Genomic DNA, 55,842 nt, shown 5'->3' on the forward strand with positions numbered 1-55,842 from the left:
GGTCCGCACGGCGAACCGGTCGGCCGCGGTGAGCGTGTCGACGATGCGGGCGGCGGCGCGCCGGGCCGCGACCATCTTCCAGCCGCCCATGCTGCCGGAGCGGTCCAGCAGCAGCACCACGTCCTTCGGCCGGGCCGCCGCGGCGCCGGCCGGCGGCACGACCGTCAGCTGGTACGTCCCGGTCTCCGGGGCGTCCGGGTCCGGCACCGCGATCGCCGTCTCGGAGGCCGCCGCGTACGCCAGCCGCAGAATGAAGTCCCGGTCCGCCTTCTCGCCCGGGGCGATCGCCAGGTGGCCGCCCTCGGTGGTCACCGTGTGCAGGCTGGACCGTACGCCGTCGAGCGTCAGCCCGGCCGGGTCGACGTCGACCTCGACGGAGAGCCGCAGCGGGTTCGGGAAGCCGGGCAGCAGCACCGGGGGAGTGATCCGCGAGGCGTCCGGCGTCAGGTCGGTGTCGGGGGCGCGCCCCTCGCCCACCGCCGGCCCGGGCAGCGGGGTGCCGGGTACGTAGCGCGGCGCGACCACCAGCGGGAACCGGTACGTGGCGGCGTCGTCCTCGTAGGGCAGCGGGCCCACCAGGCGCAGCTCCACGGCCACCCGCTCGCCGGCGACGAGGTTGCCGACCCGGATGGTGAAGACGTCCGGGCGTTCCTCCTCCGCGATGGACGCGCGCTGCCCGGCCTCGATCGCCCGGTCGTACGTCTCCCGCGCCGCCCCGCGCTCCCGCAGGTCGGCGGAGACCGTGCGGCCGTCCGCGGTCATCGTCATGCCGACCACCGCGGCCCGGTCCGGCAGCGGGAAGATGTACGTGGCCTCCAGCGCGGTGTCGTGCACGTTGACGAACTCGGCGGTCACCACGGTGCGCGCCACCAGGCCGGTGATGTGCGCCCGCACGTCGAGCCGGTCGAGCGGCAGGTTGCCCCGGTCGGTGTGCAGGGCGCCGAAGCCGCCGTCCGGCAGGATCCGGATGCGGCCGAGCTCTCCCGGGCCCATGGGGGTAACGGAGAGGGTCATGACGGGCTCCCATCATCGGGGTTCAGCAGTCCACGGTCGGCGAGCAGGGCGATCAGGGGGCGGGCGGCTTCGGCGAGGGCGGCCCGGTCGGCGGCGGTGGGCACCCCGGGGAACACCAGGATCGCCCCGCCCCCGAGGGCGACGCCACCGAGCGGCCCGGCCGGCGGCCCGGCCCGGCCCGCATCGGACCCGCCACCGCCCGGCGACCCGGCGGCGGCCGGAGCGGCAGCGGCGGGAGCAGCGGCGGCGGCCGGGGTGGTGGCGGTGGGGGCCGGGGTGGCGTCTGCCTGGGCTGCGGCCGGAGCCGCGGCGGCCGGGGCGGAGGCGGTCCAGAAGCGGGTCCGGGCCGCCGCGGTCTCCGGCTCCGGGCCACCGGCCGCCAGCAGGTCGCCGGGCACCCGGGCGACCTCGATCAGCGCCGCGTCGCTCGCGCCGGCCAGTTCGGCCTGGATCTCGGCAAGCGTGCGCCCGGCCGCCTGCCGCCGTTTCAGAGCGACCAGTTGCAGCAGGTGCCGCGGCCCGTACAGCGCGGACCGGCCGCGCATGCCGAGCGGCCGGTCCACCAGGCCGGTGGTGGTGTACCACCGGATCGCGCGCCGGTCGGGCAGGTCGCGGACCCGGCCGTTGGGTGCGCCGGGATACTCCGCGGCCAGCGCGCGGCCGACCCGGTCCACCAGCTCATCCAGCGTCCACATGCCGCGATACTGACACTGTTACGGTGACAGTGTCAAGGAAGGCCGCCCGGCGGGGTGCCATGATGGTGCGGATGGACGGGCTCACGCTGATCAACCTGTCGCACGTCAACGACCCGGCCACGACCACGCTCTATCCGGGGGACCCGCCGTTCGAGCTGGAGACCGTGGCCACCGTCGAGGAGCACGGATACCACCTGAGGTACGTCCGCCAGGGGGAGCACACCGGCACCCACTGGGGAGCGCCGGGGCACTTCAACCCGGGCGAGCCGCTCGCCGACGACCTCGACGTCAACGACCTGTTCCGGCCGGCCGTGAAGATCGACGTCCGGGCGCAGTGCGCGGCCGACGCGGACTACGCGGTCACGGTCGCCGACCTGACCGCGTGGGAACGGCGGCACGGCCGGATCCCGGCGGAGTCCATGGTGATCATCTGGACCGGATGGGACGCCCGCTGGGGCACCCCCGCGTTCGCCAACCTGGACGCCGGCGGCGTCCCGCACCAGCCCGGCTTCGCGCTGGAGACGGCGCGCTGGCTGGTCGACACCGGCCGGATCGGGTACACCGGCGGGACCGGCACCGACACGTTCGGCCCGGACCCCGGCCGCGACCGGTCGTACGCGGTCTCGCGGCTCGTCTACCGCCGGCACCGGATCAGCCTGGAGGTGCTCGCCAACCTCGCCGCGCTGCCCGCCACCGGCGCACACGTGCTCTGCGGCGGCACCATCAACCGGGCCGGTTCCGGCTCCGCCGCCACCATCTACGGGGTCCTGCCGGCCGGCTGAACGCGGCGACGGCGGGGACGGACGATCCCCGCCGTACCGGGGGCCGGGCGCCGGGCGGACTGCTCGGCGCCTGCCCCGGGACGGCGGGGACGACGGTCAGGCCACCTCTCGGCGCAACACCCGGAACCAGCCCACGACCAGCGGCACCACCACCCAGACGAGGACCGAGACGCCGAGCCGCGTCCATTCGTCCCCGGTCATCGCGGGTTCGGACAGCGGCGTCGTGGTCTGGTTGATGTCCAGCCAGCCGGCCGCGGTGCGCAGCGTCTTGACCAGTCCGGCCAGGATCGACCACACCGTCGGCAGAGCGAAGTACAGCACGATGGCCACGGGCGAGTTGAGCAGCAGCGCACCGAACCCGTACCCCATCAGGACCAGCACCACCTGCAGCACCAGCGCCTGCACCAGCATGTCGCCGCCCAGCGTCCACGAACCGTCGCCGCCGGTGGCACTCGCGATCGCGTTGCCCACCACCGCGAACAGGCCGTTGGCCCCCAGCGCCAGGACCGCGATCAGCACCGCCGCGATCAGCTTGGCGGTGAGCACCCGGCCGCGCTCCGGCACCAGCGTGAACGTGGTCAGCGCGGTGCGCTGGGACCATTCGCTGGTCACCGAGAGGATGCCCAGGACCGGGAGCAGGACGGCGGACGGCAACTGGGCGAACGTGAAGAATTCGACGAACGTCTGCTGCTCCGCGTCCGCCGCGAACAGCAGGATCACCACGGTGGCCGCCGCGGCCAGCGCGATGACGATCAGCAGCCACAGCCCGGCGCGGGTGTCGGCGAGCTTGCGCAGCTCCACCACGATCAGGCGGTGCAGCGGCACGGCGGACCGCTGCGGTGCCCGGGCGGTCGCGTGCTGCGGGCCGGCGGGCTGTCGCGCGGTGTCGACGGCGGTCATCGGACGGCCTCCTTCACGTTGTCGCCGGCGGTCAGTTCCAGGAACATCTGCTCCAGGCCGCCGGAGTCGGCCGGGCGCAGTTCCAGCAGGACCACCTGGTCGGCCGCGGCGGCCTTGCCGATGGCGGCGGCGTCGGCCTGCACGACGACGCCCCCGTCCGCCCGGCGGGTGCCGGTCAGGCCGACCCGCTGGAGCGCGGCGTCGAGGGCGTCCGGGTCCTCCGCCCGGACCACCATGCCGGACGCGGCCAGCAGCTCCGCCTTGTCACCCTCGGCCACGATCCTGCCGCCGCCGATCATCACCAGCCGGTCCGCGACCGCCTCCACCTCGCGCAGCAGGTGCGAGGAGAGCAGCACGGTGCCGCCACGGTCGGCGAAGTCACGCAGCAGCCCGCGCATCCAGAAGATGCCCTCCGGGTCCAGGCCGTTCGCCGGTTCGTCGAGGATCAGGATGCCCGGGTCGCCGAGCATCGCGTGGGCCAGCCCGAGCCGCTGCCGCATGCCGAGCGAGTACGCCCCGACCCGCCGCTTCGCCGCCGTCTGGTTGAGGCCGACCCGTTCCAGGCCCTCCTCGACGCGGCTGCGGTCCACGCCCATGGTGCGCGCCGCGAGGTGCAGCACCTCGCGGCCGGTCCGCCCGGAGTGCTGGGCGGACGCGTCCAGCAGCACGCCGACCCGGCGGCCCGGGTTGCCGAGCCGCCGATAGGGCACCCCGTCGACGGTGGCGGTGCCCGCGGAGGGCGGCGTCAACCCGCAGATCATCCGCATGGTGGTGGACTTGCCGGCGCCGTTGGGCCCGAGGAAGCCGGTCACCGTGCCGGGCGTGCAGGTGAACGACACGTCGTCGACGGCCGGATGGTCGCCGTACCTCTTGCTCAGATGTTCGACCGTGATCATGTGCCTCAGCCTGCGGCAGCCGCCCGGCCACCCGCGTCGGCCGCCGGTCGTAACCCGCGAACCTTCGGCTAGCGGCGGTTACGACTTTGGTCGGTATCCGCGCCGTTCCCCGCGCTCGTAGCATGGCCGGTGTGGGCACGCTGACGACGGAGTACCGCTGGCTGCTGCCGGCGGCCCTCGTCGCGGACCCCGACGAGGAGCGGCCGGTGCGCCGGTCCACCCGGGACTGGGTGGTCGACACGATCTGTTTCGTGCTCGGCTACGGCTTCACCGTGCTCGCCACCATCGACCTGCTGCAGCCGCACCCCACGATCGTGCCGCAGTGGCAGGGCACCCCGCACTGGCTGGTCTGGCTCGACTTCGTGGCCGGGACGCTCCTCGCCGCCGCGCTCTGGTGGCGGCGCCGGTGGCCGGTGTGGCTGGCGCTGGGCGCGCAGCCGCTCGGCCTGTTCACCGTGTCCGGCGCCATCTCCGGCCTGGTCCTGCTGTTCACCGTCGCGGTGCACCGGCGGTTCGCGGTCACCGCGGCGATCACCGCCGTCACGATCGCGACCAACGCCGTGTTCGTCGGAGTCCGGCCGGAGCACAACACCGGCTACTGGGAGGGGCTCATCTGGAGCGTGGTGATCATCGCGATCATCGTGCTGTGGGGGATGGTGGTCCGCTCCCGGCGCCAGCTGGTGGTCTCGTTGCGCGACCGGGCCGACCGGGCCGAGAGCGAGCAGCAGCTCCGCGTGGCGCAGGCCCGGGTGCTGGAGCGGACCCGGATCGCCCGGGAGATGCACGACGTGCTGGCCCACCGGATCTCCCTGCTCAGCCTGCACGCGGGCGCGCTCGAGGTGCGCCCGGACGCGGCGCCCGCCGAGGTGGCCGGTGCCGCCGCGGTGATCCGGGCCAGCGCCCACCAGGCCCTGCAGGATCTGCGCGAGGTGATCGGCGTCCTGCGGGAGGGCGAGTCGGATCCGGCGACCGCGCCGGAACGCCCGCAGCCGACCATCGCCGAGCTGTCCGCGCTGGCCGACGAGTCCCGGGCCGCCGGGGTCCGGGTGCGGCTCGACCTCGGGCTGGAGTCGTCCGACGTGCCTGAGCTGACCGGGCGGACCGCGTACCGGATCGTCCAGGAAGGGCTGACCAACGCCCGCAAGCACGCGCCGGGCGCCGTGGTGAACGTCGCGGTCGGCGGCGCACCCGGCTCCGGGCTGACCATCGAGATCCGCAACCCGTGGCCGATCCCGGGCGCGGCCGGGGTGGCGCTGCCCGGTGCCGGCACCGGGCTGGTCGGTCTCGCCGAACGCGCCACCCTGGCCGGCGGCCGGCTGACCCACTGGCGCACCGACGCCGAGTTCTCGCTGTCCGCCTGGCTGCCCTGGCCCGCGGGCGGGACGGCGTGACGGCCGGCCGGGTGCGGGTGCTGATCGTCGACGACGACGCGCTGGTGCGCGCCGGGCTCACCATGATCCTCGCCGCCGCGGACGACGTCGAGGTGGTGGGCGAGGCCGCGGACGGCGCCGACGTACCGGCCGCGGTGGCCGCGCACCGGCCCGACGTGGTGCTGATGGACATCCGGATGCCCCGGATCGACGGCCTGGCCGCCACAGAGTCGCTACGGCAGCGCCCCGACCCGCCCGAGGTGATCGTGCTGACCACGTTCGACGCGGACGAGTTCGTGCTGCGGGCGTTGCGGGCGGGCGCCAGCGGCTTCCTGCTCAAGGACACCCCGCCGGTGGACATCCAGCGCGCGGTCCGCCGGGTCGCGAACGGGGAGGCGACGCTGTCGCCCACGGTGACCCGCCGGCTGATCGCGCACGTGGCCGGCCCGGCCGGCGACGACGCCGGCCCGGGACGCGGCCGGGCCCGGGCCCGGGCCGCGCTGGACCGGCTCAGCGAGCGGGAACGCGACGTGGCGCTGGCACTCGGCCGGGGCAGCTCGAACGCGGAGATCTCCGCGGAGCTGTTCATGAGCGTGGCGACCGTGAAGGCGCACGTGTCCCGGATGCTGACCAAGCTGGAACTCAACAACCGGGTGCAGGTGGCGCTGCTGGTGCACGACGCCGGACTCGTCTGACGCCTGCCCCTCGCCTGCCGGACGCCTTCCGGTAACCCGCCGGCCGCCCGCGCTCCCTACGGTCTGCGTCCATGGCTGCCCCTCCCGAGGTGACCGTGGTCATCCCGACCCGTTTCCGGCCCGACCTGGTGACCCGCGCGGCGCGCGGCGCGCTCGCCCAGACCGTCGAGAACATCGAGGTCGTGGTCGTGGTGGACGGACCCGACGAGGAGACGCACGCGGCGGTGAAGAGCATCGCCGATCCCCGGCTGCGGCTGATCGGCCGGCCGGAGAAGGGCGGCGCGCCGAACGCCCGCAACGTCGGCGTCCGCGAGGCGCGCGCGCCCTGGGTGGCGTTCCTCGACGACGACGACGAGTGGCTGCCCGAGAAGCTCCGGGTGCAGCTCGACCTGGCGGCGGCCGCGGACGTGGCACTGCCGGTGGTGGCGACCCGCCTGATCAACCGCACCCCGCGCGCCGACTCGGTGATGCCCCGCCGGCTGCCCTTGCCGGGTGAGCCGCTGAGCGAGTACCTGACCGTCCGGCGGGGACTGTTCTACGGCGACGGTTTCATCCAGACCTCCACCATCATGGCGCCGGCCGTGCTGGCCCGCCGGGTGCCGTTCACCGTGGGGCTGCGCCGCCAGCAGGAGCTGGACTGGACGCTGCGGGCGCTGCGCCAGGAGGAGGCCGGGCTGGTCTACGCGGAACAGCCGCTGGTGGTGTGGCACCAGGACGAGGACCGGGAGCGGATCTCGCTGGAGACGCCGTGGGAGTCGCAGCTGGACTGGCTGCGCGGCAGCCGGGAGCTGTTCACGCCGCGGGCCTACGCGGCGTTCACCATGAGCGTGCTCGCCTCGATGGCCGCGCCGACCCGACGTCCGGCGGTGTTCCGGGACCTGTGGCGCGAGGCCCGCGGGCACGGCCGCCCGGGTGCCCTGGACTACCTGACGTACCTGCAGATCTGGGCCCTGCCGCCGGTCGTCCGGCAGCGGGTGCGTGACCTGGTCCTGGGCCGTGTCCGCGGATAGGACCGTCGTCGTCTGGCGCAGTGCGCTGCTGTCCGGCTCGGAGACCTTCGTCCGGCAGCACGGCGCCCACCTGACCCGCTGGCGGCCGGTGTACCTGGGTGCCGCCAAGGTGGCGTCCGCGCTGGCCGAGGAGACCGACGTCGTGGTGTTCCCCGGCTCGTTCTGGACGCTGCGGCTCACCGGCTGGTCACCCCGGCTCCGGCGGGCGTTGCGGGCACAGCGGCCGGCGCTGGTGCACGCCCACTTCGGCGGCGACGGGTGGCTGGTCAGCCGGGCGGCGTCCGGCGTACCCCTGGTGGTCACCGTGCACGGCCACGACGTGAGCCGGCAGCCCGCCGCCCCCGGCCTGCGCGGGCTGCGCTACCGGCGCAATCTGCGCGCGGTGTTCCGCCGGGCCACGGTGATCCTGGCCGTGTCCGGGGCGATCCGGGACCGGGCGGTCGCGTGGGGCGCCGACCCCGCGAAGGTGCGCGTGCACCACACCGGCGTGCCGCTGCCGGCCGCCGTGCCGGACGTGCCGAAGCAGTGGGACGTGGTGTTCGTCGGCCGGTTCGTGGCCAAGAAGGGCGTCGACGACCTGGTGGAGGCGCTGGGCCCGGCCCGCGCGCTGTTCATCGGCTCGGGCCCGCTGCTGGACCGGGTCCGCGACCGCGCCCGGGAGCTCGGCGTGGACGCCACGTTCGCCGGGCAGCTCGACCCCGCCGCGGTGGCCCGGCACGTCGCCGCCGCCCGGATCCTGGCCGCGCCGTCGAAGACCGCGGCCGACGGCGACGCCGAAGGGCTGCCCACCACGATCCTGGAGGCGGCCGCGCTCGGCGTACCGGCGGTGGCCACCCGGCACAGCGGCATCCCGGAGGCGGTCGTCGACGGCGTCACCGGCCTGCTCGGCGCGGAGGGTGACCGGGTCGCGCTGGCCGCGAACATCGCCCGGCTGCTCGCCGACGACGAGTTGCGGTCGGCGCTCGGCCGGCAGGCCCGCGCGCACGTGGAGACGAACTTCGACCTGGTCCGGCAGACCGCCGCCCTGGAGGACCTGTACGACGCGCTGGCTACCGGCCCCGCCGCAGCGCCCGGCGGGCCAGCCTCGCGGTCTCCACGAACGTCGCCGCCGCCCGGGCCGTCGGCGTCCCGCTCAGCATCCGGACCAGCCGCCGGTTCCGCTTGAGCAGATCCTCCCGCTCGGTGAGCGCCTGTTCGTACCAGGTGTGCCGGGCGAGCGCCTCGGACAGCTGCCGGGCCAGCCGGTCCCGCTCGGCGACCACGTCGGCCAGGACCGGTACCCGCGGCCGCGGATCCGGGTCCACCGGCACGTCCTCGCCGGCCATCGCGGCCAGCAACCCGGCCAGGCCGGCCTCGTCGCGGGGCGCCGGCCAGGACGCCAGGTGACCGGCCCGGGTCAGCGTCGCGGCCAGATCGCGCAGCGCGTCCACCGGATCGGCCGCCGGCACCAGCGGCGTGAGGCGCCCGTCCGGGCCCACCACGACCTGCCCGGCCGGTACGCCGGGCGCCGCCGCCCGCCACGCCCGGAGCCGGTCGCGGACCTCCGGCATGTCGTGCCGCGCGCACGCCGCGCCGAGATGGTCGGCCAGCGTGCGGCCGGGCGGGCCGTCGGGCACCCGCGGCGTCACCGGCGGGCCGGCGACCAGCAGCCAGCCCGGGGCCAGCGCCATCGCGAGGTGGTGCCGGACCGCGTCCACCGCCAGCGCGGCCGGGTCCCGCAGCACCGGTTCGGCGGCGGCGCAGGCCCGGGACAGCGCGGCCTCCACCGTGCCCCGCCGGTCCGGGTCGGTCAGCGCCGCCTCGGGCAGCAGCACGGCGGGAGCCGACGCCGACGGGTACGCCGCGTACGCCGCCACCACGTCACCGAGCCGCTCCCGCAGCGCGCCCAGGTCCCGCGGCCGGGACTCGTCGCCACCCCGGACCCACGCCGCGTCCCCCGGGTCCGCGGGCAGCGCCACCAGCCGGTCCAGTCCCATCGGATTCGCCATGCCGAGGACGAACAGCGCGCCCGGCCGGCGTACCGACCGCAGCACCTCGAGCGTGTCCGACCAGGACAGGTCCGCGCCCTCCACGCTGGGCAGCCGGTCCAGCCCGTCGAGGGCCAGCACGGTGTCGAACGGCGGCTCGCCGGCCAGTTTCTCCGGGCTGCCGCACAGCACCGTGACCCCGGGCCGGCCGGCGTAGCGGCGGGTCAGCGCCTCGGCGTCGGGCAGGCCGCGGACCAGGACGGTGAGGTCGTCGGCGGGCACCGTGTCGATCAGGTCCGGGTGGTGCGGCCCGGCGATCAGGGTCCGCCCGCCCACGGCCGCCAGGACCTCGGGCGGCACCGTCGCGCGTACCGGGCCCGGCCGGCCGGCCAGGTCCGACCACGTCTCCATCTCGCCGCCGATGATCCTCACCGGGCCGCCGCCAGCAGCGCGTCGTCGTCGGCGTACGGCGGCTGGAACGCGTCCGGCCAGCCGAACACCCGGCGCAGCTCGGCCGGCGGCAGCAGCCGGTCCGCGCCCAGTTCGGCGGTCGCGAGCGCGGCGGCCGGACCCGGATCCGGGTCCGGGCCGTGCAGGGCGGCCCAGTGCCGGCGGATGCGGGCGGCCACGGCCGGGTCCTCGCGCTCCAGGTGCATCGGATCGCCGTACACGGCCGGGGCGCAGCCGGCCAGCACGCCGTAGAACACCGCGCTGCACAGCCGGTTGGACGCGACCCGGGCGTGTCCGCGCAGCTCGGCCAGCTGGCGGTGCAGGAACAGCGGGTCGAGGTCCTGCCACCGGCCGCCGCGGTAGCCGTGGCAGATCACCCGGAAGCCGGCCCGCTCGTACCGCCGGCGTACCGGCGCGGACCGGAACTCCTGCCAGTACAGGCACACCGTGACCGGGCCCGGCTCGGTGTCGCGGATCTCGGCGATCAGCCGGTCGTGGTCACCCTGCACGTGCTGGCCCTCCCAGCCGTGGAACGGGTACCAGATGGTCCCGGTCCGCGCCGGATCCGCCGCGGGTTCCATGGCCAGCAGGTACGCCCACGGCGAGCCCACCACGTACGTCTCCCGCCGCCCGCGCGACCAGGCCCGGCGGCGGGTCCGCTCGGACCAGAGGAACAGCGGGGTACCCGGCACCACCGGGTGGTCGGCGGCCATGCCGTCGCCGACGTTCCAGCCGTGCTGCAGGTAACCGTGGATCCGGGGCGGGTCGCGATCGTCCAGGCCGCAGTAGCGGGCCAGCACGTGCGAGTGGCCGTAGTAGTGGTTGGCGTGGTGCACGGCGGCGAACTCTAGGCGTCCGAACCGGCCGGCAGCCGACCACCAGGTGTCGCCCGGGTGAACGTCAGCGCGGCCAGAGCGGTTCCGGCGCGAGCCGCTCGGACTCGCGCAGCACCCGCAGCATGTTGCGCCCGGTGAGCTTCTCCAGGTCGGCCGCCGGCCAGCCGCGGTCGGCCAGTTCGGCGAGGACGCGCGGGTAGCCGGTCACGTCCTCCAGCCCGACCGGCAGCAGGTCCGTGCCGTCGTAGTCGCCGCCCAGGCCGATGTGGTCCACGCCGGCCACCGCGCGCACGTGTTCGACGTGGTCGGCGACCTGCGCCACGGTGGCCGACGGGCGCGGGTGCGCGGCCAGCCAGGCGTCGTACTCCGGGCTGGTCTCCGCGGTGGGCCAGGCCACCGGTTCGGCGACGCGTCCGGGCACCGGCGCGGGCGGCCAGCCGGCCGGCGCGGGCGGCAGGCCCAGGCGCTCCCGCTCGGCCGTCGCGGCCCGGTCCCAGGCGACCAGGTCGGACGAGACGAAGTACGGCACGAATGTCAGCTGCACCACGCCGCCGTTGCCGGGCAGCCGGCGCAGCACGTCGTCCGGGACGTTGCGGGGATGGTCGGTCAGCGCCCGCGCCGACGAGTGGCTGAAGATCACCGGGGCGGTGGCGACGTCCAGCGCGGCGTGCATGGTCACCGGCGCCACGTGGGAGAGGTCGACCAGGACGCCGATGCGCTGCATCTCGGCGACGATCGCCCGGCCGGTGTCGTTCAGGCCGTCGACCGCGGGTTCCTCCACCGCGCTGTCGGCCCAGGACGTGTTGTTGTTGTGGGTCAGCGTCACGTACCGGACGCCGAGCCGGGCGAACGCGCGCAGCACGCCCAGCGAGGTGGCCAGGCTGTGCCCGCCCTCGATGCCGATCAGCGACGCGATCCGGCCGGCCGAGATGGCGCGTTCCACGTCGTCCGCGGTGCAGGCCAGGGCCAGGTCCGCCGGGTACGCGGCGACCATCCGGTGCACCGCGTCCACCTGTTCCAGGGTGGCCACCACGGCCTCGGGCTCGGGCAGGTCGGACGGCACGTACACCGACCAGAACTGCGCGCCCACCCCGCCGGACCGCAACCGCGGCAGGTCGGTCTGGAACTCCGGCCGCGCCGCGTCCAGCCCGTCCACCCGGTAGCCGGCCTTCGCCCGCAACTGCATGGGCAGGTCGTTGTGCCCGTCGATCACCGGCATCGCCCGCAGGACCTCGTCGACCAGCGTCACCACGCGCCCCTTCCGCCCGGCCAAACCCAAGATCACACAGTACGTCCACCGCAACCACCTGGCACCTGGACGGGCACGAAGCGTGCACCTCCCGGCCCGCAATCTTCTCTGCATGCCCGGCCGAACACGCGGCTGGACAACTCGGGGGAGTGCAAAATCGTGCGGTCCAACCTGCGTAAGTCCGCTTCCGTCCTGGCCGCCGTGCTCGGCGGCACCGGTGCCGTGCTGGCGGCCCCCGCGTCGGCCGGCGCCGCCGCGGGTCCCGACCTGAAGGTGCACGCCAGCGACGACGCCTACACCTCGAGTGTCCGCCGCGACGCCGGTTTCGGCGCCGAGGACAAGCTGGTGGTCGGCCGGCTCGGCAACGACGTGAAGACCTCGTTCCTGAAGTTCGTGGTGCCGGCCGGCACCACGGTCACCGGCGCCCGGCTGAAGCTGGTCACGATCGGCTCCCCGCTCGGCAAGGTCACGGTCAACCGCGTGCCGGACACCGCGTGGACCGAGAAGAAGCTGACCTCGGCGAACGCGCCGGCGCTGGGCCGTCCGGTGGCCGCGGTGACGGCGAAGGACAGCGACACCGAGCTGGTCTTCGATCTGTCCGCGGCGGTCACCGGCCCGGGCACGTACGCGTTCGCGGTGCGCTCGTCGGCCGGCGCGACCACCCGGTTCCGCGCGGCGGAGAACGCCTCCGGCCGCCCCGAGCTGACCGTCACGACGAAGGCCGCGACGCCGGCCCCCACCAAGCCGGTCCCGACCAAGCCCGTCCCCACGACGCCGGCGCCCACCAAGCCCGTCCCCACGACGCCGGCCCCGACCAAGCCGACACCGACCACCCCGGCTCCCACGACTCCGGCCCCGACCACCCCGGCCCCGACCACCCCGGCCCCGACCACCCCGCCCCCGACGACTCCGGCCCCGACCACGCCCGCCCCCACCACCCCGGCCCCGACCACGCCCGCTCCCACCGCCGAGTGCGTGACCGACGCTCTGCTCGTGCCGTCCTGCGGCGTGCTCTGGGGCGGCGCCGCCGGCGGCTTCACCAGCGCACCCCGGGACCAGGCGCTGAAGGACTGGGAGAACCTGACCGGGCGGACCGCCACGATCTTCCACCAGTACCACAAGGGCGACGAGGTGTTCCCCACCAAGGCCGAGATCGCGATGACCCGGGACCCGGCCCGGCCCCGCGTGCTGATGCTGAACTGGAAGGTCGCCTACGGTTCGACCTGGGCCAAGGTCGCCAAGGGTGAGCAGGACAAGCGCATCGACGCGTTCGCCGACCGGATCAAGGCCACGTACCCGGAGAAGTTCTTCCTGGCGCTGAACCACGAGCCGGAGAACGACGTGATCGCCAAGGCCGGCTCCGGCTGGGAGGCCAAGGACTTCGCGGCGATGTACCGGCACACCATCGAGCGCCTGCGCGCCAAGGGCGTCACCAACGCGATCAACGTGATGGCCTACATGGGCAACGAGAAGTGGATGTCGCAGTCCTGGTGGGCCGACATCTACCCGGGCGACGACGTGGTCGACTGGATCGGCCTGGACTCCTACGTCAGCGCCGAGCAGGGCTACTACCACTACGGCATGTTCGCCGACCTGCTGGACCGCAAGGGCAAGACCGGGCCGGGCTTCTACGAGTGGGCCACCACCAAGCACGCGGACAAGCCGCTGATGATCGCCGAGTGGGGCGTGTACCACCGCATCGGCAAGGTCACCGACAAGTCGCCGGGCTACGGCAGCGTCCGCCCGGAACTCGCCAAGCGCCCCGGGATCAAGGCGATCGTGCACTTCGACACCCCGCACGACGACGAGGGCGACCGCGACATCAGCGTCAACAGCTCGAAGTCCAGCCTCACCGCGTTCCAGAAGCTCGCCGCCGACCCGATCTTCAACGTGAAGCTCGGCTGAGTTCCCGGACCTGACTCACGAGCCGCCCGGCGGGCCTGCCGGGCGGCTCGTGCCGTCGTTAGGCTGCCAGCCATGACCGCGCTTCTCGCCGCCCTGCTGGTGGCCGCCGTCGTCACCACCGGACTCGCGGTCGGGCTGCTCTGGGCCTGGGCGGTCGCCGTCCTGCCGGCCCTGCGCACCGCCGGGGACACGCTGTTCGTCGAGTTCACCCAGCGGGTCAACGTGGCGATCCTCAACCCCCGGTTCCTGCTCTGCTTCGTCGGGGCGCTGGTGCTCGACCTGGCCGCCACCGTGCTGGCCGCCCTCGACGGACGCGGTGCGGTGCTGCTCCCCGCGGCGCTCGCCCTGGCCGGCTACGCCGCCACGGTCGGCATCACCCGTGCGGTCAACATCCCGCTCAACAACCGGATGGACGCGGCGCGCGAACCCGGCCCGGCGCGGGCGATGTTCGAGACCCGGTGGACCCGGTGGAACGCGGTACGCACGCTGACCGGCGTACTGTCCCTGGCCTGTCTGGGGTGGGCGCTCGCCGCCCTGTGACCGGGCGCGCCCCGGCCGCCGTCGAGCGTCCTTCCCGGACCGGTCCGATCCGGCTCCCGCCGTTCGTCATCGTGCTGACGGACCAGACGAGGAGCAGTTGATGGACACAGTCACGAACACGCAGGTGGCGGTCACCCTGACCGTCCCGCTCCCGCCGCGGCGGATGTGGGACCGGATCAGCGCGGTGACCCGGATCGGCGAGTGGAGCCCGGAGGCCACCGGCGCGCACTGGTGGGAACCGGACCCCGACATCGCCGTCGGCGCCCGCTTCACCGGCCGCAATCGCTTCCCGAACGGGCTGGAGACCACCGTGACCTGCGTGGTCGTCGCGGCGGAACCGCCGGCGACCTTCGCCTGGACGGTGCTCGACGACGCCGGCCTGGTCGGCTCGACCTGGCACTACGAGTTGCGGGCCGGCCCCACCGCGGGCAGCACGGTCGTCCGGCACTCGTTCACCCACGGACCGGGGGCCAGCGGCACCAGAAGCGCGGCCGACACCGGTTCCCGGGCGTTCCACGAACGGCTGGCGGCGATCTGCCGCAACATGGCGGACACCGTGACCGCCATGGCGGCCGCCGGATAGCGGCGGACGAGTCCGGACACCACCGGGTGGGATGCGCGGCACCCGCCGGGGATCCGTGCCACGATGAGGTCGAGAGTCCGGTTCAGTCAGGAGTCAGGTAGATGAGCGAGCACGTTTCCGACAGCGCCGAGTGGCAGGCGGTCCAGGGGCACGCCGAGAAGTTCTCCGGTGTCCACCTGCGTGACCTGTTCGACAGCGACCCGAGGCGGGGGGAACGGCTCACCGCCGAGGTGGCGGACCTGTACGTGGACTACAGCAAGAACCTGGTCACCGAGGAGGTGCTGGCCGCGCTGTTCGCCCTGGCCCAGAAGGCCGGGCTGCGGGACCGGGTGACCGCGATGTTCGAGGGGCGGCACATCAACGCCACCGAGGACCGGGCGGTGCTGCACACCGCGCTGCGGCTGCCGCGCACCGCCACCCTGGTGGTGGACGGCCAGGACGTGGTGGCGGACGTGCACGCCGTGCTGGACCGGATGGGCGCGTTCAGCGACCGGGTCCGGTCCGGGGAGTGGACCGGCCACACCGGCCAGCGGATCCGGACCGTGGTCAACATCGGCATCGGCGGTTCCGACCTCGGGCCGGTGATGGCGTACGAGGCCCTCAAGGCGTACGCCGACCCGCAGATCGAGTGCCGGTTCGTCTCCAACATCGACCCCACCGACCTGTACGCCAAGACCCACGATCTGGACCCGGCCACCACCCTGTTCGTCGTGGTGTCCAAGACGTTCACCACCCAGGAGACGCTGACCAACGCCACCGAGGCGCGCAACTGGCTGCTGGCCGGCCTGGATGGCGACGCCGCGGCGGTGGCCCGGCATTTCGTCGCGGTCAGCACGAACGCGCAGAAGGTCGGCGACTTCGGGATCGACACCGACAACATGTTCGGCTTCTGGGACTGGGTCGGCGGGCGGTACTCGTTGCCGTCCGCGGTCGGCCTGTCGGTGATGGTGGCGATCGGCAAGGAGCGGTTCGCCGAGATGCTGGCCGGTTACCACACGGTGGACGAACACTTCCGGACCGCGCCGATCGAGCGCAACGTGCCGGCGCTGCTCGGCCTGCTCAACGTCTGGTACGACACGTTCCTCGGTGCGCAGTCGCACGCCGTCCTGCCGTACGCGCAGTACCTGCACCGGTTCGCCGCCTACCTGCAGCAGCTCACCATGGAGAGCAACGGCAAGTCGACCCGGCTGGACGGTACGCCGGTGGAGTACCAGACCGGCGAGGTGTTCTGGGGCGAGCCCGGCACCAACGGCCAGCACGCCTTCTACCAGCTCATCCACCAGGGCACGAAGCTGATCCCGGCGGACTTCATCGGGTTCAGCGAGCCGAACCACGACGTCGGCGGCATGCACGACCTGTTCATGTCGAACTTCTTCGCGCAGACCGGCGCGCTCGCGTTCGGGCGCACCGCCGAGCAGGTCACCGCGGAGGGGGTGCCGGCCGGGCTGGTCCCGCACAAGGTCATGCACGGCAACCACCCCACCACCACCATCCTGGCGCGCAAGCTCACCCCGGCCACGCTCGGGCAGCTCATCGCGCTGTACGAGCACATCACGTTCACCCAGGGCACGATCTGGGAGGTCAACTCGTTCGACCAGTGGGGTGTGGAACTCGGCAAGGTGATGGCGAACCAGCTCGCGCCGAAGCTGACCGCGTCGTCCGCGCCGGACGCGGACGCCGACTCGTCCACCGACACCCTGATCGCCCGGTACCGCGCCCAGCGCGGTCGCTGATTTGTCGGTTCCGGTGTTCACTGTCGATCGTGGACACCGGGGCCGCGCGGTCCGGGGTGGATACGTTACGGTCGTCAGTCATGCTGGTCCGACTCGCCGCCGTAGCCCTTCTCGGAACCCTGCCCGTGGCCGCGCCCGGCCAGCCCGACGCGCCGGGCCAGCCCGGCGCGCCCGCGGAGAGTGACGCCCCGGCGGTCAGCCCGGTCACCGGCGTGACGCTCGCCTGGACCACGGTCGAGGGTCACCGTCAGGTGCTGGTGACCTGGCAGGAGACCGGCACCCTGCGCAACCGGGTGGACATCGTGCACGCCGACGGCGCGCCGTTCTCGACCGGCGCCACGGTCGAGGCGGACCAGCCGAACCGCAGCACCGAGGACCCGGTGCTGTTCGGCGACACCGGGCAGCACCGGATGGCGGTGCACGTCCTGGACGCCGCCGGCAAGCCGGTCGGCGAGCCCGCCCTGTCCCCGGTCTTCGACACCGACCGGCTGCCCGCCGTCCAGCTGGACGCGGTGAACCCGCGCGCCGACGGCACCGTGGAGCTGCGCTGGACCCCGCGGCCGCCGGCCGCCGACACCACTCCCGGCGACCCGCTGGACCTGCCGGTCGAGAACCCGCAGCGGGCGGTCCCGATCGTGTCGAACCAGTACGCCTACGACCACGACGAACTGTCCGGCCCGATCACCGGCCCGTCGTTCGTGGTGCCCGCCGAGCACCGGCCGCCGTACCTGGCCGGGCTGAAGACCCTGAACGAGTGGGGCAGCACGTTCACGGTCAGCGAGGTGTTCGGCACCCGGCTGGCCGCGAAGGTGCCCGCCCGGGTCAGCCGCGGCGCCACGCTGACGGTCACCGGGACCGTCGAGGAGACGAAGCGGGCCTGCGACATGGCCGCCTGCTGGCCGGTGGAGGCACCGGAGAAGAACCGGCAACTCCAGCTGCAGTCCCGCACCGGTTCGGCCGCCGCCTGGCAGGTGGTCGCCACCGCCCGGAGCGGGAACGACGGCACCTACCGCCTGAGCGTGCCGTCCCCGGGCACCCGGCAGTACCGGGTCGTCGCGCCGCCGGTCACGTCCGGAGTGGACGGCCGGGCCCGCGCCGCCGCCGTCACCAGCCCGGCGACCGCCACCTCCGTCCCGCCCGCGAGCGGCTCGGCCAGTCCCAGCCCCAGCCCGACCGCCAGCAACGGCACCGGCGGCGGCGGGGCCAGCCTGCCGATCACCGGCGCCCCGGCCGGGACGGCGGCGGCACTCGGCGCCCTGCTGATCGCGCTCGGCGCGCTGCTGCGGGTGGCCGCCCGCCGTCGCCCGCCCACCGCGACCTGACGCCCGGACCTGACGCCCGGACCTGACGCCCGGACCTGACGCCCGGACCTGACGCGGTGGCGTGAGGCCCGGCGGCGTGCCGTGTCGGGGTTGTGTCGTACCCCGGCTCTAGGGTCTTCGGCGTGACCGCCTCCCGCGCCCTGCCGGCCCTGCCCGCCCGCCTGACCAGCCTCCTGCTGCGCCCGCACCCGTCCGCCGCACCGGACACGGTGGCCGGCGTGGCGGAGTGGTTCGGCGCGATGCAGGCGCAGGACATGGCGAGCGTGCTGTGGTCGCTCGGCGCGCGGCTGCCCGGCCGCACCCAGGCCGACGTCACCGCCGCGCTGGAACGCCGCGAGGCGCTCCGCACCTGGCCGATGCGCGGCACGGTGCATCTGGTCCCGAGCGCCGACGCCCGCTGGATGCTCGACCTGATGGGCGTTCGCGCGCTGGCCGGCGCGGCGGCCCGGCGCGCCTCGATCGGACTGGACGAGGCGACCGCCGAGCGCGGCGTCGAGATCCTCGCCGCCGCCCTGGCCGGCGGCGGCCGGCTGACCCGCGCCGAGTGCCTGCGCGCGCTCACCGACGGCGGCATCACGCTCGGTCCGCAGCAGGGCTACCACCTGTTGTGGTACGCGAGCCAGAAGGGCGTCACGGCGATCGCCCCGCACGTCGGCAAGGAGCAGACGTTCGTGCGTCTCGACGAGTGGGCCCCGGCACCGCACAGCCCCGGCCGCGAGGAGGCGCTCGGCCTCATCGCGCTCCGGTTCTTCCGGTCGCACGGGCCCGCCACGGTGCCCGACCTGGCTCGCTGGACCGGCCTGACCGTCGCCGACTGCCGCACCGGCGTCGCCGTCGCGGGCGACGCGCTGACCGAGGCCGGCGGCATGCTGGTGGATCCCGCGCTGCTCGACGCGGACCTGCCGGAGACCGACGACTGGCTGGCGTTGCCCGGCTTCGACGAATACCTGCTGGGCTACAAGGACCGGTCGCTGATGGTCGACGACGCCCACAAACAGGCGATCATCCCCGGCAACAACGGCATCTTCCAGGCCACCGTGGTCCGGGCCGGCCGCGTGGTGGCCACCTGGAAGCGCTCGCTCACCCGCACGGCCGTCACGGTCGCGGTCCAGCCCTTGGTCACGTTCGGTGCCGCGGACCGCCGGCACACCGAGGCGGCCCTCCAGCCGTACGCGACGTTTCTCGGGCAGCCGCTGCGGGTCACCTGGCCGTGAGTGTCGCCAGGACCTCCGGCCAGTGGCCGAGCAGCGTGCTCAGGTGCGCGGTGTCCGGGCGCACCACCAGCGTGGCGCCCGCGATGCGCCCGGCCAGCCAGGCACCGTTGCGGGGCGACGCCTGCGGATCCCGCGCGCCGTACCAGAGCCACACCGGGCAGCGCACCCGCTCGGGGGCGAACGCCCACCGGCGGAACGTCACGGTGGCGTCCCGCAGATATCCGTCGGTCCGGGCGACCGCCTCCCGCGCCGCCGCGGCCAGGTCGGCGGCCGGCAGCGCGGCGAGCACCGCGGCGTCCGCGGGGTGGGCCCCGTCCGTCCAGCGGGCGGCCAGCGCGTCGTCGTCACGGTCGTCCGCGCGCAGCCCGGCCACGTACCGCTCGAACTCCGGCCGCATCAGCGCGACGGCGTCCGCGGGGGACAGGTCCGCGAGCCGGGCGACGAAGGCGCGCTGCTCGGCGTCGACGCCGTCGCGGTGCACCGGAGGGTCCAGCTCCGGCACGTTCGCCGGCGCGGCGACCAGCCCGGCCGTGGTGACCCGGTCCGGATGGCGGACCGCGCACGCCAGGGCGTACGACCCGCCGACGGACATGCCGAGCACCGCGAACCGGCCGATCCCCAGCCGGTCGGCCAGCGCGGCCACATCGTCGGCGACCGGGAGATGCCCCGCTGCGCCCGGGTCGGCGGTGGCCGGGAGATCCTCCGTCGGGCGTGCGTCGGCGGTGGCCGGGAGATGGCCCGGCCCCGGGCCCGGGTCGGTGGGGCGGTATGGGTCGGAGAGGCCGTATCCGGGCCGGTTGACGGCGATCAGCCGCACTCCGGCCGCCCGCGCCGCGCGGTCGCCGCTGCGGGCGATCAGCCGGCTGTCGGGACAACCGGGCAGGAACATGACGGCCGGTCCGTCGGCGGCCCCGCCGGCCCAGTACTGCAGGCGGCGGCCGTCCGCGAGTTCGCAGAGCCCGTCGGTGCCCGCTCCGGTCGGGTCGCCGTGCACCATGTCACCTCCTGTGGCCGCCGCCCGCCGGGTGCCGTCCGTTCCTGGCCGGACCGGCCGCCCCGGCGGACTGGCATGTCGTACATTGTCCGTACTGTCGTGCGGGCATGGGGGGTGACCGCTGCTGTGGCACCGTTGAGCATGCCGCACCGCCGGCGTCCGGGCCGCCGGCGTCTCCCACCGGCCCCCGGCGGCCGCGACCCCGCCCGGGCCTCGCCGCCTTCCGCGCCGGAATCGCCGGAATCGCCGGTCCCGGCAGTCCCCGGTCCCGGGCAGCCCGGGCCTCGCCGCCTTCCGCGCCGGAATCCCTGCTCCCGGCAATCCCCGCTCCCGGCAATCCCCGCTCCCGGCAATCCCCGGTCCAGGGAAGCCCGGGCCGTGCGCGCACGCCGGGAGCCATCCCCGAAGATCAGCCGTCACCCCGACGGGCACCGCCGTCATCTCCGACGATCACCCTCGTCACCCCCGACGATCACCACCGTCACGGCCGCGAGATCATCGTGCGTGACGCCGTCCTTCGCGGCCGCCAGCGTCCGTGACCGCGTACCGACCAGGAGAACGCTGTGAGTAGTCCGTCCGTGGCAGCGCCCGACAAGCTCGACGCCGCCGTACTGAAGATCGCCGGGGTGGTGGTCCTCGGCGCGATCATGTCGATTCTCGACGTGACCGTGGTCAGCGTGGCGCTGCCCACGTTCCAGACCGAGTTCGACGCGACCTACGCCCGGGTCGCCTGGACCATGACGGGCTACACGCTGGCCCTCGCCACGGTGATTCCGCTCACCGGCTGGGCCGCGGACCGCTTCGGCACGAAACGCCTCTACATGACCGCGCTGGTGCTGTTCACGTTCGGCTCCGGCCTGTGCGCCACCGCCGACTCGATCGGGCAGCTCATCGCGTACCGGGTGCTGCAGGGACTGGGCGGCGGCATGCTGATGCCGCTCGGCATGACGATCATGACCCGGGCGGCCGGGCCGCAGCGGATCGGCCGGCTGATGGCCGTGCTGGGCGTGCCGATGCTGCTCGGGCCGATCGGCGGGCCGATCCTGGGCGGCTGGATGATCGACATCGCCAGCTGGCACTGGATCTTCCTGATCAACCTGCCGATCGGCCTGGTCGCGCTGATCTACGCGGCGGTGGCGCTGCCGAAGGACAGCCCGGAACCGTCCGAGTCGTTCGACTTCGTCGGCATGCTGATGCTCTCGCCCGGCCTGGCGCTCTTCCTGTACGGCGTGTCGTCGCTGCCCGAGACCGGCACGTTCGCCGACCGCAAGGTGTGGCTGCCGATGCTGGTCGGCGGCGCGCTGGTGATCGGCTTCGTGTTCTACTCGTTCAAGCCCCGGCATCCGCTGCTCGACCTGCGGCTGCTGCGCGACCGCAACCTGTCGGTGGCGGCGCTGACCCTGGCCGTGTTCATGATCGCCTTCATGGGTGCCGGCCTGTTGTTCCCGAGCTACTTCCTGCAGGTGCGCGGCGAGACGACGCTCGACGCCGGCCTGCTGATGGCCCCGCAGGGCATCGGCGCGATGGTCACCATGCCGATCGCCGGGATGCTCGCCGACAAGATCCCGGTGGGCCGCACGGTGCCGTTCGCGCTCGTGCTGATCGCGGCCGGCTTCTTCGCGTTCACCCAGGTCGGCACGGACACGTCGTACTGGCTGCTGTGCGGTGCGCTGTTCGTGATGGGCCTCGGCATGGGCGGCACGATGATGCCGGTGATGACGTCGGCACTGCGGACGCTCACCAACCACGAGGTGGCCCGCGGCTCCACGCTGCTGAACATCGTCCAGCAGATCGCCGGCTCGGTCGGCTCGGCGATCATGTCGGTGATCCTCACCAACGAGCTGAACGACTCCCCGGCCATCCCGGGGGTGACCGACCCGCAGACCGGCGAGCCGATCACCGAGGCCGGTCTCGCCATCGCGGTCGAGCAGAACCCGGCGCTGGCCGCCCAGTTCCCGGTCGAACCGTCGGTGCTGGAGCGCGGCCTGGAGTTCGTGGCCGACGCGTTCGGCACGACGTTCTGGGTCGGGTTCGCCCTGGTGCTCGCCACGTTCATCCCGGCCTTCCTGCTGCCGCGCCGGCGTGAGGTGTCGCACCTGAACGACGACGAGAAGGTCGCCACGCCGGTCGTCATCCACTGACCGCACCGCCCGGGCGCGGCGGGACCGTGCCGCGGCCGGGCGGCCCCGTCCGGGACCACGTGACCTCGCTGGTGCCGAACCAGAGCACCCACTACCCGCCCAGCCCACCCAGCCCGCCCAGCCCACCCAGCCCGTCCGGACCGGCCGCCGGCGGGACCGGGCCCGCCGGTGCGCCGTCCGCCTCGGCGCACTCGTCGAGCCGGCGGGTCAGGAAGGCGCGTTCGGCGTCGTTGCGGGCGGCGCCGACCGCGACGCGGTAGTGCGTCGCGGCCTCGCCGGCCCGGCCGGCACGGCGCAGCAGATCGGCGTGCACCGCCGGCCGCAGCGGGTGGTCACCGGCCGCCGCGAGCAGATCCAGGCCGGCCTGCGGGCCGTCCCGCATGGCGATCGCGACGGCCCGGTTCAGCCGCACCGTCGAGGACGGCACCAGGACCAGGAGCCGGTCGTACAGCCGGGCGATCCGGGCCCAGTCGGTGTCCGCCGCGGTGGGCGCGGTGGCGTGGCAGGCCGCGATCAGGGCCTGGAGCTGGTACGGGCCGATCTGCTCGCGCCGCAGGGCGTGCCGGACGGTGGCCAGCCCGGCGCCGATCCGGGCGGCGTCCCAGCGGTCGCGGTCCTGGTCCTCCAGCGGCACCGGCACGCCACCGGGGTCCACCCGGGCGGCGCGGCGGGCGTCCAGCAGGAGCAGCAGCGCGTGCAGGCCGGCGGCCTCCGGGTGGTCCGACATCAGCTCGGCGACCAGGCGGGCCAGGTCCACCGCCCGGTCGCACAGGTCGCCGCGGATCAGGTCGGGGCCGGCCGTGGCGGCGTACCCCTCGTGGAACATCAGATAGATCACGTGCAGGACCGCCGTGGTGCGTTCCGGCAGCAGGTGGGCGGGCGGCACCCGGTACGGGATGCCGGCCAGTGCGATCTTCCGCCGCGTCCGGACCAGCCGCTTCGCCATCGTGGCCTCGGGCACCAGGAACGTGCGGGCGATCTCCGCGGTGCTCAGGCCGCACAGCGTGCGCAGCGCCAGCGTCACCCGGGACTCCACCGACAGCGCCGGGTGGCAGCAGGTGTAGAGCAGCCGCAGGCGCTCGTCGGTGAGGCCGCTGTCCAGCGAGTCCAGGTCGACGTCCAGGTCCGTCACGGCCTCGCCGGCCAGGCCGCGCAGCTTGACCGCCCCGACCCGGGCGCGGCGTACCCGGTCCACGGCACGGTTGCGGGCCGTGGTGATCAGCCAGGCCCGGGGGATGTCCGGTACGCCGTCGCGCCGCCACGCCGGCAACGCGGCCGCGAACGCCTCCTGCGCGGCGTCCTCGGCCAGGTCCCAGTCGCCGACCGCGCCGATCACCGCGGCCACCACCCGCCCCCACTCGGCCCGGAACACCGCGTCGAGCACCGCCGCGACGGGGTCGCCGCCGGTCATGCGTCGCGCACCGGCCGGATCTCCACCTGTCCGATCGCCGTGGCCGGATGGCCGGCGGCGATCTCGATCGCCTCGTCCAGGTCGCGGCAGTTGATCAGGGCGAATTCGCCGACCTGCTCCCGGCCCTCCACGAAGGGCCCGTCGGTGAGCAGCACCTCCTCGTCGCGGACCCGGACCGTGGTCGCGGTCGGGCTCGGGTGCAGCCCGGCGTGCAGCTCCAGCACCCCACGGCGCTCCAGGTCGGCCATCCACTCGGTGAACCGGTCGTACGCCCCCGCCACCTTCCGCTCCTGGGCGGTGACCTCGTCGGCGCTGATCAGCAACAGGTATCGCACGGTTCCTCCTCGGCGAGCATTCGACGACTCTAGGACGAACGGCCCGGCAGGATGGGGACACCGCGGTGTCCTCCGGCCGTCCGCCCGTTCGTCCCCATGGCGGGACCGGGCTCACCGGACCGGGCCACGGGGCGCAGACGAACGGAGATCAGCATGGAGACGGTGACCTCGCAGGACGGCACGCCGATCGCGTACCAGCTCGCCGGGAGCGGCCGGCCGCTGGTGTTCGTGACCGGGGCGTTCAACGACCACACCCGGTGCGCACCGCTGGCCGCCGCGCTGGCCGGCACGGCCACGGTGGTCACGTACGACCGGCGCGCCCGGGGCGGCAGCGGCGACACCCGCCCGTACCGGATCGACCTCGAGGTGGCCGACCTGGCCGCGGTGATCGACCGGGCCGGCGGGCCGGCCGCGGTGTTCGGCTACTCCTCGGGCGCGGTGCTGGCGCTGCGCGCCGCGGCGGCCGGGCTGCCGATCACCCGCCTGGTGCTGTTCGAGGCGCCGTTCGCGTTCGACGGGCCGGCCCGCGCCGCGGATCTGCCGGACCGGCTGCAGGCGCTGATCGACGCGGGCCGCCCGGGCGACGCGGTGACGTTGTTCCAGACCGAGGGGATCGGGCTGCCGGCCGAGTTCGCCGCACAGATCCGGCGGTCGCCGATCTGGCCGGCGCTGGAGGCGATGGCGCAGAGCACGGTGTACGACGCCACGCTCACCACCGAGCTGGCGGTGCCCACCCCGGACATGGCGGCGGCGGCCACGCCGACGCTGGTGGTGAACGGTGCCGGGACCTGGCCGGGGCTGGCGTCGGCCGCGCGTACCCTCGCCACGCTCCTGCCGCAGGCCCGCCATCGGGAGGTCCCGGCCGGCGCGGACCACGACATCCCGGTCGAGGCGACCGCCGCGGTGGTCCGGGAGTTCCTGGCCGACGGCTGAGCGCGGTGTGACTCCGGACGTGTTCGCTCGACTCGGTTATGCAAATCTGAAATAGTTGCCGTGTCAAAGATGTTGTGCGGGATAGTCCGGGGCGATCGGTCCCGACCAGAGGCTCAGGAGCGGTCATGCAGTTCGGGATCTTCACCGTCGGCGACGTCACCCCCGACCCCACGAACGGCCGGGCGCCGACCGAGCACGAGCGGATCAAGGCGATGGTGACGATGGCCCGGCACGCCGAGGAGGTCGGCCTCGACGTGTTCGCGATGGGCGAGCACCACAACGAGCCGTTCGTGCCGTCCTCACCCACCACCATGCTCGGCCACATCGCCGCGCGGACCGACCGGTTGCTGTTGTCCACGTCCACCACGCTGATCACCACCAACGACCCGGTGAAGATCGCCGAGGACTACGCCATGCTGCAGCACCTGGCGGACGGCCGGGTCGACCTGATGATGGGACGCGGCAACACCGGGCCGGTCTACCCGTGGTTCGGCAAGGACATCCGGGCCGGCATCCCGCTCGCCATCGAGAACTACGCGCTGCTGCACCGGTTGTGGCGCGAGCACGTGGTCGACTGGAAGGGCAAGTACCGCACCCCGCTGCAGTCGTTCACCTCGACGCCGCGCCCGCTGGACGGTGTGCCGCCGTTCGTCTGGCACGGCTCGATCCGCAGCCCGGAGATCGCCGAGCAGGCCGCCTACTACGGCGACGGCTTCTTCGCGAACCACATCTTCTGGCCGGCCTCGCACACCCAGCGTATGGTCGCGCTTTACCGGCAGCGGTACGCCCACTACGGGCACGGCGGCGAGGACCAGGCCATCGTCGGCCTCGGCGGCCAGGTGTTCATGCGGCGGAACTCGCAGGACGCGGTGCGCGAGTTCCGCCCGTACTTCGACAACGCCCCGGTGTACGGCCACGGCCCGTCGCTGGAGGAGTTCAGCGCCGAGACCCCGCTCACCGTCGGCAGCCCGCAGCAGGTCATCGACCGTACGCTGGGGTTCCGCGACTACGTGGGCGACTACCAGCGGCAGCTGTTCCTGCTGGACCACGCGGGCCTGCCGCTGAAGACCGTGCTGGAGCAGCTCGACCTGCTCGGCGAGGAGGTGGTGCCGGTGCTGCGCAAGGAGTTCGCGGCGCTCAAGCCGGCCCACGTGCCGGACGCGCCCACGCACGCCTCGCTGGTCGCCGCCCGGGACGCCGCCGAACGGGAGAAGGTGCAGGCATGAAGCAGCGCGACCTGGTCGTGGTCAGCGCCGGCCTGAGCCAGCCGTCGTCCACCCGCCTGCTCGCGGACCAGCTGTCCGCGGCGGCGGTGGACGCCGCGGCCGGCCTCGGCGTGCGGCTCGACGTGCGGGTCGTGGAGGTGCGCGACCTCGCACACGACCTGATGAACCACCTGCTCACCGGCTTCCCGCCGGCCCCGCTCAAGGCGGCGCTGGACGCGGTGGCGGGCGCGGACGCGCTGATCGCCGTGACGCCGGTGTTCAACGCCTCGTACAGCGGGCTGTTCAAGTCGTTCTTCGACGTGGTGGAGAAGGACGCGCTCGCCGGCAAGCCGGTCCTTCTGGCCGCGACCGGCGGCACCGCCCGGCACTCGCTGACGCTCGAGCACGCGATGCGGCCGATGTTCGCGTACCTGGGGGCGGTCTCCGTGCCGACGTCGGTCTTCGCCGCCGCCGAGGACTGGGGCGGCGACGAGGCCGAGGGCCAGCTGCGCGCCCGCGTCGTCCGGGCCGCGACCGAACTGGCCCGCGAGGCGGAGCGGCGCGAACCGGCCGCGGTGGCCGATCCGTTCGCGCTCACCACGTCGTTCGAGGACCTGCTGGCCGGTCGCTGACCACACCGCCGGTTGCCGTGGTGCCGGTTCCGGCCGGCACCACGGTTCAGGCCGTCGGGACGGTGACCGCCCGGTATCCCGGGATGTCCTCGACCCGGTGGTAGACCGGGAGCCCGCGGTCCCGCGCGATCGCGACGTCCTGGTCCGCGCCGGTGGACTCGCCCGGCAGGCGCAGGACCGCGTCGCAGTGCTGCAGCAGGCGCTGCGCGGTCGGATACAGCACGTGCTCGGCCAGCGGGTCGTCCAGGTCGCGGGCACCGGCGGCGCGCAGCACCGGCAGTGCCACCCACTCGCCGATCATCGGCACGTGCCCGGCCGCGAAGATCGGCCACGCGGCCTCCTCCAGCCGCGCCAGATTCGCCGCGATCAGCTCCGGGTCGCCGCCGGTGCCGGACCGGTAGGGGCCGGCAATGAGGATCAACAAGGGTTTCTGTGCGCTCATGACGCCAGGTTAGCGTTATAGTCGGCAATAACAAAGAGAAACGTGGAGGAACGTGCATGCTGGCTGCGCAGCGCCGTGAGTTTCTGCTGACCCGTCTGCACCGCGACCGGCGGCTGGTCGCCAAGGACGTCGCCGCCGAACTCGGCGTCTCCGAGGACAGCGTCCGGCGCGACCTGCGGGAGATGGCCGCGGCCGGCCTGTGCCAACGGGTGTACGGCGGCGCGCTGCCCGCCTCGCCCGCGGTCGCCGACTACCCGACGCGGCGTCGCGTCGAGGTGGACAGCAAGCGCCGGGTCGCCGCGGCCGCCGCCGCCCTGATCAAGCCCGGCGACACCGCGATCCTGGACGGCGGCACCACCGCGCTGGCCGTCACCGAGGCGCTGTCGCCCGACCTGCGGGCCACGGTCGTGACGCACAGCCCCACCGTGGCGGCCGCGCTCGCCGACCACGAGGGCGTGGAGATCTACCTGCTCGGCGGCCGGCTGTTCCGGCACTCGATGGTGACCTGCGGTGCCGCCGCGGTGGAGGCCGCGCAGGCGGTGCACGCCGACCTGTTCCTGCTCGGCGTCACCGGGGTGCATCCGGACGCCGGCCTCACCACCGGCGACGCCGACGAGGCCGCGATGAAACGGGCCCTGGCGCGCCGGGCCGCGGACACGTACGTGCTGGCCAGTGCGGAGAAGATCGGCGCGGCGTCGCGGTTCGCGGTGCTCCCGCTGGACGCGGTGGCGGGCGTGGTGACCGACGCGCCGGCCGGGGACGAGGCGGTCCAGCGGCTGGCCGGCTCGGGCGTGATGATCGTCCCCGCTTGAGACGTGCGCCGGCCAGAAGACTATTCATCACCACCAAGGGAACACCAACGCTGCTAGCCGGGGTAGTGGGACGAAGGGACATGTGATGGCGGAGATCGTGCTGGTCCGGCACGGGCAGACCGAGTGGAGTGCGAACGGCCGGCACACGTCGTACACCGACATCGATCTGACCCCGGCCGGCGTGGAACAGGCCCGCCAGGTCGGCGCCCGGCTCGGCGGCCGGGTCTTCGCCGCGGTGCTGGCCAGCCCGCGCCTGCGGGCGCAGCGCACCGCGGAACTGGCCGGCCTGCGGGTCACCGAGACCACCGAGGACCTGGCCGAGTGGAACTACGGCGAGTACGAGGGCGTCACCACCTCCGACATCCGCCGGACCCGCCCGGACTGGTGGCTGTGGACCCACGGCTGCCCCGGCGGTGAGTCGCCGGAGCAGGTCGGTGCCCGGCTGGACGGGGTGCTGGCGAAGGCCCGGTCGCTGCTCGAACAGGGTGACGTGGCGCTGGTCGGGCACGGCCACTGCCTGCGGGTGACCGGCGCCCGCTGGATCGGCCTGGCGCCGCGCCACGGTGCCGGTCTCCGCCTGGACACCGGCACCGTCTCCACGCTGGCCTTCGAGCACGGCGTGGACCCGGTCATCGGGACCTGGAACGCGCCCTGCACGGCCTGACGACCGCGGTCAGCCGAGCGGCAGCCGGGCGCGGATGTCGCCGAGTCCCCGGGCGACGAGGAGTTCGCCGCCGGGGGAGAGGCGGGCCCACGACCCGGACCGCGCGTCCCAGCGCCGCCACATGCGCTCGTCGGCCGGCACGGTCACCTGGGCCGACTCGCCGGGCGCCACGGTCACCGCGGCCCAGCCGGCCAGGCGCACCGGCTGGTCGCTCTCGGCCGGGGCGAAGTACACCTGCACCACCTCGCGGCTGGTGCGGGTCCCCACGTTCGTGACGGTGGTGGTCACCGTGGCGGGCGCGTCCGCGGTGAGGCGGGTGCCGGCGTACTCCCAGCGGCCGTAGCCCAGGCCGTGTCCCAGCCAGAACGCCGGTTCCGGGGCGCGGTCGGCGTAGTGCCCGCGGTAGCCCAGGTACGGGCCCTCGGCGTACACCAGCTTGCCGTCCACCGGCTTGACCGACCAGGCCGGCGACTTCTCGTCCTCGGCCGGGAACGTGGTGACCAGGCGTCCCGCGGGTTCGATGTCGCCGAGCAGCGTGGCCGCGACCGCGTGGCCGCCCTCCTGACCGGGCAGCCCGGCCCAGAGGACCGCGTCGACCCGCGGCAGCCACGGCATCACCACGGGGGTGGCCGCGTTCACCACCACGACGGTACGCCGGGCCGCGCCGGCCACCGCCTCCACCAGGGCGTCCTGGGCGCCGGGCAGGTGCAGCGTGGACTTGTCCACGGCCTCGGTCTCCTGCTCCTCGGTGAGACCGACGACCACCACGGCCACGTCCGCGGCGGCGGCCGCGCGGACCGCCTCGTCGATCACGTCCACCGTCTCGCGGGACGCCGGGTGGCCGATCAGGCCGAACAGGCCGACCCCGGCGAACACCTCGGCGGCCCCGCCGAGCCGGACCGTCGCCTCCAGCTCGTCGCCCTCGCGCACCTGGTAGACGTCGGTGCGCAGCGGCGGGGTGAGCACCTCCTCGCCGAAGCCGTTGCCGGTCACCGCCAGGCCGAATTCGACCGACTGCGCGCCCACCGCGACCCGCCAGTCGCCGACGCCCATGGCGCCCAGTTCGACGGTGCCGGAGCCGGTGATCCGGCCGCGCAGCACCGCCCGGGCGACGGTGCCGGTGAAGTCGTCGTCCATCCCGACCATGGTGGCGCTGTTGGCGCAGTGGCGTGATTCCAGCACGGTCCCGTCGGCGTCGTACAGGATGGTGCGGATGCCGGCCTCGCCGGTCTCCGGGTCGACCAGGAAGCCGCCGCGGGCCGGCACCGGCCGGATCCGCACGTCCACGCCGTCGACCACGGTGACCCGGTCGCCCAGCCGGGCGGTCAGGCCCTCCGCGACGCTCACCTGGTACGGCGGGTTGACCTGCGCCGAGCCGCCGCCCATGTCGATGGTCTGCACGGCGTGCCGGCCGATCAGCGCGACGGTCTGCGCGGAGGTCAGCGGCAGCGCGTCGTCGTCGTTCTTGAGGACCGTGATGCCCTGTGCGGCCAGCCGGGTCAGCTGCTCCCTGCGCTCGGGGCTGTCCGGCGCCGGGTAGGTCCCGTACGACCGTGGTGCGCCCAGCGCACCGGTGCGCTCGGCGAGCAGCAGCAGGCGGGCCAGGTGGTCGTCGACCACCTTCTCGTCCACCTCGCCGGCCCGGACCGCGGCGACCAGCGCCTCGCCCCACGGCCCGCCGGGACCGGGCATGACCAGGTCGAGGCCGCCGTTGGCGGCCGGTGCCACGGTCTTGGTGGCGAACCAGTCGGACATGATCAGGCCGCGGTAGCCCCACTCGCCCTTGACGATGCCGTTGTTCACGTAGTCCTGCTCGGTCGCCGCGACGCCGTTCACGTTGTTGTACGCCGCCATGATCGACCACGCCTCGGCGTCCTGGACGGCGATCTCGAACGGCAGCAGGTACACCTCGCGCAGCGTGGTCTCGTCCACCACGCTGTCCACCGTGTTGCGGTCGGTCTCCGACTCGTTCGCCACCAGGTGCTTGAGGCAGGCGGCCACGCCGTTGTCCTGCATGCCGCGCACGTACGCGGCGGCGATCCGGCCGGTGAGCAGCGGGTCCTCCGAGTACGCCTCGAACAGCCGGCCGCCCAGCGGGGTGCGGTGCAGGTTGATGGTCGGCCCCAGCACCACGTGGATCTCCTGCGCCATGGCCTCCTCGGCGAGCAACCGGCCCACCTCGTACGCGCTGTCCTCGCTCCAGGTCGACGCCAGCAGGGTGGCGTTGGGGAACAGCGCGACCACCCGGCCGCCGTGGAACTTCAGGCCGCGGACGCCGGTCGGGCCGTCCGAGAGCCGCAGTTCGCGCAGCCCGATCCGGTCCTCCGGGGCCAGCGTGAACGAGGTGGCGCCGGTCAGCAGCGCCACCTTGGCGGGCAGGTCGAGTGCGCGGATCAGGCTGGCGTGGTCGGTCGGGGGCGCTGTCGTCATGGGGACCCTCTGGCTAGATCGCGAGTTACACGTGTAAGTTGCCGACGTCAGTAACGTAAACACGGGCGGGCGTTCGGGGCAAGCACCCGCCGGAAAGGGTCTCGCGTCATGGCTGACCGCACCGTCCGCCGGGTGACCAGCGCCGACGTGGCACGGATGGCCGGGGTCTCCCGCGCGACGGTCAGCTATGTGCTCAACGAGACCCCGCACCAGACCATCAGCGCCGGCACCCGCGGCCGGGTGCTGGACGCCGCCGCCCGGCTCGGGTACGCGCCGTCCGCCGCCGCCCGTACCCTCCGTACCGGCCGCTCCCAGCTGGTGCTCTGCCTGCTGCCGGACTGGCCGATCGGCAACGAGGTCGGCGCGCTGCTGGGCAACCTGTCCAGCGCGCTCGCCCGGCAGGGCCTGACCTTCGTGGCGCATCCCGGCAGCCGCGAGGACCGGCCGATCTCGGAGATCTGGAAGGCCATCACGCCCGCCGCCGTGCTCGCCTTCGCCGAGTTCTCCGACGACGAGATCGACGCCATGCGGGCCGCCGGGGTGGCGCTGGTGGTCGCGCTGCTGGGCCGCAGCCGCCAGCGGCGGCGCGAGCTGGAGGTGCCGCAACACCTGGTCGGGCGGCTGCAGGCCGGGCACCTGGCCGGGCAGGGGCACACCCGGCTGGGGTACGCGTACCCCGACGACGACCGGGTGCGCATCTTCGCCGAGCCCCGGCTGGACGGCGTCCGGGCCGGCTGCACCGCGCACGGTCTCGACGCCCCCCTGGTGCAGACCGTCCCGCTCGATCCGGAGGCCGCCGCCACGGCGGTCCGGCGCTGGCGCGACGCGGGGGTGACCGGCGTGTGCGCGTACAACGACGAGGTGGCCCTGGCCGTGCTCGCCGGCCTGCGCCGCCGCGGTCTGCGCGCCCCCGACGGCCTCGCGGTGGTCGGCGTGGACGACATCCCCGCGGCCCGCCTCGCCGAACCGGCCCTGACCACGGTGACCACCGACCAGACCGCGGTCGCGGCGCACCTCGCCGACACGGTGGTGGCGGCGATCAACGGCCGCCCGGAGCCGGCCGCCTCGGTGGCCGACCTGGTGCACGTCGTACGGCGGGCGTCCGCCTGATCCCCCTGGTCCGGCCGCTCTGCGTGATCTTGACAACGAATCCACAGCTGTCGTTCATGCCCCGTACAGGCGGGCGGCGAATGGTGGAAGCCGCACGACGCCGGAGCCGAGGGGGATACCGAGATGCTTGTGCACGTGAACCAGGCCCGCACCGCCGACCGGTACGCCGGGGCGCCCGGGCCCGGCCTGCCGATCAACCGCGTCGCCGCACCGACCGTGGCGGTCCTCGGCCACCCGGGCTGGACCGCCGCCCTGCCGGCGCACCTGCCGGCCGGCTGGCGGATGCGCGCCGCGGCCGGTCTCGACGACATCCACGCCGGCGACATCGTGCTGCTCACCGACGCCACCGAGGGCGACGTCGCGGTGGCCCGTGCCGCGCTGTCCGGCCGTACCCGGATCGCGGCGCTGGTGGCCGGTGACGCCCCGGCGGACGCGGTCGCCGGGGTGCTGACCGCCGGCGCGGACGTGTGCGTGCGCGGCGGGCAGCCCGCCATCCTCGCCGGTCACCTGGTGGCCTGCCGCCGCCGCCAGCTCGCCGAGCGCTGGGCCGGGCTGCAGGCGGCCGCCACGTGTCGCAGTTCACCAACCGCCCTTGACCAGCGGACCGTCGACGCAGAGTGACCTGCGCTACAGCATTCCGGTGTGCCGGATCACTGTTTGGCAAGGAGTTTCACCTGGTCGATTTGGCGATGAGGTGCCCCGCGCGGATCGTGGGAGACGGAAAGCAACGACGCTTCCGCGAACACTCAGCGTAAGCGACATTGGGGAACGTCATGCCACTGAAGACCCGTATCCGCGCGGTACGCACCGCGCTCCAGCACCGCCGCACCGAGCGCCTCGCGTACCGGCGGCTGAGCGCGGAACTCGCCGCGTTCCAGACACCGGCCGAGCGCGCCGAACTCGACATCATGCTCAGCCGGCACAGCAGCGAGGACACCCGGCAGATCCGCGAGATCCTGAACCGCCAGGACCACGAGCGGCAGCGCGCCATGGCCGGCCTCGGCGGCAGCGCCCGGGGCGGCTCGTTGTCGGCGTAGGATCGGCGTACCCCCCTAGGGAGAGGTGCCCGTCGATGTCCTCGCCCGGCGTTGTCCGGCTCACGGTGGAGCCGCACCACCACGGTTACGACCCCGGCGACGACCGGTGGCGGCTCCAGGCCACCGCGCTCTACACCGAACTGGACGCGGTCGCCGACGTGGAGCGGCGGACCCGTGCGGTGCCCGGCACCCGGGGCTCGGTCGAGCAGGTCGTCGTCGCGCTGGGCAGCGCCGGAGTGTTCACCGCCGCGGTGGAGTGCCTGCGCGCCTGGCTGGGCCGCGACCGCGGACGGCGCATCGACCTCCGCTGGGACGAGGACGGCGTCGAGCGGTACGTGACGCTGGTCGGTGCGGGAGTGGACGCCGAGACGGTGCGGGAGCTGTCCCGGGCGGTCTCCCGGCGGCTGGGAGGTCCGGAATGGCCGGACGCTACCGAGCCCTCCTGATCGGCAACTCGACCTACCCGGCGGACGAGCACAACCTCCAGCCCCTGCGCGGGCCGGTCAAGGACATCGCGGCACTCCACCGCGCCCTGGTCGACCGGGACACCGGGCTGTTCGCCGACATCGACGTGACGCTGGTGCCGGAGGCCACGTCCGGCCGGGCGATCCGCGCGCTGGGCCGGTTCTTCGGCACCGCGGAACGCGACCAGGTCCTGCTGTTCTTCTTCAGCGGGCACGGCCGGCTGGACCAGCACGGCCGGCTGCACCTGTGCATGCAGGACACCGACTCGGCCGACCTGCTCGCCACCGCGGTCAGCAGCGCCCGGATCAACGAGTTCGCCGACGCCTCGCGCGCCCGCAACGTCGTGATCGTGCTGGACTGCTGCCACGCCGGTGCGTTCCGCGGCGGCGACGTGCCGGACACCGTCGCCGGCCCCGGGCGGTACGTGCTGACCAGCTGTCGCGGCAGCCAGCTGGCCAACGACGCCACCGTGGACAACGGCACCAGCGTCTTCACCCAGCATCTCGTCGACGGCCTGCTGACCGCCGCACCCGACCACGACGGCGACGGATACGTCGGCTTCTCCGATCTTTACACCTATGTGGACCGGCGGATGCGGGAGAGCGGCAAGCAGATACCGCAGCGGCGGGTCGACGGGGACGGCGACGTACGCCTGGCGCGCCGTCCGGTGCCGGCCACGCCCAGTTCCACCCCCGCCCCCGGCCCCGGCGAGGAACCGGCCGGGGCGACTCCCCGCGGTGCGGCCGTGGGCGGGCGGCCGGTGCTCCTCGCCCTCGCCGGTGCGGTCGCTGTCCTGATGGCCGCCGGCGCCGTCCTCGCGCTCCTCCGGCCGTGGGACGGTGACGAGCCGTCGCCGGGGGAGGTGGACCACGTGTCCGCCGCGCCGTGGCGCCTGCGGGTCGAGGACCGGCGGGTCGGTACCGACACGGGTTGCACGGTGACGCTCACCGAGGTCCGCTCCGGTACCGGGATCTCGGTGCCCGACGACGTCTACGGCACCCGTACCTTCCAGATCCACCACACCGGCTCCTTCCGGTGGCAGGCGAACGATCCGGGCTGCCGGATCACGCCGCTGCCGGGGTCCGGCCGGGCGACGCTGCCGTTCGCGGTCGAGGGAACGGGGGACAGCGACGCCTTCCCGGCCCCCGCCCGTGTCTCGGTCCGGGTCCTGGACTTCAACGGCAACCCGGAGTGCCGGCTCACCCTCCACGACCCGGCGGACGGCACCGCCCTCGACATCGCGACCGCGCGGCCCGGCGCCGGGACCGTGGTCCTGAACGCGGGCGGCCGCGGCACGGTGTACCTCGGCGCCACGCCCTGCGGCGTGGCGCTCGCCGCCGCGGAATGAGCTCGGGGCCGGGATGCCGGGGTCAGCGGTCGGCGTGGTCCGGGCGGGGATGGCCGCGCACGCTGCCGGCGTGTGCCACCGCGGTCGGGTCCTTGCGGACCTTGAGGAGGCTGGCCACCGTGGTGACGATCAGGACGCCGACGATGACGCCGAGCGAGACCGGTGTGCTGATCTCCGGTACCGCGGTGTCGATGTCCACGTGCAGCCAGTGCAGCACCAGCTTCACCCCGATGAAGGCCAGGATGATCGACAGCCCGGTGGACAGGTAGACCAGGCGGTCCAGCAGGCCCTTCACCAGGAAGAACAGCGCGCGCAGACCGAGTAGCGCGAACGCGTTGGCGACGAAGACGATGTACGCCTGCTCGGTCACGCCGAAGACCGCGGGGATCGAGTCGAGCGCGAACAGCAGGTCGGAGCTGCCGATCGCGATCAGCACGATGAACATCGGGGTGACCATCCGGCGGCCGTCGACCCGGGTGACGAGTCGTCCGCCCACGTAGTCGTCGGTCACCGGCAGGAACCGGCGGCTCGCCTTGACCAGCGCGTTGTCGTCCATGCTCGGATCCTCGTCGCGGTGCCGGAACAGCTGGACCGCGGTGCCGACCAGCAGCAACCCGAAGATCAGGAACATGAAGGAGAACAGGCTGAGCAGCGTGGCGCCGAGCGCGATGAAGATGACCCGCAGCACCAGCGCGATGATGATGCCGAAGGTCAGCACCGCCTGCTGGTGCTTCTCGGGCACCGCGAACGTACTCATGATGATCACGAAGACGAACAGGTTGTCGACCGAGAGGCTCTTCTCGACGATGTAGCCGGCGAAGTACTCGGTGCCGTAGTCCCAGCCGGCGATGCCGGCGAAGACGACGCCGAAGACGATGGCGACCGCGATGTAGAAGGTCGACCAGGCGGCCGCTTCCCGGAAGCCGACGGCGTGTGGCCGGACCACGCCGAGGAACAGATCGAGGGCGAGCAGGGCGACGATGACCGCGATGGTCAGCGTCCAGCCGAGCGCGGTGACCTCCAGCATGAGCGGGGAACCTCCGGGGCGTCTGGTCGGGCGCGACGCCTCAGAGGTTCCCCGTCCTGGCTGGGAGAATGCTGAAAACGATCAGGAAAGTGCGGCGCCGACCGCCTCGGCCAGGGTGGTGGTCGGGCGGCCGATGAGCCGGCTCAGGCTGCCGTCGTCGGAGATCAGGTCGCCGCGTTCGATGCCGGCGTCCGCGTCCGCGATGACCTCGGCGACCGGGGTGGGCAGGCCGAAACCCTCCAACATCCGGGTGTACGCCTCGACGGGCAGGTTCTGGTACGTGACCGGCCGGCCGCTCTGCCGGGCCACCTCGGCGGCGTAGTCGGCGAGCGTGATCGCGGTGTCCCCGCCCAGCTCGTACACCCGGCCGGCCTGGTCCGGTGCGACCAGCACCGCGGCGGCGGCCTCGGCGTAGTCCCGGCGCGCCGCCGGGGTGAACCGGCCGCTGCCGGCGGCGCCGGTGACCGCGCCGTGTTCGAGCTGGGTGGCGATCTGCGCCGTGTAGACCTCGAAGTACCACGAGTTGCGCAGGATCACGGCCGGCACGCCGGAGGCGCGCAGGTGCTCCTCGGTGGCGCGGTGCTCGGCGGCCAGCAGCAGCGGCGTGTCATCCGCCTTGGGGGCGCTGGTGTACGCCAGCAGGGACACGCCCGCCTCCTTCGCGGCGTCGATCGCGTTGCGGTGCTGCGGGACGCGCTTGCCGACCTCGCTGGCCGAGACCAGCAGCACCTTGTCGGCGCCGGCGAACGCGTCCTTGAGCGAGGCGGGGTCGTCGAAGTCGGCGCGCCGCACGGTGACGCCGCGGGCGGCGAGGTCGGCGATCGCGTCGAGGTTGCGCCCGGTCGCGACGATGCCGGCGGCCGGTACGCCGCGTCCCAGCAGCGCTTCGACGACGTGGCGGCCGAGGTGGCCGGTGGCGCCGGTGACGACGATGCTCATGAGATCTCCCTGGTCGGTCATGAATGGAATGTGCCCGGGTTTTCCGCCGCGGGTGGGCTCAGTTGACGTGGAACGAGCGCTTGGCGAGCCCCATCCAGAATCCGTCGATGGGCTGGCCGGGGGCCTGCTCCGGGTCGCCGGAGGCGCCGAGCGTGAGGAACATCGGTGCGAAGTGCTCGATGGTCGGGTGGGCGTACGGCATGCCGGGCGCGCGGTTGCGGAAGTCGGCGAGTTCGTCGACGGCGCCGCGGGCGAGCGCCTCGGCGGTCCACGCGTCGAACTCGCGGGACCAGCCGGGCGGGGTGGCGTCGGTGCGCCAGTCGCGCAGGAACGGCAGGCCGTGGGTGGTGAATCCGGAGCCGATGATGAGGACGCCCTCGTCGCGCAGCGGCCGCAGCCGGCGCCCGAGCTCGAGCAGCCGGTCCGGTTCGAGGGTGGGCAGCGACATCTGCAGCACCGGGATGTCGGCGTCCGGGTACATCACGGTCAGCGGGACGTAGGCGCCGTGGTCGAGGCCGCGGTCGGTGCGGGCGACCTGCTCGTGGTCGGGCATCAGCTTGGCGACCCGGTCGGCGAGCGCCGGCGCGCCGGGTGCGCGGTACTGCACCTGGTAGTAGCGCGGGGCGAATCCGCCGAAGTCGTAGACCAGCGGCACGGTCTCGGTGGCGCCGAGCATCAGCGGGGCCGACTCCCAGTGCGCGGAGGCGACCAGGATGGCCCGGGGCCGGGGGAGGCCGGCGGTGAGGTCCCGCAGCTGGGCCACCCAGCGGGCGTCGTCGACGAGGGGCGGCGCGCCGTGGCTGAGGAAGAGGGCGGGCATCGTGCTCATGACGTGGCCTCCGTTGACGCTTCAACTAACACGATCGACCGTACGCCGAAGTATTTGCTTCGTCAACTAAATCCCGGGGTGTCGGTGTTCACGTAGCTCTTCGTGACGCCGGGGCCGCGACCGCCGCCGGGCGGGTCCGCCCGGCGGCGGGCCCCCGTATGCGCCGGGTGAACCGCTCCCGGGACGCTGCCGGGGCAACGCCCGGCCCGCCGGGTCGTTCCCCGCCGTTGCGCGAGCGTTAACTTTTCTGGTCGCGGGTCCGGTCGCTCTCCGGAAAGCGCAGGTCACGGGGAGTGTCGAGAATGCATCCAGGATGGACCGGCGAAGCCTCCGCAGAGGACATTGCGCACCGTCAATGGCGCTGGCACACTACGCGTTGTCGCGCAGGGGACCGCTCACCGTAACGGGCAGCGGAGACACCGCTTTAGTCACTCACGGTGAGGGTCACGGTCCGTTACGACAGCGGGCACATCACGGCGGAGACCAACGGCGAGAGGAGACGGCAGTGGCGTCACCGCCGCAGCTACCGCTCGCCGACGACCTCTTCCTCACCGCGCACGACACCGTCAAGGGCCGGTCGTTGCTGTCCCCGGCGACGCTCGGCCTCGGCCTCGCGGTGGCGCTGCTGGGTGAACTCATCCTCTGGCGCCGCCTGGACCTGCGCGACGGCCGGCTCACCGTGCTGGACGACCGCCCGACGGCCGAGGCGGCCACCACCGCGGTGCTCGGCCAGATGCTGCGCGAGGAGCACCACCGCCAGATCCGCGACTGGATCGCCTTCCTCGGCACCGGCGTGGCCACCGATCTCGTCGAACGCCGCCTGGCCCGTACCGGCCTGGTGCACCGGCAGGAACGACGCAGCCTGCTCGGTGGCACCAAGGTGACGTTCGTGCCGGCCGACTCGATGACCGCGGGCTGGCCGGCGTCCCGGATCCGCACCGCGGTGGCGCGCGGTGAGCTGCTCGACGTACCCGATCTGGTGTTCGCCGGACTGGTCCTGGCCACCGGCCTGGACCAGCACGTGCTGGTCACGCTCGACACCCGCGAGCGCGGGCTGCTGTTCGACCAGATCCGTCGCCGCCTGCCCGCGATGCTGCAGGAACTCGTCGGCCACGCGGAGGCCGCGGTGGGCGACGCGGTGATGGCCCGGCGCGCCTGAACCACCCTTCCCCCTCTCACCCCTCCTGGAGAGCCCGTGTCCACCACCACCACCAAACCCGTGCGTGCCAGTCAACTGTCGACCGCGCTGGCCCGGGACCGCCTGGGCGTCGCCGCCGTGGTGTTCTTCGTGATGTCCGCCGCCGCGCCGCTCACCGTGGTGGCCGGCGTCGTCCCCACCGGACTCGCGGTCACCGGGCTCACCGGCATCTCGGTCGCGTTCCTCGCGGTGGCCGTCGTGCTGGCCGTCTTCTCGGTCGGCTACGTGGCCATGGCCCGGCACATCGCCAACGCCGGCGCGTTCTACGCCTACGTGGCGCAGGGGCTGGGGCGCCCGCTGGGCGTCGGTGCGTCCTGGGTGGCGCTGCTGGCCTACAACATGTTCCAGGTCGCCTCGTACGGCGGCTTCGGTGCGATCGCCGCGCCGCTGTTCCAGGAGTGGTTCGGCGTCGAGATCCAGTGGTGGGTGCTGGCGCTGGCCGCCTGGGCGCTGGTCGCGGTGCTCGGCGTGCGCGACGTCGCGGTCAACGGCAAGGTGCTGGCCACCCTGCTGCTCACCGAGATCGCGCTGGTCGCGGCGTTCAGCGTGGCGGACCTGTTCGTGTCCGGCTTCGAGGCCTCCGCGGCGCCGCTGGACCCGACCAGCCTCACCGGGGCCGGCGCCGGCGCGCTGCTGGTCATGGCGGTCACCGGTTTCGTCGGGTTCGAGCAGTCGGTGGTGTTCAGCGAGGAGTCCCGCGACCCGCGCCGCACCGTGCCCCGGGCCACGTACATCGCCATCGCGCTGATCGCCGGGCTGTACGCGTTCGCGGCGTGGGCGATGATCTCCGCGGCCGGCCCCACGGTGGTGGACCGGGCCGTCGCCGAAGGGCCCGAGCTGTTCTTCAACCTGGCGTCCGACCGGCTCGGCGGCACCGCCCTGCACCTGGGCCACGCGCTGTTCCTGACCTCGCTGATCGCCGCGATGATCTCGTTCCACAACATCATCGCCCGGTACGCGTTCTCGCTGGGCCGCGAGGGCGTGCTGCCCCGGGCGTTCGGGCGCACCGTGCCCGGCACCGGTGCGCCGAAGAACGGCTCGCTGGCCCAGTCCGTGCTGGGCCTGACCGTGATCGTGCTGTACGCGGTGCAGGGCTGGGACCCGCTGGTCCAGCTGTTCTTCTGGGGCGGCACCGGCGGCGGCATCGGGGTGCTGCTGCTGATCACGGTGACCTCGTTCGCGGTGCTCGGGTACTTCGCCCGGCACCGTCACGCGGAGAGCTTCTGGCACCGGATCGGCGCGCCGGTGCTCGGCACGGTCCTGCTGCTCGGCATGACGTACCTGGCGCTGACCAACATCGCCACGCTGTTCGGCGTCGAGCCCGGCTCCGCGCCGACCTGGGTGGTGCCACTGGCGTACGGCGTGGTCGCCCTGGCCGGGGTGGTCTGGGCGCTGGTGCTGCGGGCCGGCCGCCCGCAGGTGTACGCGGGGATCGGACTGGGCGCGCGCAGCGCCTCCACCGGCGGCTTCACGGCCGCCATGAAGGAAGGGGCGCAGCCGTGACGACCGCCATCCGCCCGGCCCGGCCGGACGAGATCGACGACCTGGGCCGGCTCATCGCGGTCTCCTTCGACCATCTCGACGCGAACGCCTACCTGGTGCCCGCGCCGGCCGACCGGATTCCGGTGATGGCGGACTTCTTCGCGCTGCTCACCGGCCACGCCGCCGGGTACGGCCGGGTGGACGTGCTGGACGGTCCGCGGGGACCGGTGGCCACCGCGGTCTGGTTCGACCTCACCCGCGACGTGCCGGACCCGCCCGACTACGACCGGCGGATGACCGCGCTGTCCGGGGTCTACCGCGGGCACTTCGACGCGCTCGACGACCTGTTCGGCAAGCACCACCCGCACGACCCGCACTGGCACCTGGCGTTCCTCGCGGTGCACCCGGACCACCAGGGTGCCGGCCTGGGCAGCGCGCTGATGAGCCGGACGCACGAGGAACTGGACGCGGCCGGCACGCCGGCCTACCTGGAGGCCACCAACGCCGACAACGTCCGCCTGTACCGGCGGCACGGGTACGCCGACATGGACCCGTTCGACATCTCCCTGCCCGACGGCACGCCGTTCTACCGGATGTGGCGGCCGGCGGCCTGAGCTCACCCGCGGCGGAAAACCCATGCAAGTTCCTTGAATGAGCCCGCGGCGGGGTACGGCCCGGTTCGGGCCGTACCCCGCCGTGTCTCCGGGTCAGCCCGCGGAGACGCTGATCTCGAACGAGTAGCGGCTGGCGCGGTACACGTGGCTGCCGTACTCCAGCGGCCGCCCGCCCGCGTCCCAGGCGGTGCGGGTCATGGTGAGCAGCGACGAGCCCCGCTTCTCCTGCAGCACCCGGGCCTCGCCGGCGTTCGCCGGGCGCGCGCCGATCACCTGCGTCGCGTTGCGCGGCACGTGGCCGGCCCGGCGCAGCAGCTCGTACAGGCCGTGGTCGGCCAGGTCGTGGACGGCGAGCCGGATCAGGTCGACCGGGATCGCGTTGTGCATCAGCGCGAGCGGCTCACCGCCGGCGTAGCGCAGCCGCTCGATCCAGGTCACCTCGGTGCCGCGGGGGAGTTCCAGCGCGTCCGCGACCGTGTCCGGGGCCGGGACGACGCGCAGCGCCAGCACCTCGGTCCGCGGTTTGCGGTCCGCCGCGACCAGGTCGTCGTACAGGCTGGTGAGTTCCACCGGCCGGCGGACCTTGGGGTGCACCACCTGGGTGCCGACGCCGCGTTTGCGGACCAGCATGCCGCGCTCCACCAGGTACTGGATCGCGCGCCGGGTGGTGGGCCGGGACACCCCGAGCCGCTCGGCGAGGTCGACCTCGTTCTCGATCCGCGCGCCGACCCCGATCTCCCCGTTCTCGATCAGCTCCTGCAGGCGGGTGGCCACCTGGAAGTACAGCGGGACCGGGCTGGTCCGGTCCAGCTCGCCGGGGCGGACCGGGCTGCGCGGCGGGGACAGTTCTGGCGTCATGGCACCCCCATGGTTCGTCAGTTTGTCATGACAAAGTATTGACGCGGAAGCCCTCACGTTATTACATCGACATCAGCGAACCCCGATTCGCCCTCTGTTTTCACCGCGCCGTAACCCGCACGGCACACCGGCCTCCGCTCCGGCCGCCCCGCTCTTCCCGAGACGTACGCCCGAGGGGATGCGCATGCCCGCAGACGAGGTACTGACCATGGGACGTATCGGCGTAGACCTGTACCCACAGCAGATCGGCGTGTCGCTGCGCGCGGTGCGTACCTTCGCGAAGTTCCTCGGCGGCAGCCCGACCAACGTGGCGGTGGCCGCGGCCCGGTACGGCCGCCGCAGCGCCGTCATCACCCGCACCGGCGACGACCCGTTCGGCGCGTTCGTGCACGACGCGCTGCGCGGCTTCGGCGTCGACGACCGGTACGTCACCCCGGTGCCGGCCCTGCCCACCCCGGTGACGTTCTGCGAGATCTTCCCGCCGGACGACTTTCCGCTCTACTTCTACCGCTACCCCAAGGCGCCGGACCTGGAGATCCGGGCCGACGACCTGGATCCGGCCGCGATCGCCGCCGCCGACGTCTTCTGGGTCACCGGCACCGGGCTGTGCGCCGAGCCGAGCCGGACCGCCACGCTGGCCGCCCTGCGGACCCGGGACCGGGCCGGCATCACCGTGTTCGACCTGGACTACCGGCCGATGTTCTGGTCGTCGCGGGACGAGGCGCGGCACTGGGTCCGGCAGGCACTGCCGTACGCGACCGTGGCGGTGGGCAACCGCGACGAGTGCGAGACGGCCGTGGGGGAACGGGACCCGCACCGGGCCGCCGCCGCGCTGCACGACGCGGGCGTCGACCTGGCCGTGGTGAAGCAGGGCCCGCGCGGCGTGCTCGCCTCCCGGCGCTCGACCGGCGAACTGCTCGAGGTACCGCCGGTCGAGGTGGCCGTGGTCAACGGGCTCGGCGCCGGGGACGCGTTCGGCGGTGCGCTCTGCCACGGGCTGCTGTCCGGATGGGACCTGGCGACCACCGTCCGGTTCGCCAATGCGGCCGGTGCCATCGTCGCGTCCCGGCTGTCCTGCGCCGACGCGATGCCCACCGAGGACGAGGTCCGCGACCTGATGCAGGTGGCCGGCCATGCCTGACCTGGAGCAGCTCGTCGCCACCCGGGTGCACCGGCCGGACGCCATCGCGGCGGCCGCCGCGGCCCGGCGCCGGCCGGCCTCGCTGTTCGGCGGGCACGGCCGGATGATGATCATCGCGGCCGACCACCCGGCCCGGGGCGCGCTGAGCGCCGGCGCCGACCCGCTGGCCATGGCGAACCGGGTCGACCTGCTGGACCGGGTCTGCACCGCGCTGGCCCGGCCCGGCGTCAACGGCGTGCTCGGCACCCCGGACATCCTCGAGGACCTGCTGCTGCTCGGCGCGCTCGAGGACAAGGTGGTGGTCGGGTCGATGAACCGGGGCGGGCTGGCCGGCACCGCGTTCGAGATCGACGACCGGTTCACCGCGTACGACGCGGACAGCCTCGCCGCGGCCGGGTTCACCGGCGGCAAGATGCTGCTGCGGATCGACCCGGACGACGCCGGCACGGTGTCCACCCTGGAGTCCTGCGGGCAGGCCGTGCGGGACCTCGCCGGCCACCGGCTGATGGCCATGGTGGAGCCGTTCATCGCGCGCCGGGTCGACGGCCGGGTGCGCAACGAACTCACCGCCGAGGCGATGATCCGGGCCACGACCGTGGCGGCCGGGCTGGGCACGTCGTCCGCGTACACCTGGCTCAAGGTCCCGGTGGTGGACGAGATGGACCGGGTCATGGCCGCCACCACGTTGCCCGCACTGATCCTCGGCGGCGAGGTGTCCGCGGACCCGGACGCTCTCTACACCCGGTGGAGCAAGGCGCTGGCGCTGCCCACGGTGCAGGGCCTGGTGATCGGGCGCAGCCTGCTGTACCCGCCGTCCGGCGACGTGGCGGCCGCGGTGGACCGGGCGGTGAGTTTGCTGTGACCGTGCCGGCGCGGGTGAATCCGCTGGTGCCGCGGGGCAGCAGCGCGGAGCAGCCGTTCGACGTGGTGGTCACGCCGGAACGGGCCGGCTGGGGGTACAGCGGACTGCGGGTGGTGGACCTGCCGGCCGGTGGACGGGCCCGGCTGCACACCGGCGGCGACGAGATGCTGGTGCTGCCGCTGTCCGGCGGCTGCGAGGTGACCTGCGACGACGAGCGGCTCACCCTGACCGGGCGCCGGTCGGTGTTCTCCCGGGTCACCGACTTCGCGTACCTGCCCCGGGACGCCGCGGTCACGGTGCGGGCGCCGGTCGGCGGGCGGTTCGCGCTGCCGTCCGCGCGGGCGGACCGCAGGCTGCCGTTCCGGTACGGCGCCGCCGAGGACGTGCCGGTGGAGTTGCGCGGTGCCGGGCAGGCGAGCCGGCAGGTCAACAACTTCTGCACCCCGGGGGCGTTCGAGGCGGACCGGCTGATCGCCTGCGAGGTGCTCACCCCGGGCGGCAACTGGTCGTCGTACCCGCCGCACAAGCACGACGAGGCCGGCGACGGCGAGTCGTCGCTGGAGGAGATCTACTACTTCGAGGTGGCGCCGTCGCCGTCCGGCACGCCGGGCAGCGCCTACCAGCGGGTGTACGGCCACCCGGACCGCCCGATCGACGTGTGCGCCGAGGTGCGCAGCGGCGACGTGGTGCTGATCCCGTACGGCTGGCACGGCCCGTCGATGGCCGCGCCCGGCTACCACCTCTACTACCTCAACGTCATGGCCGGGCCGGGCGCACGGGAGTGGCTGGTCCGCGACGACCCGGCGCACGGCTGGGTCCGCGGCACCTGGACCGGCCAGTCCGTGGACCCGCGGCTGCCGCTGACGAGCTGTTCGGAGAGGACGCGATCGTGAGGCTTACCGTCGCTCAGGCCGTGGTGCGGTTCCTGGCGAACCAGTGGACCGAGCGCGACGGCGCCGAGCACCGTACCGTCGCCGGCTGCCTCGGCATCTTCGGCCACGGCAACGTGGCCGGTCTCGGCCAGGCGCTGCTGCAGGCGCAGCGCACCGGCGCCGACGACCTTCCGTACCGCCTGGCCCGTAACGAGCAGGCCATGGTGCACACCGCGGCCGGGTACGCCCGGATGACCAACCGGCTGTCCACCCTGGCCTGCACCGCGTCGATCGGGCCCGGCTCGACGAACATGCTCACCGGCGCCGCGCTGGCCACGGTCAACCGGCTGCCCGTGCTGCTGCTGCCCAGCGACGTCTTCGCCACCCGGGTGGCCGCGCCGGTACTGCAGGAACTGGAGGACCCGCGCGGCTACGACGTGTCGGTCAACGACGCGTTCCGGCCGCTGTCGCGGTTCTTCGACCGGATCTGGCGCCCGGAGCAGCTGCCGTCCGCGCTGCTCGCCGCCATGCGGGTGCTGACCGACCCGGCCGAGACCGGCGCGGTCACCCTCTGCCTGCCGCAGGACGTGCAGGCCGAGGCGTACGACTACCCCGACTCGCTGTTCGCGAGGCGGGTGTGGCACGTCGCCCGCCCGGTGCCGGAGCCCGCCGCTCTGGCCCGGGCGGTCGAGGTGATCCGGTCCGCCGAACGCCCGCTGATCGTCGCGGGCGGCGGCGTGATCTACGCGGAGGCCACCGCCGAGCTGGACGCGCTGGCCCGGGCCACCGGGATCCCGGTGGCCGACACCCAGGCCGGCAAGGGCGCGGTGCGCTGGGACCACCCGAACGCGGTCGGCGGCCTCGGCTCGACCGGCACCCCGGTGGCCAACCGGCTGGCCCGCGAGGCGGACGTGGTGATCGGCATCGGCACCCGGTACAGCGACTTCACCACCGCGTCGCACACCGCGTTCCAGCACCCGGACGTGCGGTTCGTGAACGTCAACGTGGCGGCGTTCGACGCGGCCAAGCTCGCCGCCACCGGTGTGGTGGCGGACGCCCGCGCCGCGGCGGCCGCGCTGGCCACGTCGATCGGCCGGACCTGGGACCGTACCTGGGCGGACGAGGTGGCGGCGTGGCAGCGCACGGTGGACGCGGCGTACCACGCCGGGCACGGGCCGTTGCCGTCGCAGGCCGAGGTGATCGGCGCGGTGAACGACGCCTGCGGCGAGCGGGACGTGGTGGTGCAGGCGGCCGGCAGCATGCCCGGCGACCTGCAGCTGCTCTGGCGGGCCCGGGACCCGAAGCAGTACCACGTCGAGTACGGCTACTCCTGCATGGGCTTCGAGATCGCCGGCGCGCTCGGGATCAAGCTGGCCGACCCCGGGCGCGAGGTGTACGCGCTGGTCGGCGACGGCTCGTACCTGATGATGGCGCAGGAGATCGTCACCGCGGTCGCCGAGGGCATCAAGCTGGTCGTGGTGCTCGTGCAGAACCACGGCTTCGCCTCGATCGGCGCGCTGTCCGAGTCGCTCGGCTCGCAGCGCTTCGGCACCAGCTACCGCTACCGCACCGGCGGCGACTACGGCGGCGACCGGCTGCCGGTCGACCTGGCCGCCAACGCGGAGAGCCTGGGCGCCGCGGTGATCCGCTGCCGCACCGTCGCCGACCTCGTCGAGGGCCTGAAGCGGGCCCGCGAGTCCGACCGGCTCACCGTGGTGCACATCGAGACCGACCCGCACTCCACCGTCCCCGGCTCGGACAGCTGGTGGGACGTGCCGGTGTCCGAGGTGTCCGAACTGGACAGCACCCGCGACGCCTACGCCGGGTACCGGTCCGCCAAGCGACTCCAACGCCCCTACCTGTAGGAAGGCCCCACTCGTGACGACCATCCAGCACTGGATCGGCGGCGGCACCACGCCCGGCACCGGCACCCGCCGGTCCGCCGTCTACCACCCCGCGACCGGCGCGCAGCAGCACGAGGTGGTGCTGGCCGAGGCCGCCGACGTGGACGCCGCGGTGACCGCCGCGCGGACCGCGTTCGCGTCCTGGAGCCAGGCCTCGCTGAGCAAGCGGGCCAAGGTCCTGTTCGCGTTCCGCGAGCTGGTCAACGCGAACGTCGACCGGCTCGCCGAGATCGTCTCCGACGAGCACGGCAAGGTGCTCTCCGACGCCGCCGGCGAGGTGCAGCGCGGCCTGGAGGTGGTGGAGTTCGCGTGCGGCATCCCGCACCTGCTCAAGGGCGAGTACTCGGACCAGGCGTCGACCGGCGTGGACGTGTTCAGCTTCCGCGAGCCGCTCGGCGTGGTCGCCGGGATCACCCCGTTCAACTTCCCGGTGATGGTGCCGATGTGGATGCACCCGGTCGCCATCGCCTGCGGCAACACGTTCGTGCTCAAGCCCAGCGAACGCGACCCGTCGGCGTCCAACTACGTCGCCGAGCTGTGGCGGCGGGCCGGCCTGCCGGACGGCGTCTTCAACGTGGTGCACGGCGACAAGGTGGCGGTGGACGCGATCCTGGACCACCCGGACGTGGCCGCGGTGTCGTTCGTCGGCTCCACCCCGATCGCGAGGTACCTGCACGGCCGGGCCACCGCGACCGGCAAGCGGGTGCAGGCGCTCGGCGGCGCCAAGAACCACGCGATCGTGCTGCCGGACGCGGACCTGGAGTTCGCCGCCCGGCACCTGACCGCGGCCGCGTTCGGCTCGGCCGGGGAGCGGTGCATGGCGATCTCCGCGGCGGTCGCCGTGGGCGGTGCCGGCGATCCGCTGCTGGACCTGCTGAACCGCCGCGCCGCCGAGATCGTGGTCGGCCCCGGACGGGACCCGAAGAGCGAGATGGGCCCGGTCGTCACGGCCGCCGCCAAGACCCGGATCGAGTCGCTGATCACCGCCGGCGAGCAGCAGGGCGCGAAGGTCACGGTGGACGGCCGCGGCTACACCGTGCCCGGACACGAGGACGGCTTCTTCGTCGGCCCGACCGTGCTCGACGGCGTCGGCACCGGGATGGACGTCTACACCGAGGAGATCTTCGGCCCGGTGCTGTCCGTGGTGCGCAGCGACAGCGTGGACGCGGCGATCGACCTGATCAACGCGAACCCGTACGGCAACGGCACGGCGATCTTCACCGGCAGCGGCGAGGCGGCCCGCCGGTTCCAGCGCGGGGTGCGGGTCGGGATGATCGGTGTCAACGTGCCGATCCCGGTGCCGATGGCGTACTACTCCTTCGGCGGCTGGAAGGACTCGCTCTTCGGCGACAAGCACGTCCACGGCCCCGAGGGGGTGTCGTTCTACACCCGCGGCAAGGTCGTCACCTCCCGCTGGCCGCACGTCGAGCACGCGCACGGCGCCAGCCTGCACTTCCCGACCGCGACCTGAGGAGCTCTCATGACCGACGTGGCACCGATCCGGCACCTGCAGCTGGGCAGCTGCCCCGACTCGTGGGGCGTGTGGTTCGCCGACGACCCCCGGCAGACGCCGTGGCAGCGCTTCCTCGACGAGCTGGCCGGCGCCGGGTACCGCTGGCTCGAGCTGGGTCCGTACGGCTACCTGCCCACCGACCCGGCGCAGCTGGCCGACGAGCTGGCCGGGCGCGGGCTGTCCTGCGCCGGCGGCACCGTGGCCGGCGCCGGTGGACCGCACAAGGACTTCGCGGCGGTGGTCGCGGAGACCCGCAAGGTGGCCGAGCTGACCCGGGCGCTCGGCGCCGAGAATCTGATCTTCGTGCCGGTGCCGGGGTACCGGGACGACGTCACCGGGGCCTACCACGAACCGGCGGAACTCAGCCCGGAACGCTGGCGGGCCCTGGTGGACAACAGCAACACGCTCGGCCGGATGCTGGCCGAGGAGTACGGCCTGAAGATGCGCTTCCACCCGCATGCCGACTACCACGTCGAGACGCAGGCACAGACCGAACGGTTCCTGGCCGACACCGATCCCGCGTACGTCTCGCTGTGCCTGGACACCGGCCACCTCGCGTACCGCAACGCGGACGTCCCAGCCGTCATCCGCAAGTATCCGGACCGGATCGGCTACGTGCACATCAAGCAGATGGACCCGGCGGTCGCCGAGCGGGCCCGCGCGCAGGACCTGCCGTTCGGGCAGGCCGTCGCGCAGGGCGCGAGCGTGGAGCCGCCGGCCGGGGCACCGGACGTCCCCGCCGTGCTGGAGGCGCTGCGCGAGCTGGACGCCGAACTGTTCGTCGTCGTCGAGCAGGACATGTACCCGGTCGACTTCGACGTGCCGCTGCCGATCGCCACGCGCACCCGGCAGTACCTCAACTCCGTCGGCCTGCACTCGGGCGGCGGGCACCGTTCTCACCGGTAAGGGAAGGAGCACCATGACGACCAGGCGCTTCGGGGTACGGCTTCTCGCGGTCGCGGCGGTGGTGACGCTCGGGGCCACCGCCTGCAGCGGCGGCGGACGGGAGCGGACCGACGACAGCGACTCCGGCGGCGGCAACGCCCCCGGCAGCTCCGGCTTCACCATCGCGTTCATCACCCACGAGACGCCCGGCGACACGTTCTGGGACAAGGTGAAGAACGGCGCGCAGCAGGCCGCCAAGGACACCGGGGTCACGCTCAAGTACTCCAACGACCCGGACGCCGCCAAGCAGGCGGTGCTGATCCAGAACGCGGTGGACTCCAAGGTCAGTGGCATCGCCACCACGCTGGTCACCCCGAACGCGCTGGCCGGTTCCGTCAAGGCGGCGACCGACGCGAAGATCCCGGTGGTCGGCTTCAACTCCGGCCTGGACCAGTACCGGCAGCTCGGCGCGCTGATGTACTTCGGGTCGGACGAGACGCTGGCCGGTCAGTCCGCCGGGCAGCGGATCGCCCAGGACGGCGGCAAGCACCCGCTGTGCGTCATCCAGCAGGCCGGGTCGGTGGCCCTGGAGGCCCGGTGCGCGGGCGTCAAGAGTGCCGTGCCGGGCTCGGAGAACATCCAGGTCAACGGCGCCGACGACGCGGCGGTCACGTCCACGCTGCAGGCGAAGCTGTCGCAGGACAAGTCCATCGACTACATCGTCACGCTGGGCGCGCCGCAGGCGGTGGACGCGATCAAGGCGATCGAGCAGGCGGGCAGCTCCGCCAAGATCGTCACCTTCGACCTCAACGCCCAGGTGGCTCAGGACATCCAGGACGGCAGGATCGAGTTCTCCATCGACCAGCAGCCGTACGTCCAGGGCTACCTGGCGGTCACGTCGCTCTACCTGAACCTGAAGAACGGCAACGACATCGGTGGCGGCAAGGCCGTGCTCACCGGACCGTCCTTCGTGGATGGAACGAACATCGCCACCATCCTGCCGTTCACCAAGAACAACACCCGCTGACCTTCTCCGGGATCGGAGTACAGCCATGAGCCACACCGTCCAGACGGCTCCGGCGCCGACGCCGTCGGAGCCCACCAACCGGGTCACCCTCGGGTGGACCAACCGGGTCCTCGCCCGGCCCGAGGTGGGCGCGCTCGTCGCGGCCGTCATCATCTTCGTCTTCTTCCTGTCGGCCGCGCCGTCGTTCCGCTCGGCCGAGTCGTTCTTCACCGTGCTCTACCAGTCGTCCACCATCGGCATCGTGGCGGTCGCCGTCGGCCTGCTGATGATCGGCGGCGAGTTCGACCTGTCGGCCGGCGTCATCGTCTACACCGGCGGCCTGGTGAACTCCATGCTGTGCTGGTACTTCGGCATGAACCTCTGGGTCGGCGCGCTGGTCTCGCTGGCGTTCTGTTTGGCCATCGGTTTCCTCAACGGCTATCTGGTGATGCGCACCGGCATCCCCAGCTTCCTGATCACCCTGGGTACGTTCTTCGTGCTGCAGGGCGCCAACCTCGGCGTCACCAAGCTGGTCACCGGTTCGGTGTCCAGCCCGGACATCAGCCGGATCGACGGGTACGACTCGCTCGGCGCGATCTTCTCGTCCAGCTTCAAGATCGGCCCGGTGACCGTGTGGATCACGGTGCTCTGGTGGCTGCTGTTCGTCGCCCTGGCGGCCTGGGTGCTGACCCGGACCCGGACCGGTAACTGGATCTACGCGGTCGGCGGTGCCCCGGACAGCGCCCGCGCGGTCGGCGTACCGGTGATCAAGACCAAGATCGGCCTGTTCATGACCGTGTCGTTCCTCGGCTGGTTCGTCGGGATGCACACGCTGTACCGGTTCAACACGCTGCAGGCCGGCAACGGCGTCGGCAACGAGTTCCTCTACATCATCGCCGCGGTGGTCGGCGGCACGCTGCTCACCGGCGGCTTCGGCAACGCGGTCGGCGTCGCGATCGGCGCCTTCATCTTCGGCATGACCAGCCTGGGCATCGTGTACGCCGGCTGGGACCCGAACTGGTTCCGGGCCTTCCTCGGCGTGATGCTGCTGCTCGCCGTCCTGGTCAACCTGTACGTCAAACGCCTCTCCACGGCGCGGAAGGTGGGATGACCGTGACCGACACCCTGGCCCAGCACGCCGACGCCAACCTCACCAAGGGCGAGCCGCTGATCGAGACCATCGGCATCGGCAAGAGTTACGGCGCGATCCGGGCACTGCGCGGCATCGACCTGCGGGTCAACGCCGGCGAGGTGACCTGCGTGCTCGGCGACAACGGCGCAGGCAAGTCGACGCTCATCAAGATCATGTCCGGGTTGCACCGGCACAGCGAGGGCACGCTCAAGGTGGACGGCCGCGAGATCACCCTCTCGTCCCCGCGGGAGGCCCTGGACCACGGCATCGCGACCGTGTACCAGGACCTCGCCGTGGTGCCGCTGATGGAGGTCTGGCGGAACTTCTTCCTCGGCTCCGAGCTGACCGGCGGGCGCTTCCCGCTGGCCCCGCTGAAGACCCGGCAGATGAAGCGGATCGCCGACGAGGAACTGCGCAAGATGGGCATCGTGGTCAAGAACATCGACCAGCCCATCGGCACCCTCTCCGGCGGCCAGCGGCAGTGCGTGGCGATCGCCCGCGCGGTCTACTTCGGTGCCCGGGTGCTGATCCTGGACGAGCCGACCGCCGCGCTCGGCGTCAAGCAGTCCGGCGTGGTGCTCAAGTACGTCGCGGCGGCCCGCGACGCCGGCCTCGGCGTCGTGTTCATCACCCACAACCCGCACCACGCGTACCTGGTCGGCGACCACTTCGTGATCCTGAAGCTGGGCACCACGGCCCTGGACCGCAACCGCGCCGACGTCACCCTCGACGAACTGACCACCCAGATGGCCGGCGGCGACGAACTCACCGAACTGTCCCACGAACTCGGCCGCTGAGAAGGGTGTGCGCATGCTGAGAGTCGGAGTGATCGGCACCGGGATGATCGGCCGGGACCACATCCGGCGGATGACCCGGGTCCTGGCCGGCGTCGAGGTGACCGCGGTGACCGACGTGGACACCGCGACCGCCCGGCAGGTCGCCGCGGGCCTGTCCGGCGCCACCGTGCACGCCAGCGGCACGGACCTGATCGCCGACCCGGCCGTCGACGCGGTGGTGGTCTGCTCCTGGGGACCCACCCACGAGCAGTACGTGCTCGGGTCGATCGCGGCCGGCAAACCGGTGTTCTGCGAGAAGCCGCTGGCCACCACGCAGCAGGCCTGCCTGCGGATCGTCGAGGCGGAGGTCGGGTACGGCGGCCGGCTGGTCCAGGTCGGCTACATGCGCCGGTACGACGAGGCGTACCGGGCCCTCAAGGCGGTGGTGGACACCGGCGAGCTCGGCGCCCCGCTGCTCATGCACTGCGCGCACCGCAACGCCGCCGTGCCCGGCTTCTACGAGAAGGAGTCGGCGATCACCGACACCGCGGTGCACGAGATCGACATGGTGCGCTGGATGTTCGGCGAGGAGGTCGCCGCCGCCCGGGTGCTGGTGCCGCGGCGCAGCCGCAACGGCGGCGACCTGCAGGACCCGCTGCTGCTGATCCTGGAGATGGCCGGCGGTGCCCTGGTCGACGTGGAGATCTCGGTGAACATCCGGTACGGCTACGACATTCGCGGTGAGGTGGTCGGCGAGAACGGCACCGCCGCGCTGGGCGAGCTGAGCCCGGTCACGGTGCGGCGCAACCAGCAGGTGGTGACCCCGGTGCCGGCCGACTGGCGGGAGCGGTTCCTCCGCGCGTACGACGTGGAGCTGCAGGAGTGGGTCGACGCGATCACCGGCGCCGGGGTGCCGCTCGGGCCCAGCGCGTGGGACGGGTACGCGGCCGCGGTGGTCTCCGACGCCGGGGTGGCCGCGCTGCGTTCCGGCGAACGGGTCGGCGTGACGCTCGCCGACCGGCCGAAGCTCTACACCGCGGAGGTGGCGGCGTGAGGATCGCGCTGGATCCGTACATGTTGCGCTCGGTGCCGTTGCTGGAGCTGCCCCGGGTGGTGGCCGGCCTGGGGTACCACCACCTCGAGCTGTCCCCGCGCGACGACTTCCTGCCGTTCTTCCTGCACCCGCGGGCCGACCGGGCGACGGTCGCCGCGTTCCGCCGGGAGCTGGCCGCGGCCGAGGTGCAGGTCGCCAGCGTGCTGCCGCTGTACAAGTGGTCCGGACCCGACGAGGACGAACGGCAGGCCGCGGTCCGGTACTGGAAGCGGGCCATCCAGATCACCGTGGATCTCGGCGTCACGGTGATGAACTCCGAGTTCAACGGCCGGCCGGAGCGGGCCGCGGCCAGCGAGGCGCAGTTCTGGCGCTCGCTGGAGGAACTGCTGCCGGTCTTCGAGCGCGAGGGGGTACGCCTGGTCCTGGAGCCGCACCCGGACGACTTCGTGGAGGACGGGGTGGCCGGCGTGAACCTGGTCAAGGGCATCGACTCCGACCTGGTCAGCTTCCTGTACTGCGCACCGCACACGTTCCACCAGGGCGGCGACCTGGCCGCGGTGATCCGGCACGCCGGACCGCTGCTGACCCAGGTGCACCTCGCCGACTCGTTCGACCACCGCGGTTCGTCCGGGCTCCGCTACATCGTCAACCCGCCCGGCTCCACCGTGCGCGTGCACCAGCACCTGGACATCGGCCAGGGCGAGGTGGACTGGGACCTGTTCTTCGGCACGCTCGCCGAGGTCGGGTTCGACGGCATCGCCACGGTCTGCGTGTTCGCCTGGGAGGAGCGAGCCGAACAGAGCGCCCGGCACAACCTGGCGCTGATCAACCAGTACCGGGAGAAGGCGGCCGCCGGGTCAGGCTGACGGCGGGGTGAGGCCGTAGGCCCGGATCACGGTCTGGTCGACCCGGTTGCCGGCGGTGTCGGCCGCCGTCGCCCGGAGCGAGACGTAGCCGCTCGCCGGGTGGGTGACCAGCCCGCTGCGTGCGTCGCCGGTGCCGGTGAGCGGCACCGCCGACCAGGTCGCGCCGTCGTCGAAGGACGCCTCCAGGCGAACCGTGGCGACGGCCGGGCTGGCCGGGTCGTGCCGCTCGACCCACAGCGCCAGCGGGAACGCGGCCCCGCCGGGCGCCCGGCCGTCGGCGTCGAGGGCGGCCCGGTACCGCACCGCGAGCAGCGGCACGGCGGGGCGCTCCCGGTCCGCCGGGAACGTCCACTCGATGTGCTGCCGCACCGCCAGGTCGGACCAGGGCGCGGCCCGGTAGGCGTCGACGGCCAGCCGCAGCGGCCCGTCCGGGACCGTGCCGGCGGGCAGGTGGCAGGCGCAGTGGCCGGGCCGGGGCTCGGTGTAGAGCAGCCGGCCGTCGGCGCCGGTCAGCCGGGTCTCGCCGGTGACGTACGGGTACGCCGGGTAGCTGCTGTCCAGCGGCGTGCTGTAGTGCCCCGGGCCGGCGTCCGCGAACAGCGGGATGCGGACCAGCAGCGTGTCGTCCGCCCAGAAGACGTACCCGGCGGTGCCCGGTTGCCGGTGCGCCACGGCCGGGCCGAGCGGGGCCCGGCCGAACGCCAGGGTGCCGGTGCCGGCGGTGCGGAACACCGCATTGACCGAGTACCGGTCGACGCCGGCCGCCGGGTCGCAGTCGCCGCCCATGAACTCGGTGGTCAGCGCCCAGAGGGGATCGGCGCCGGGGGAGAACGCGACGGTGAACGGCGGCCGGTCCGGCGGGCCCAGCGGGATCCGTTCGGTGTACTGCCACGGTGATCCGGACCGGGTCGCGCTCAGCTCCAGAGTCGCGCACGCCGGCCGGCCCTGCCCGGCCACGGTGACCGTGCGGACGGCCAGCTCGCGCACCCGCGCGGTGAACCGCAACCGGGGTGGCACGCCGTCGCGCAGGTCGCGCACGACGACGTACGCCTGCCGTGCGGTCGTCGCGCCGCCGCCGGTGAGCGTGGCGTAGATCCGGGCCCGGAGGCCGGGTGCGGCCGCGGTCGGCGTGAGGTAGGCGTCGATGTCCGCGGGCAGGCTGGCGGCGTACCGGATGGTGTGCCCGGGGGTGGGCTGGAGGAACTCGATCGCGCCGCCGTGCCGGCGGGCGCCGGGCCGGTCGACCCGGACGTCCACCCGCTCGGCGGTGCGGGCGTCCAGCACCAGCGCGGTGTCCCGGTCGAGCCGGATCCGGGGCAGCACGACGGTGCTGACCGAGTCCGGGTCGCGGGTCTGCACGAACCCGTACGCCTGGTAGGCGCCGGCCGGCAGGTGGACCGTGCCGGCGCCGTCCCGGACGCCGAACGGCATCTGCTCGCCGGTGGCCAGGTCGTACAGGTCGACCCAGGTGTCGGCGTCGGCCGGCGGCCGGCCGGTGCGGTCGATCAGGGTCAGGCTCAGCCGGTGGCCGGCGGTGGCCGCGACGGCCGGAACGGCCGGCGCGGCGATCAGCAGGACGAGGCCGGCGAGGCAGCGGCCGGCGCGCGATACGAACCTCCGCATGCCGTCATGGTTTCCGCCCCGGCCGCGAGATCACAATGTCCGACATCCGCCACCAGGGCGGCGCCGAGGGTCAGACGCCGGCCCGCCGGGCCGCGGCGAGCAGGTTCTCCGCCGCCATCCGCAGCCCCTCCACCTGCCCGA

Annotated in this window: 54 protein-coding genes (2 of these 54 running past the window's edge); 36 read left to right on the forward strand and 18 right to left on the reverse strand. The window is 73.5% G+C overall.

From position 1 onward, the window contains the following. Together LDL48_RS14135 and LDL48_RS43470 are read right to left on the reverse strand one after the other, a co-directional pair. A protein-coding gene (locus LDL48_RS14135; RefSeq protein ID WP_225255552.1) for a VIT domain-containing protein crosses the window boundary here: on the reverse strand, positions 1 to 1,014 show its 5' end (the start). Its footprint begins 1,362 nt before the window's first position; the window shows 1,014 of its 2,376 coding nt (coding positions 1-1,014); its start codon is at positions 1,012 to 1,014; its stop codon lies off the left edge, out of view. Next, the gene (locus LDL48_RS43470) at positions 1,011 to 1,709 is read right to left on the reverse strand and encodes a MerR family transcriptional regulator (RefSeq protein WP_255628151.1); all 699 of its coding nucleotides are present in this window, start codon (positions 1,707 to 1,709) and stop codon (positions 1,011 to 1,013) included. The genes LDL48_RS14135 and LDL48_RS43470 overlap by 4 nt, the downstream gene beginning before the upstream one ends. 23 nt (positions 1,710 to 1,732) lie before the next feature. Here LDL48_RS43470 and LDL48_RS14150 point away from each other — a divergent pair, with 23 nt between their 5' ends. Then, entirely contained in the window at positions 1,733 to 2,491 is a 759-nt protein-coding gene (locus LDL48_RS14150) for a cyclase family protein (RefSeq protein WP_225255553.1), read from the forward strand. 96 nt (positions 2,492 to 2,587) lie between these two features. Here LDL48_RS14150 and LDL48_RS14155 read toward each other — a convergent pair whose 3' ends face one another. Next, on the reverse strand, positions 2,588 to 3,391 hold the full coding sequence (locus LDL48_RS14155) for an ABC transporter permease (RefSeq protein ID WP_225255554.1): 804 nt from the start codon (positions 3,389 to 3,391) through the stop codon (positions 2,588 to 2,590). Beyond that, on the reverse strand, positions 3,388 to 4,287 hold the full coding sequence (locus LDL48_RS14160; protein WP_225255555.1) for an ABC transporter ATP-binding protein: 900 nt from the start codon (positions 4,285 to 4,287) through the stop codon (positions 3,388 to 3,390). Before LDL48_RS14160 ends, LDL48_RS14155 begins: the two co-directional genes overlap by 4 nt. 131 nt (positions 4,288 to 4,418) lie before the next feature. On the opposite strand from LDL48_RS14160, the gene LDL48_RS45020 reads away from it, so the two are divergent. The 4 genes from LDL48_RS45020 to LDL48_RS14180 all read left to right on the forward strand — a co-directional run bounded on the left by LDL48_RS45020 (position 4,419) and on the right by LDL48_RS14180 (position 8,527). Beyond that, entirely contained in the window at positions 4,419 to 5,678 is a 1,260-nt protein-coding gene (locus LDL48_RS45020) for a sensor histidine kinase (RefSeq protein WP_225255556.1), read from the forward strand. Between the two features lie 62 nt (positions 5,679 to 5,740). Continuing rightward, entirely contained in the window at positions 5,741 to 6,352 is a 612-nt protein-coding gene (locus LDL48_RS14170; protein ID WP_255628184.1) for a response regulator, read from the forward strand. Between the two features lie 71 nt (positions 6,353 to 6,423). Continuing rightward, positions 6,424 to 7,362, forward strand: a complete 939-nt coding sequence (locus LDL48_RS14175) for a glycosyltransferase family 2 protein (RefSeq protein ID WP_225255558.1) — start codon at positions 6,424 to 6,426, stop codon at positions 7,360 to 7,362. Then, positions 7,349 to 8,527, forward strand: coding sequence for a glycosyltransferase (locus LDL48_RS14180; protein WP_225255559.1), 1,179 nt, complete (start codon positions 7,349 to 7,351; stop codon positions 8,525 to 8,527). Before LDL48_RS14175 ends, LDL48_RS14180 begins: the two co-directional genes overlap by 14 nt. Here the strand turns inward: LDL48_RS14180 and LDL48_RS14185 are convergent. From LDL48_RS14185 to LDL48_RS14195, 3 genes are all read right to left on the reverse strand, one after another. Continuing rightward, entirely contained in the window at positions 8,412 to 9,761 is a 1,350-nt protein-coding gene (locus LDL48_RS14185) for a hypothetical protein (RefSeq protein WP_225255560.1), read from the reverse strand. The two genes, LDL48_RS14180 and LDL48_RS14185, sit on opposite strands and share 116 nt — an antisense overlap. Continuing rightward, complete coding sequence (locus tag LDL48_RS14190) at positions 9,758 to 10,615, reverse strand: hypothetical protein (RefSeq protein ID WP_225255561.1); 858 nt, start codon at positions 10,613 to 10,615, stop codon at positions 9,758 to 9,760. The genes LDL48_RS14185 and LDL48_RS14190 overlap by 4 nt, the downstream gene beginning before the upstream one ends. A gap of 64 nt (positions 10,616 to 10,679) precedes the next feature. After that, positions 10,680 to 11,864, reverse strand: coding sequence for a dipeptidase (locus tag LDL48_RS14195; protein ID WP_225255562.1), 1,185 nt, complete (start codon positions 11,862 to 11,864; stop codon positions 10,680 to 10,682). A gap of 159 nt (positions 11,865 to 12,023) precedes the next feature. On the opposite strand from LDL48_RS14195, the gene LDL48_RS14200 reads away from it, so the two are divergent. The 6 genes from LDL48_RS14200 to LDL48_RS14225 all read left to right on the forward strand — a co-directional run bounded on the left by LDL48_RS14200 (position 12,024) and on the right by LDL48_RS14225 (position 19,161). Then, positions 12,024 to 13,769, forward strand: coding sequence for a CBM96 family carbohydrate-binding protein (locus tag LDL48_RS14200; RefSeq protein WP_225255563.1), 1,746 nt, complete (start codon positions 12,024 to 12,026; stop codon positions 13,767 to 13,769). Between the two features lie 72 nt (positions 13,770 to 13,841). After that, the gene (locus LDL48_RS14205; protein WP_225255564.1) at positions 13,842 to 14,309 is read left to right on the forward strand and encodes an anthrone oxygenase family protein; all 468 of its coding nucleotides are present in this window, start codon (positions 13,842 to 13,844) and stop codon (positions 14,307 to 14,309) included. Between the two features lie 100 nt (positions 14,310 to 14,409). Further along, the gene (locus LDL48_RS14210; RefSeq protein WP_225255565.1) at positions 14,410 to 14,892 is read left to right on the forward strand and encodes an SRPBCC family protein; all 483 of its coding nucleotides are present in this window, start codon (positions 14,410 to 14,412) and stop codon (positions 14,890 to 14,892) included. Between the two features lie 101 nt (positions 14,893 to 14,993). Next, the gene (gene pgi / locus LDL48_RS14215) at positions 14,994 to 16,625 is read left to right on the forward strand and encodes a glucose-6-phosphate isomerase (RefSeq protein ID WP_225255566.1); all 1,632 of its coding nucleotides are present in this window, start codon (positions 14,994 to 14,996) and stop codon (positions 16,623 to 16,625) included. Positions 16,626 to 16,705: 80 nt separating this feature from the next. After that, positions 16,706 to 17,947 carry a hypothetical protein gene (locus LDL48_RS14220; protein WP_225255567.1) on the forward strand — a complete coding sequence of 414 codons (1,242 nt, stop codon included), beginning with the start codon at positions 16,706 to 16,708 and terminating at the stop codon, positions 17,945 to 17,947. Positions 17,948 to 18,069: 122 nt separating this feature from the next. Beyond that, on the forward strand, positions 18,070 to 19,161 hold the full coding sequence (locus LDL48_RS14225) for a winged helix DNA-binding domain-containing protein (RefSeq protein WP_225255568.1): 1,092 nt from the start codon (positions 18,070 to 18,072) through the stop codon (positions 19,159 to 19,161). Here the strand turns inward: LDL48_RS14225 and LDL48_RS14230 are convergent. Continuing rightward, on the reverse strand, positions 19,148 to 20,158 hold the full coding sequence (locus LDL48_RS14230; protein WP_225255569.1) for an alpha/beta fold hydrolase: 1,011 nt from the start codon (positions 20,156 to 20,158) through the stop codon (positions 19,148 to 19,150). The genes LDL48_RS14225 and LDL48_RS14230 overlap by 14 nt on opposite strands. 560 nt (positions 20,159 to 20,718) lie before the next feature. On the opposite strand from LDL48_RS14230, the gene LDL48_RS14235 reads away from it, so the two are divergent. After that, positions 20,719 to 22,296, forward strand: coding sequence for a DHA2 family efflux MFS transporter permease subunit (locus LDL48_RS14235; protein WP_225255570.1), 1,578 nt, complete (start codon positions 20,719 to 20,721; stop codon positions 22,294 to 22,296). A 91-nt stretch (positions 22,297 to 22,387) separates the two neighbouring features. On the opposite strand, the gene LDL48_RS14240 is transcribed toward LDL48_RS14235, so the two are convergent. Beyond that, the gene (locus LDL48_RS14240; RefSeq protein ID WP_225255571.1) at positions 22,388 to 23,707 is read right to left on the reverse strand and encodes an RNA polymerase sigma factor; all 1,320 of its coding nucleotides are present in this window, start codon (positions 23,705 to 23,707) and stop codon (positions 22,388 to 22,390) included. Then, complete coding sequence (locus tag LDL48_RS14245) at positions 23,704 to 24,042, reverse strand: YciI family protein (protein WP_225255572.1); 339 nt, start codon at positions 24,040 to 24,042, stop codon at positions 23,704 to 23,706. The genes LDL48_RS14240 and LDL48_RS14245 overlap by 4 nt, the downstream gene beginning before the upstream one ends. 153 nt (positions 24,043 to 24,195) lie before the next feature. Here LDL48_RS14245 and LDL48_RS14250 point away from each other — a divergent pair, with 153 nt between their 5' ends. The 3 genes from LDL48_RS14250 to LDL48_RS14260 all read left to right on the forward strand — a co-directional run bounded on the left by LDL48_RS14250 (position 24,196) and on the right by LDL48_RS14260 (position 26,812). Further along, entirely contained in the window at positions 24,196 to 24,975 is a 780-nt protein-coding gene (locus LDL48_RS14250; protein WP_225255573.1) for an alpha/beta fold hydrolase, read from the forward strand. A 125-nt stretch (positions 24,976 to 25,100) separates the two neighbouring features. Next, entirely contained in the window at positions 25,101 to 26,201 is a 1,101-nt protein-coding gene (locus tag LDL48_RS14255) for an LLM class flavin-dependent oxidoreductase (RefSeq protein ID WP_225255574.1), read from the forward strand. Continuing rightward, complete coding sequence (locus LDL48_RS14260; RefSeq protein WP_225255575.1) at positions 26,198 to 26,812, forward strand: FMN reductase; 615 nt, start codon at positions 26,198 to 26,200, stop codon at positions 26,810 to 26,812. Before LDL48_RS14255 ends, LDL48_RS14260 begins: the two co-directional genes overlap by 4 nt. Before the next feature lie 46 nt (positions 26,813 to 26,858). Here the strand turns inward: LDL48_RS14260 and LDL48_RS14265 are convergent, their stop codons facing one another. After that, positions 26,859 to 27,254 (reverse strand): DUF4406 domain-containing protein, encoded by a 396-nt coding sequence (locus LDL48_RS14265; protein ID WP_225255576.1) that lies wholly within the window; start codon positions 27,252 to 27,254, stop codon positions 26,859 to 26,861. A 56-nt stretch (positions 27,255 to 27,310) separates the two neighbouring features. On the opposite strand from LDL48_RS14265, the gene LDL48_RS14270 reads away from it, so the two are divergent. Together LDL48_RS14270 and LDL48_RS14275 are read left to right on the forward strand one after the other, a co-directional pair. Continuing rightward, a complete protein-coding gene (locus LDL48_RS14270; protein WP_225255577.1) occupies positions 27,311 to 28,066 on the forward strand; it encodes a DeoR/GlpR family DNA-binding transcription regulator in 756 nt (251 codons plus the stop codon). An 85-nt stretch (positions 28,067 to 28,151) separates the two neighbouring features. Then, positions 28,152 to 28,730: a histidine phosphatase family protein gene (locus tag LDL48_RS14275; RefSeq protein ID WP_225255578.1), complete on the forward strand. Its 579-nt coding sequence runs from the start codon at positions 28,152 to 28,154 to the stop codon at positions 28,728 to 28,730. A gap of 9 nt (positions 28,731 to 28,739) precedes the next feature. Here LDL48_RS14275 and LDL48_RS14280 read toward each other — a convergent pair whose 3' ends face one another. Further along, positions 28,740 to 31,160 (reverse strand): beta-glucosidase family protein, encoded by a 2,421-nt coding sequence (locus tag LDL48_RS14280; protein WP_225255579.1) that lies wholly within the window; start codon positions 31,158 to 31,160, stop codon positions 28,740 to 28,742. 108 nt (positions 31,161 to 31,268) lie between these two features. On the opposite strand from LDL48_RS14280, the gene LDL48_RS14285 reads away from it, so the two are divergent. From LDL48_RS14285 to LDL48_RS14305, 5 genes are all read left to right on the forward strand, one after another. Next, positions 31,269 to 32,270, forward strand: a complete 1,002-nt coding sequence (locus tag LDL48_RS14285; RefSeq protein WP_225255580.1) for a LacI family DNA-binding transcriptional regulator — start codon at positions 31,269 to 31,271, stop codon at positions 32,268 to 32,270. Positions 32,271 to 32,393: 123 nt separating this feature from the next. Beyond that, the gene (locus LDL48_RS14290) at positions 32,394 to 32,891 is read left to right on the forward strand and encodes a hypothetical protein (RefSeq protein ID WP_225255581.1); all 498 of its coding nucleotides are present in this window, start codon (positions 32,394 to 32,396) and stop codon (positions 32,889 to 32,891) included. 152 nt (positions 32,892 to 33,043) lie between these two features. Further along, positions 33,044 to 33,307: a hypothetical protein gene (locus tag LDL48_RS14295; RefSeq protein WP_225255582.1), complete on the forward strand. Its 264-nt coding sequence runs from the start codon at positions 33,044 to 33,046 to the stop codon at positions 33,305 to 33,307. A gap of 35 nt (positions 33,308 to 33,342) precedes the next feature. Further along, on the forward strand, positions 33,343 to 33,753 hold the full coding sequence (locus LDL48_RS14300; RefSeq protein ID WP_225255583.1) for an effector-associated constant component EACC1: 411 nt from the start codon (positions 33,343 to 33,345) through the stop codon (positions 33,751 to 33,753). After that, positions 33,726 to 35,120: a caspase family protein gene (locus tag LDL48_RS14305; RefSeq protein ID WP_225255584.1), complete on the forward strand. Its 1,395-nt coding sequence runs from the start codon at positions 33,726 to 33,728 to the stop codon at positions 35,118 to 35,120. Before LDL48_RS14300 ends, LDL48_RS14305 begins: the two co-directional genes overlap by 28 nt. 22 nt (positions 35,121 to 35,142) lie before the next feature. Here LDL48_RS14305 and LDL48_RS14310 read toward each other — a convergent pair whose 3' ends face one another. The 3 genes from LDL48_RS14310 to LDL48_RS14320 all read right to left on the reverse strand — a co-directional run bounded on the left by LDL48_RS14310 (position 35,143) and on the right by LDL48_RS14320 (position 37,915). Next, positions 35,143 to 36,147: a TerC family protein gene (locus LDL48_RS14310; protein WP_225255585.1), complete on the reverse strand. Its 1,005-nt coding sequence runs from the start codon at positions 36,145 to 36,147 to the stop codon at positions 35,143 to 35,145. 81 nt (positions 36,148 to 36,228) lie between these two features. Continuing rightward, on the reverse strand, positions 36,229 to 37,086 hold the full coding sequence (locus LDL48_RS14315) for an SDR family oxidoreductase (RefSeq protein ID WP_225255586.1): 858 nt from the start codon (positions 37,084 to 37,086) through the stop codon (positions 36,229 to 36,231). A gap of 58 nt (positions 37,087 to 37,144) precedes the next feature. Further along, a complete protein-coding gene (locus LDL48_RS14320) occupies positions 37,145 to 37,915 on the reverse strand; it encodes a dioxygenase family protein (protein ID WP_225255587.1) in 771 nt (256 codons plus the stop codon). 505 nt (positions 37,916 to 38,420) lie between these two features. Between LDL48_RS14320 and LDL48_RS14325 the strand changes: the two genes are divergently transcribed. From LDL48_RS14325 to LDL48_RS14335, 3 genes are read left to right on the forward strand one after another with little or no spacing between them, the layout of a single operon-like run. Further along, positions 38,421 to 39,074: a GOLPH3/VPS74 family protein gene (locus LDL48_RS14325; RefSeq protein WP_225255588.1), complete on the forward strand. Its 654-nt coding sequence runs from the start codon at positions 38,421 to 38,423 to the stop codon at positions 39,072 to 39,074. 36 nt (positions 39,075 to 39,110) lie between these two features. After that, positions 39,111 to 40,616, forward strand: coding sequence for an APC family permease (locus LDL48_RS14330; protein WP_225255589.1), 1,506 nt, complete (start codon positions 39,111 to 39,113; stop codon positions 40,614 to 40,616). Next, positions 40,613 to 41,209, forward strand: a complete 597-nt coding sequence (locus tag LDL48_RS14335; RefSeq protein WP_225255590.1) for a GNAT family N-acetyltransferase — start codon at positions 40,613 to 40,615, stop codon at positions 41,207 to 41,209. The genes LDL48_RS14330 and LDL48_RS14335 overlap by 4 nt, the downstream gene beginning before the upstream one ends. 93 nt (positions 41,210 to 41,302) lie before the next feature. Here the strand turns inward: LDL48_RS14335 and LDL48_RS14340 are convergent, their stop codons facing one another. Beyond that, the gene (locus LDL48_RS14340) at positions 41,303 to 42,067 is read right to left on the reverse strand and encodes a GntR family transcriptional regulator (protein WP_225255591.1); all 765 of its coding nucleotides are present in this window, start codon (positions 42,065 to 42,067) and stop codon (positions 41,303 to 41,305) included. A 184-nt stretch (positions 42,068 to 42,251) separates the two neighbouring features. Here LDL48_RS14340 and iolC point away from each other — a divergent pair, with 184 nt between their 5' ends. Genes iolC through LDL48_RS14395 form a run of 11 tightly spaced genes read left to right on the forward strand, consistent with a single transcriptional unit; the run spans position 42,252 to position 54,078 of the window. Beyond that, the gene (iolC, locus tag LDL48_RS14345; RefSeq protein ID WP_225255592.1) at positions 42,252 to 43,208 is read left to right on the forward strand and encodes a 5-dehydro-2-deoxygluconokinase; all 957 of its coding nucleotides are present in this window, start codon (positions 42,252 to 42,254) and stop codon (positions 43,206 to 43,208) included. After that, positions 43,201 to 44,070, forward strand: a complete 870-nt coding sequence (locus LDL48_RS14350) for a Cgl0159 family (beta/alpha)8-fold protein (protein ID WP_225255593.1) — start codon at positions 43,201 to 43,203, stop codon at positions 44,068 to 44,070. The genes iolC and LDL48_RS14350 overlap by 8 nt, the downstream gene beginning before the upstream one ends. Further along, the gene (iolB, locus tag LDL48_RS14355) at positions 44,067 to 44,963 is read left to right on the forward strand and encodes a 5-deoxy-glucuronate isomerase (RefSeq protein WP_225255594.1); all 897 of its coding nucleotides are present in this window, start codon (positions 44,067 to 44,069) and stop codon (positions 44,961 to 44,963) included. The genes LDL48_RS14350 and iolB overlap by 4 nt, the downstream gene beginning before the upstream one ends. Then, positions 44,960 to 46,807 carry a 3D-(3,5/4)-trihydroxycyclohexane-1,2-dione acylhydrolase (decyclizing) gene (gene iolD / locus LDL48_RS14360; RefSeq protein WP_225255595.1) on the forward strand — a complete coding sequence of 616 codons (1,848 nt, stop codon included), beginning with the start codon at positions 44,960 to 44,962 and terminating at the stop codon, positions 46,805 to 46,807. Before iolB ends, iolD begins: the two co-directional genes overlap by 4 nt. Positions 46,808 to 46,820: 13 nt before the next feature. Beyond that, positions 46,821 to 48,317, forward strand: a complete 1,497-nt coding sequence (locus LDL48_RS14365) for a CoA-acylating methylmalonate-semialdehyde dehydrogenase (RefSeq protein ID WP_225255596.1) — start codon at positions 46,821 to 46,823, stop codon at positions 48,315 to 48,317. A gap of 9 nt (positions 48,318 to 48,326) precedes the next feature. Beyond that, positions 48,327 to 49,265, forward strand: coding sequence for a TIM barrel protein (locus tag LDL48_RS14370; RefSeq protein WP_225255597.1), 939 nt, complete (start codon positions 48,327 to 48,329; stop codon positions 49,263 to 49,265). Positions 49,266 to 49,278: 13 nt separating this feature from the next. After that, positions 49,279 to 50,271, forward strand: coding sequence for a sugar ABC transporter substrate-binding protein (locus LDL48_RS14375; RefSeq protein WP_225255598.1), 993 nt, complete (start codon positions 49,279 to 49,281; stop codon positions 50,269 to 50,271). Between the two features lie 25 nt (positions 50,272 to 50,296). After that, positions 50,297 to 51,361, forward strand: a complete 1,065-nt coding sequence (locus LDL48_RS14380) for an ABC transporter permease (protein ID WP_225255599.1) — start codon at positions 50,297 to 50,299, stop codon at positions 51,359 to 51,361. 2 nt (positions 51,362 to 51,363) lie between these two features. Then, a complete protein-coding gene (locus tag LDL48_RS14385) occupies positions 51,364 to 52,179 on the forward strand; it encodes an ATP-binding cassette domain-containing protein (protein WP_225255600.1) in 816 nt (271 codons plus the stop codon). Between the two features lie 13 nt (positions 52,180 to 52,192). Further along, positions 52,193 to 53,212 carry a Gfo/Idh/MocA family oxidoreductase gene (locus tag LDL48_RS14390; RefSeq protein WP_225255601.1) on the forward strand — a complete coding sequence of 340 codons (1,020 nt, stop codon included), beginning with the start codon at positions 52,193 to 52,195 and terminating at the stop codon, positions 53,210 to 53,212. After that, on the forward strand, positions 53,209 to 54,078 hold the full coding sequence (locus LDL48_RS14395) for a sugar phosphate isomerase/epimerase family protein (RefSeq protein ID WP_225255602.1): 870 nt from the start codon (positions 53,209 to 53,211) through the stop codon (positions 54,076 to 54,078). Before LDL48_RS14390 ends, LDL48_RS14395 begins: the two co-directional genes overlap by 4 nt. Here LDL48_RS14395 and LDL48_RS14400 read toward each other — a convergent pair. Next, a complete protein-coding gene (locus LDL48_RS14400) occupies positions 54,070 to 55,701 on the reverse strand; it encodes a hypothetical protein (RefSeq protein ID WP_225255603.1) in 1,632 nt (543 codons plus the stop codon). The genes LDL48_RS14395 and LDL48_RS14400 overlap by 9 nt on opposite strands. A 70-nt stretch (positions 55,702 to 55,771) precedes the next feature. After that, a protein-coding gene (locus LDL48_RS14405) for a sugar phosphate isomerase/epimerase family protein (RefSeq protein WP_225255604.1) crosses the window boundary here: on the reverse strand, positions 55,772 to 55,842 show its 3' end. The gene runs 934 nt beyond the window's last position; only the last 71 of its 1,005 coding nucleotides appear in the window; the start codon falls outside the window, past its right edge; the stop codon is at positions 55,772 to 55,774.

The sequence above is a fragment of the Jidongwangia harbinensis genome, assembly GCF_020216025.1.
GTDB classification, from domain to species: Bacteria; Actinomycetota; Actinomycetes; order Mycobacteriales; family Micromonosporaceae; genus Actinoplanes; species Actinoplanes harbinensis.

Excerpts from the sequence above, each read along its gene's own strand:
- LDL48_RS43470 (WP_255628151.1), bottom strand. The coding sequence starts at position 1,709 with ATGTGGACGCTGGATGAGCTGGTGGACCGGGTCGGCCGCGCGCTGGCC.
- LDL48_RS14155 (WP_225255554.1), bottom strand. The coding sequence starts at position 3,391 with ATGACCGCCGTCGACACCGCGCGACAGCCCGCCGGCCCGCAGCACGCG.
- LDL48_RS14160 (WP_225255555.1), bottom strand. The coding sequence starts at position 4,287 with ATGATCACGGTCGAACATCTGAGCAAGAGGTACGGCGACCATCCGGCC.
- LDL48_RS14170 (WP_255628184.1), top strand. The coding sequence starts at position 5,741 with ATGATCCTCGCCGCCGCGGACGACGTCGAGGTGGTGGGCGAGGCCGCG.
- LDL48_RS14175 (WP_225255558.1), top strand. The coding sequence starts at position 6,424 with ATGGCTGCCCCTCCCGAGGTGACCGTGGTCATCCCGACCCGTTTCCGG.
- LDL48_RS14205 (WP_225255564.1), top strand. The coding sequence starts at position 13,842 with ATGACCGCGCTTCTCGCCGCCCTGCTGGTGGCCGCCGTCGTCACCACC.
- LDL48_RS14210 (WP_225255565.1), top strand. The coding sequence starts at position 14,410 with ATGGACACAGTCACGAACACGCAGGTGGCGGTCACCCTGACCGTCCCG.
- pgi (WP_225255566.1), top strand. The coding sequence starts at position 14,994 with ATGAGCGAGCACGTTTCCGACAGCGCCGAGTGGCAGGCGGTCCAGGGG.
- LDL48_RS14220 (WP_225255567.1), top strand. The coding sequence starts at position 16,706 with ATGCTGGTCCGACTCGCCGCCGTAGCCCTTCTCGGAACCCTGCCCGTG.
- LDL48_RS14230 (WP_225255569.1), bottom strand. The coding sequence starts at position 20,158 with ATGGTGCACGGCGACCCGACCGGAGCGGGCACCGACGGGCTCTGCGAA.
- LDL48_RS14240 (WP_225255571.1), bottom strand. The coding sequence starts at position 23,707 with ATGACCGGCGGCGACCCCGTCGCGGCGGTGCTCGACGCGGTGTTCCGG.
- LDL48_RS14250 (WP_225255573.1), top strand. The coding sequence starts at position 24,196 with ATGGAGACGGTGACCTCGCAGGACGGCACGCCGATCGCGTACCAGCTC.
- LDL48_RS14255 (WP_225255574.1), top strand. The coding sequence starts at position 25,101 with ATGCAGTTCGGGATCTTCACCGTCGGCGACGTCACCCCCGACCCCACG.
- LDL48_RS14260 (WP_225255575.1), top strand. The coding sequence starts at position 26,198 with ATGAAGCAGCGCGACCTGGTCGTGGTCAGCGCCGGCCTGAGCCAGCCG.
- LDL48_RS14265 (WP_225255576.1), bottom strand. The coding sequence starts at position 27,254 with ATGAGCGCACAGAAACCCTTGTTGATCCTCATTGCCGGCCCCTACCGG.
- LDL48_RS14270 (WP_225255577.1), top strand. The coding sequence starts at position 27,311 with ATGCTGGCTGCGCAGCGCCGTGAGTTTCTGCTGACCCGTCTGCACCGC.
- LDL48_RS14275 (WP_225255578.1), top strand. The coding sequence starts at position 28,152 with ATGGCGGAGATCGTGCTGGTCCGGCACGGGCAGACCGAGTGGAGTGCG.
- LDL48_RS14280 (WP_225255579.1), bottom strand. The coding sequence starts at position 31,160 with ATGACGACAGCGCCCCCGACCGACCACGCCAGCCTGATCCGCGCACTC.
- LDL48_RS14285 (WP_225255580.1), top strand. The coding sequence starts at position 31,269 with ATGGCTGACCGCACCGTCCGCCGGGTGACCAGCGCCGACGTGGCACGG.
- LDL48_RS14290 (WP_225255581.1), top strand. The coding sequence starts at position 32,394 with ATGCTTGTGCACGTGAACCAGGCCCGCACCGCCGACCGGTACGCCGGG.
- LDL48_RS14295 (WP_225255582.1), top strand. The coding sequence starts at position 33,044 with ATGCCACTGAAGACCCGTATCCGCGCGGTACGCACCGCGCTCCAGCAC.
- LDL48_RS14300 (WP_225255583.1), top strand. The coding sequence starts at position 33,343 with ATGTCCTCGCCCGGCGTTGTCCGGCTCACGGTGGAGCCGCACCACCAC.
- LDL48_RS14305 (WP_225255584.1), top strand. The coding sequence starts at position 33,726 with ATGGCCGGACGCTACCGAGCCCTCCTGATCGGCAACTCGACCTACCCG.
- LDL48_RS14310 (WP_225255585.1), bottom strand. The coding sequence starts at position 36,147 with ATGCTGGAGGTCACCGCGCTCGGCTGGACGCTGACCATCGCGGTCATC.
- LDL48_RS14315 (WP_225255586.1), bottom strand. The coding sequence starts at position 37,086 with ATGAGCATCGTCGTCACCGGCGCCACCGGCCACCTCGGCCGCCACGTC.
- LDL48_RS14320 (WP_225255587.1), bottom strand. The coding sequence starts at position 37,915 with ATGAGCACGATGCCCGCCCTCTTCCTCAGCCACGGCGCGCCGCCCCTC.
- LDL48_RS14340 (WP_225255591.1), bottom strand. The coding sequence starts at position 42,067 with ATGACGCCAGAACTGTCCCCGCCGCGCAGCCCGGTCCGCCCCGGCGAG.
- iolC (WP_225255592.1), top strand. The coding sequence starts at position 42,252 with ATGCCCGCAGACGAGGTACTGACCATGGGACGTATCGGCGTAGACCTG.
- LDL48_RS14350 (WP_225255593.1), top strand. The coding sequence starts at position 43,201 with ATGCCTGACCTGGAGCAGCTCGTCGCCACCCGGGTGCACCGGCCGGAC.
- LDL48_RS14370 (WP_225255597.1), top strand. The coding sequence starts at position 48,327 with ATGACCGACGTGGCACCGATCCGGCACCTGCAGCTGGGCAGCTGCCCC.
- LDL48_RS14375 (WP_225255598.1), top strand. The coding sequence starts at position 49,279 with ATGACGACCAGGCGCTTCGGGGTACGGCTTCTCGCGGTCGCGGCGGTG.
- LDL48_RS14380 (WP_225255599.1), top strand. The coding sequence starts at position 50,297 with ATGAGCCACACCGTCCAGACGGCTCCGGCGCCGACGCCGTCGGAGCCC.
- LDL48_RS14390 (WP_225255601.1), top strand. The coding sequence starts at position 52,193 with ATGCTGAGAGTCGGAGTGATCGGCACCGGGATGATCGGCCGGGACCAC.
- LDL48_RS14400 (WP_225255603.1), bottom strand. The coding sequence starts at position 55,701 with ATGCGGAGGTTCGTATCGCGCGCCGGCCGCTGCCTCGCCGGCCTCGTC.